Genomic DNA, 56,394 nt, shown 5'->3' on the forward strand with positions numbered 1-56,394 from the left:
GGTCGGCTGGCTCGGCACCGGGCTGTGGAGCGCGGAGGGCCGCCTGCACCTCCCGTACTCCACCCCGGACGTGCCCTGCGGCCCGGTCCGTGGACCGGGGGACCTCCACACGCGGGGCGGCGGCGCGGGTTCAGGGGCAGGGCGTACGGGGACCCGCGGCGGGGACGCGTGCCGCGCCCAGGCGGCGGACCTCCGCGCTCACGACGTCCACGACCCGTTCCGCCTGTCCGTCCGTGAGCACCAGCGGCGGGGTCAGTCGCAGCAGGCCGGCCACCCGGGGCACGAGCACGCCCGCCTCGGCGGCCCGGCCGGGGATCTCGCGGGCCCGTTCGGCGACCGCCGGGTCGTCGGTCAGTTCCACGGCGATCATCAGACCGCGCCCCCGTACCGTCCGTACCCAGGGCAGTTCCTCCAGCGGGCGCAGCGCCGACAGGATGCGCGCGCCGGTCTCGGCGGCCCGGACGGTCAGTGCCTCCCGTTCGATGATGTCGAGGTTGGCCAGGGCGACGGCGGCGGCCGTGGCGTGCCCGCTCGCGGTGAATCCGTGCCGCAGCGGGAAGCCGTCCAGCATCTCCAGGACGCGGTGGCCGACGAGGACCGCGCCCATGGGTACGTAGCCGCTGGTCAGGGCCTTGGCAGTGACCACGATGTCGGGTTCGACGCCGAGGCCGGGCGAGGCGAACCAGTCGCCGGTGCGCCCGTACCCGGTCGCGACCTCGTCGGCGACGAGCAGGATGCCGTGGGCGTCGAGGACCCGTCGGACGGCGGGCCAGTAGCCCTCCGGCGGCACCACGTTGCCCGCCACCCCCATGATCGGCTCGCCGATGAAGGCGCCGATGTGCTCGGCCCCGACCCGCTGGATGACCCCCTCCAGCTCGGCCACCAGGTGGGATACGGCGTCCGGGCCGAGCACGGCCGGGTCGGGCCGGGTGAGCCGGACGGTGTGGCGGGAGGAGGAAGCGCCCAGGCCCTGGTGGACCTCGTCGCGGACGGTGACGGCGAGGGCTCCGGCGGTCGCTCCGTGGTAGGAGCCTTCGAGAGCGAGCACGTACGGCCGGTGTCTTCCGCCGTGGTGGAAATGCGCGAGCCGGGCCAGCTTGAGGGCGGTCTCGGTCCCCTCGCTTCCCGAGGAGGTGAAGAAGACCTGGCTGCCGGGGGCCGGTGAGAGGGCCACGAGCCTGCGGGCGAGCAGCAGTGCGGGCTCGTTGACCGGTCCGGCGTGCAGGGGGTAGGCCATCAGTTCCCGCATCTGCGCGGCGGCGGCGTCGGCCAGTTCCTCGCGGCCGTAGCCGACGGCGCACTGGCCGAGGCCGGCGAGGGTGTCGATGAGCGCCCGGCCGGCGCTGTCCCACACCACCGCTCCGCGACCGCGTACGAGGCACAGTCGGGCGGCGGGTGACCGGCCGACGAGGGAGTTGGGGAGCAGGACCGGGTAGCCGGTGTCCCGGTCCGGCACGGTGGCGGTCATGGCCGTACGCCGGTCGTGAGGCGTTCGGCGGTGCCGCCCGGGGCACCCGGTGCGGCGGGGTCCGTCGTGGTCCCGGCCCCGGCGGGGGCGGGCGCGACCGGACGCAGCCGCCGGTCCGCGGGCCCGGGGAGGCGGCTCCCGGCCTCGGCGAGGGTGCGCGCCGGCGCCGCGGCCGGGCGGACCCGGAGCAGGGTGTGCGGGGCGGTGTGCGCGGGCGGGCGGGGCCCGGCCGGCGGTGGGGTCTTGGGCAACATGTGCGCCTCCTCGCGTCACGCGGTGCAGGACGCGTTCACGGTAGGCGCGGGGGCGCGCGGGCCCCGTCATGCGTTCGAGCGATGCCCTGGACGACGGGCCCGCCCCGGGCGTCCGTCGCCCCGGGCGTCGCCCACCGCCGGCGTGGGTCGCGCCGCCGTCGGGCGAGCCGCCGTCATTCGAGCAGGTGCGTCCGCATCGCCTTCGCGACGGCCGCGCCCCGGTCGGAGACGCCGAGCTTCTCGTACAGTCGGCGCAGGTGCGTCTTGACCGTGGTCGGGGCGAGGTAGAGCTCCTTGGCCATGTCGGGGACCGACAGGCCCTGGGCGATCATCTGGAGGACCTGTCGTTCGCGGGCACTGAGCAGCGGTTCCTCCGACCGGGCGCGCGAGCGGACCTCGGAGGCGAGCCCGGTGACCAGTTCGGGCGGGAGCACGCTCTCGCCCTTGGCGCAGGCCATGACGGCCGCGACGATGTCGTCGCGGTCGGCGCCCTTGGAGAGGTATCCGGCCGCGCCCTCCTGCACGGCCCGGTAGACGACGTCGCTCTCGGTCGTGGCCGACAGCAGCAGCACGCGGGTCCCCAGCTCGTCGCGGGCGACGGCGTGCGCCACCTCCAGGCCGTCGAGCTCCGGCATCCGGTAGTCGAGCAGGGCCACGGCGGGCGCGTGCTCGCGGATCGCCTCCAGCGCGGTGCGGCCGTCGCCGACGGCCGCGACGACCTCGATGCGTCCGCTGCCGTTGAGCGCGGAGACGATGCCCTCGCGGTAGACGGGGTGGTCGTCGCCGACCACCACGCGCACCCGTTCCTTCTGGCCGTACGTCATGTCGCCTCCCCGCCGGGGTCACGGGGCCGGCCGTCGGCACCGTTCGCGTCCGGGACCGGATCCGCTTCCGGGGCCCGCCTGCGGTCCAGGGGCACGGTGACCCGCACCCAGGTGCCCCGTTCCACGGGAAGCAGCTCCATGCGTCCTCCCAGGGCCTCGATCCGGGCGCGTTGCGAGGCCATTCCGATGTGGCCCTCGGCCAGCCGGTCGGCGAGCAGGTCCGGGTCCACGCCGACCCCGTCGTCCTGCACTTCCAGGATCACCGCAGTACCGGTGTCGCGCAGCCCCACGCGTACGCGGGTGGCCCGGGCGTGCCGCAGGACGTTGCCGAGGAGTTCGCGCGCGGCCCCGAAGAGCATGGGGTCGGCCGGGTCGGGGCGGGAGCGCTCCAGGTCGCAGTCGACGGTGACGCCGCCCCGTTCCGAGGCCGTCTCCGCGAGGGTCCGCACCGCCGCGGCCAGGCCCGCCTGCTCCAGGACGGAGGGGTGCAGGGTGACGCTGACCTGGCGCAGTTCCCGTTCGACCTCGGCGAGGAGGTCGTAGGCGCGCTCCACGAAGGCGGGGCCGCCGTCGGGGGCCTTGCGGGCCTGGCCGAGGTCCTGGCGGACCGCGAGGACCGTCTGGAGCGGCCCGTCGTGCACGGACTCGGCGACGGCGCGGCGTTCACGGCTCTCGGCCGAGACGACGTCCTCCAGCAGCACGGAGCGGCTGACCGTCAGGGCGGCCACGCTCGCGAGGCGGCGTTCCTGGACCCGTGACACGGCGATCGCGACGACGCACAGCAGGGCCAGCATGGCGAGGATGGCGGCGCCCTGTCCCGTGCCGAGCTGTCGTCTGAACGTGGGGTCCGCGAGCACGGCGCCGCCTCCGGCGATGGCGGCCAGGGACAGCAGGAGCGCCTTGCGGCCGGGATGGGTGGCGGTGAAGAACGGCAGGAAGGCCAGGAGGCCGAGCGAGAGGTAGCTGCCGACGGACAGGAACTGCAGGACGCACACGGCGGCCACGTCCACGATCGCCATGGGGGCCGCCTCGCGGATGCGCCGGGCCCGGCCGGGCCGGTGGCGCCACATCCACCAGGTGCCCACAGACAGCAGCCCGTACGCGATGACCAGGGCGAACTGCGGCGGCCACTGGTCGGAGGCGGTGCCCGCCCACGCGACGAGGGCCATGACGGCCACCAGGCCGAGCCGCAGGATGCTGCGCAGGCGTTGCGCCTGCTCGTCGAAGGCGAGGTAGATGGCGGCGACCGCGTCGGCACCGGCGGCGCCGGGTTCCACCGGCGGCCAGTGCCCGACCGCGCGTCGTCCGGCGGCCTCGCTGCCGTCGTGGTGCACCGTCCCAGTCTAGGAGCCGACCCTCGGGTCCCGCCCGTCCCGCCCGTCCCGCCCGTCCCTCCCGTCCCTGCGGGCCGTCCGTCACGCCGGGGCGCGTCCTCCGAACGGGCGGGGTGCGGAGGATCCGGCGCGGGCCGGTGGACGGCCCGGCCGGGTGGTCCGTCGGCCGGGTCGTCTTCCTACGCTGGCGCCGCCGCGAGAGCGCGGTCCCGAGAGGAGGACGCCATGCGCGCCACACTGATCCAGCTCCGCGTCGACGACACCGAGGACGCCCCGGCCCGCCGGCTCCGGGCCGCGGGCCTCGTCCGCTCCCGGGCCGGGGACGATCTGGTCGTCCTGCCCGAGGGGTGGGCGGCCGGGGCCTGGAACCACGCCGGCTGGCCCCGCGACGCCGAGCCGTTGGACGGGCCGACCGCCCGGGCCATGTCCGCGGCGGCCCGCGCCGCCCGCGTCTGGCTGCACGCGGGGACCATCGTGGAACGCGCCCCGGACGGCACGCTGTACAACACCGCCCTGGTGTTCGACCCGGGTGGGGTGCGCCGGGGCCACTACCGCAAGATCCACCGGTACGGATTCGACACCGGGGAGGCGGCCCTGATGGGGGCCGGCGAGCGGATCGTGACCGTGCCGACCGGTTTCGGCACGGTGGGCCTGGCCACCTGCTACGACCTGCGTTTCCCGGAGCTGTTCCGGGCCCTGCTGGACGCCGGCGCGAGGTTCCTGGTGGTTCCCGCGGCCTGGCCGGCCGGGCGGCTGGCGCACCTGCGGCTGTTCGTCCGTACGCGGGCCGTGGAGGAGCAGTGCTTCGTCCTGGCCTGCGTCGCCGTCGGCGAGCACGGAGGGGTCCGGCAGGCCGGGCACAGCATGGTCGTCGACCCGTGGGGTGAGGTGCTCGCCGAGGCGGGGCCGGACGAGGAGGTGCTGACGTGCGAGGTCGATCCGTCCGAGGTGGACCGCGTACGGGCCGAACTGCCCGTGCTGCGCGACCGGGTCCTCGGCATCCCCGCCCCGGCGCGCCGGGCCGCTCCGCGACCGGTGCCCTGACCCGCGCGCCGGTCGGGCCGCTCCGGTCGGGCCGCTCCGGCCGCGTGTCGTGCGTTCGGGCGACCGGACGGAGGACGACGGTCGGCTCGGTGACCGGACCCGCCGGACGACGCGGCGGCGCACGCGCCTCGCGCACAGTCGGAAAGGGGCCGACGCCCCACCCGCTCCTCCACGACCTTCCGGGAGTCCGTCATCATGAACGACCGTGCCATCGCCGCCGAATTCACCGGCACCGCCCTGCTCGTCTTCTTCGGTGTGGCTGCCGCCGCCGTCGCCGGCCCGCTGATCGGACCGGTCGGCATCGCCCTGGTCTTCGGCCTGGTCCTGCTGGCCCTCGCCTACGCGCTCGGACCGGTCTCCGGGGCGCACCTCAACCCCGCGGTGACCTTCGGGCTGCTGCTGGCCGGTCGGATCGGGCCGCGCACCGCCGTCCGGTACGCCGTCGCGCAGTGCGCGGGCGGCGTCGTCGGCGCGGGCGTGCTCTACGCGCTGGTCCGCGCCATCCCCGGCTTCGACGTGCACGGCGCCTTCGGCTCCAACGGCTGGGGAGCCCGCTCGGCGGTCGGCATCGACGGGGTCGGCGCCTTCCTCGCGGAGGCCGTGCTGACCATGCTGCTGGTCCTCGTCGTGCTGGGCGTCACCCGGCGGAACTCCGCTCCGGGCGCGGGCGGCGCGGCGATCGGCCTCACCCTCGCCGCGCTCGTGCTGGTCGGCCTGCCGCTGACCGGCTGCGGGGTGAACCCCGCGCGCAGCCTGGGTCCGGCGGTGTTCGCGGGCGGTGCGGCCCTGTCGCAACTGTGGCTGTTCCTCGTGGCCCCGCTGGTGGGCGGTGCGCTGGCGGCCGGCCTGGACCGGCTGATCCACCCCGTGCCGCGGGCCGCCGCCGCGGTGGCGGGCCGCGACGCCGTGGCGGTGGGCGCCGTCTGACACGCGGACCGCGTACCCCACGCGCCGGCGGGCGGAACCCCTTCCCGGGGTCCCGCCCGCCGTCGGCTGTCGTCGCGGTACGGACCGTCCGGAGGACAGGGCGCGGGCGGCGCCGTTCCCACCATGGAGAAAGCCGCCCGCCCCTCCCCCGTCCGGGGCCGCCCGTGCGCCCGCACGGCCGGTCCCGGCGCCTTCCCCTCCCCCTCCCCCTCCCACGAAGCCCGGAAAGGCACCGCCATGAGCCAGGAGCAGAGCCTGCTGCACCGCATCCTCGACCACTCCAGCCGCCCCGACCCGTACCCGCTCTACGCCGAGCTGCGCCGCACCCCGGTGTGGCACGAGGCCGGCGGCCCGTACGTCGTCAGCGGGTTCCGGGACATCGAACAGCTGCTGCACGATCCCCGCATCAGCTCCGACTCCCGCAACCTGTCGACGGATCCCGGCGATCCGTTGATCGAGGCGGTCGAGGCCGGCGGGGGCGGCGACACGGCCGGCGGCGCGAACGGCGACGGCTCCGGCATGCTCCCGCCCGGCTTCCTGCGCCTCGATCCGCCCGAGCACGACCGGCTGCGCCGGATGACCAACCGCCCCTTCGGCCCGCCGCACACCCCGCACAAGGTCCACGACATGCGCGCCGAACTCACCGCCGTCGTCGACGAGCTGATCGACCACATCGGATCCGGGGCCGACACGGACGAGGTCGACCTGGTCGGTACGTTCGCCTACCCCTTCCCCGTCACCGTGATCTGTCGGCTGTTGGGCGTGCCCCGCGAGGACGAACCCCGCTTCCACACGTGGGCCGAGGCCGTCGCGGCGAGCCTCGACCCCGACCCGGACGCGCCCGACCCGACCGAACGGCTGCGCGCCTCCCACGACGCCCGGACGGCGCTCGGCGGCTACCTCGCCGACCTCATCGAGGAGCGTCGGCGCCATCCCCGCGAGGACATGCTCTCCCGACTCGCGTCGGGCGACGGTCCGGACGGGGCGATGAGCACGATCGAGCTGCTCACCACCTCCGCGCTGCTCCTCGTCGCCGGCCACGAGACCACGGTCAACCTGATCGCGAACGGGATGCTCACCCTGCTGCGGCACCCGGAGGCGCTCGAACGGCTGCGGCAGGACCCCGGGTTCGCGGCTCCGCTGGTGGAGGAACTCCTGAGGTACGAGCCGCCCGTCCAGTTGCTGCCCCAGCGCACGCCGATCGCCCCCGTCGAGGTGCGCGGCACGACCATCCCCCCGGGCGCCTCGATCTGGCTGGTGCTCGCCGCCGGCAACCGGGACCCGGAGCGGTTCACCGACCCGGAGCGGTTCGACCCGGACCGGCCGGACCTGACGCACCTGGGCCTGGGCAGCGGCATCCACAGTTGCTTCGGGGCTCCGCTGGCCCGGCTGGAGACGCAGATCGCGCTGACGCGGCTCGCGGCCCGGCTGGAGCGGCCCCGCCTGCTCGCCGACCCGCCGCCCTACCGTCGCAACGCGGTGCTGCGCGGCCCGCGCGCCCTGCCCGTCGCCCTCGCCGGGGTGCGCCCCTGAGCGCCGCCGTCACCGGATCCGGCCGTGCCCGAGGGCCGTGCGGGCCCCCCGCCCGTGCGGCCCTCGGGCGTGCGCGCGACCCCCTCGGCCTGCTCGCCGAGGGGGTCGAAGGGGTGCTCGGGGTGGTCGGGTGGGGCGCCGTCAGGCCGCGCTCCGGACGGCGGGCCGCGCCGGCAGCGCCGCCGGCCGCTCCAGGGCCTCGCGTACGGCGTGCTCCAAGGCGGTCGGCGTGTCGTCCGGGGCCGTCACCCACCGCCGGGCGACGTGGCCGTCGGGCCGGACCAGCACGGCCCCGGCGGGGCCGATGCCGTAGCGGTCGGGGAAGGTCCCGTCCGGATCGCGCAGCGCGTCGCGCGGACCGCCGATCCGGTACGCGCGCAGGCGGACGCCGAGCCCGGCCGCCGCCCGCGCCCCGGCGGGCGTCCAGGGCCCCCCGCGCGCTCCCGAGAGCAGGGTGAACCCGGTCCCGAAGAGGTCGAGGACCGACACCCGTCGGTCGCCGCGGGTCAGCCACAGGTGCGGGGCGCGGCTGCCGGGGCGCCCCGTGGGGCGGTACGGGTCCTCGCAGAGGCCGGCGTCCGGGCCGCCCCCGGGGTCAGGGTAGAGGTAGCCGAGCTGGAGGGTCTCGGGGGGCAGCGCCTCCGGCAGTCCGCGGGCGGTCGCGAGGACGTGCCACAGCGTGTGGGCGGCCACGCGGGTCCGCTCCACGTCGTAGGAGTCGAGGAGCGGGTCGTCCGCTTCGCCGCGCAGGACGGCGGCGAGTTTCCAGGCGAGGTTGTGGGCGTCCTGGATCCCGGTGTTGCCGCCGAGGCCGCCGATCACGGGCATGGTGTGGGCGGCGTCGCCCAGCAGCATGACGCGGCCCTCGCGGAACCGTTCGGCCACCACCGCGGAAGCCCCCCAGCGCAGCACGCTGAGCACGTCGGGTGCCAGGTCGGGCATTCCGGTGATCCGGTGCAGCCGGTCGCGGGCGAGGCGGCCGAGCTCCTCGTCCCCCGCCCCGGCGCCGACCGGGGCGTCGGGGATGCCGTGCTCCCACAACGGTGCCCGCGGCACGCCTCGGGCGAAGAGGACCTCGCTGCCCGGGAACACGACGGCGGTGGGGCGGCGCCCGCGCAGCGCGGGGTCGAGGTCGGCGGCGAACACGGTGCTGAGGAAGCGCGGTTCGCCGCGTCGGCCGTGCAGCGCGATGCCGAGGGCCTCCCGTACGGGGCTGCGCGTGCCGTCGGCGGCCAGGAGGTAGGCGCAGCGGACGGTGCGGGTGCGGCCGGTGGCGCGGTCGAGGATCCGGGTCGTGACTCCGTACGGGTCCTGCTCGAAGCCGTCGAGTTCGTGGCCGAAGAGGATCCGTGCGCCCCGGTGACGGGCCTCGGCCAGCAGGATCGGTTCGAGGCGGTTCTGGTCGCAGAGCCGACTGCCGGCGGGACTGACGGTCAGGGTGGGGTCGCCGGGCGGGCCGAGCAGGGTGTACGCGTCGTCGGTGAGGGCCCGCGCCCCGAACCAGCCGCTCGGGCGGCGGCTCACGGCGTCGACGGCGGGCTCCAGGCCGAGGGCGCGGAGCACCTCGCCCGAGCGGGCGGTGAGGACCCGCGAGCGGGGATGGGTGCCGATGCCGGAGCGGCGTTCCACCACCAGGCAGCGCACCCCGTGGTGGGCGAGCAGCACGGCGGCCGACAGGCCGCTCAGACTTCCGCCGACCACGAGCACGGGCACGTGCTCGGGCACGTGCTCGGGCTCGGGCTCGGGGCCGCGCCCGGCGGCGGGGTCGGCCGTGGTGCGGGGGGCCTGGCCGGAGCCTGTCGTGGTGTCCATGGGGAGGGGCGGCTCAGCGGCCGATGGAGGCCGTCGCGAGGGCGAGGTCGATGCGCTGTTCGCGGGTCCGTTCCGCGGCCCGGGCGGAGGTGGGGGGCGTGTTCGTCAGGGCTCGGCACACGCGGAGGCGGAACCAGCCGCCCTCGCGGTGCGTGCCGTGGCCGCCGAGTTCGGTCAGGGCGGTCCATTCGCGTTCCGCCGCGGCCTGGGCGGTCGTGTGCGCGGGCTCGTGGTGCTTGCTCATGGGTGCGTCCCTCTCCTGCGTCGATCGTCGCCGGCACGGGCCCGGACGGGGGCATGCGTCGTCCGGGACTCCGGGCCGGGTGGTGCGGGGGGCCGCACCACCCCTCCACTGGACCCCGCGCGGACCCTCGCCGGTGTCCTCCGACCGGCCGATCCGCGGGACGAGGGCCGCGGGAGACGAGGCGGGAGGGGTGCGGGACCGAAGGGAGCCGGGAGGCCGGCGGGGTGGCCGGGAGGCGGAAGGCGGCGTGCCGACGTTCGCGCGTCGTCCCCCCGATGGACCGACCGCAGGACGAGGGCGCACCGGCCCCTTCCCTACGGTGGCCGCAGGAGGCCGTACGAGCACCGGCCCGCAGCGTGAGAGGACCCCTCCATGACCACCGCACCCTCGGGTTCCGTCCCGGTCACCGCGACCGCCGCCACCGCCGTGCCGGTGACCGGCCTGCCGTACCTCGGTTCGGGGATCGGCTACCGCACCGAGATCAAGGACGCGATCACCTCCCCGGCGAGCCGCGTCGACTGGCTCGAAGTGATCACCGAGCACTACCTGTTCGCGCCGCCCGACGTCCGTGACGTGCTGCACCGCCTGCGCCGCCGCTTCCGGATCGTGCCGCACGGACTGGAGTTGTCGATCGGGGCTCCGCGCGAGCCCTCGCCGCGTTATCTGGACGCGCTGGCCCGGCTCGTCGACGAGATCGACGCGCCCTGGTTCAGCGACCACCTGTGCTTCACGCGGGCCGCGGGCGTCGCCCTCGGCACCCTGACCCCGCTGCCCCGGACCCGGGAGATCGCCCGTGAGGTGGGGCGGCGCGCGCGGCGCGTGCAGGCGGCGGTGGGCCGGCCCCTGATCCTGGAGAACGTCACGTACTACATCGACCTGCTGTCGCCGCTGTCGGAGGCGCAGTTCATCGCCGAGGTGATGGAGCACTGCGAGTGCGGGCTGCTGCTGGACCTGACGAACCTGGACATCAACGCGCGCAACCACGGCTACTCGGCGCACGAGTTCCTCGACACGATCCCGGTGGAGCGCGTCGTGCAGGTGCACCTGGCGGGCGGTACCGGCGGGGAGGACGACCGCATGGACCTGGACACGCACAGCGAGCCGGTGCCGCCCGCGGTCTGGGAGCTGTTGGAGGAGCTGGTGGACCGTGCGCCGGTGCGCGCCACGCTGCTGGAGCGCGACCAGAACTTCCCCGAGGACTTCGGCGAGCTCCAGGCCGAACTCGACCACGCCCGGCGCGTCCTGGACGGCGTGCGGCCCGCGCGGGCGGGGGTGCGGTGATGGGCCTGCGCGAGGCCTTCGCCTCCGTCATCGCCTCCCCCGGGACGCTGGTGCCGGTGCTGCGCGCGCGTCCCGGCGAGGTCCAGGCCCGGTTCGGGCTGTCCGACGCGGAGCTGGCGGTGTTGGCCGGCGTCGACGGGGACAGCTACGCGTTCATGGCCGAGGAGAGCGGCGCGAAGCGCCGGATCCACCTCTCGGTCGGCATCCCCCGTACGGTGACCGAGCTGACCGAGCACCACCCCGGGGTGCTCGACGCGTTCCTGACGACGACGACCCTCGCCGAGGACCCCGACGACCCGATGGGGATCGTCCGGGCCTGCGGGCGTCTGCTGGCCTTCGCCGGACTGCCGCCCGCCGTCGCCGACTTCGGCCGGTTCGAGCTCGACCAGTACCTGTTGCTGAACGACGCCGTGGCCGCGGAAGCCTGCCGCCCGGGACCCTTCGCCCGGCCGTCCGCGCCGTTCCCGTGGCCGGCGGAGCCCGCGCTGGTGCTGTCCGCTGCGGTGCGGGTGGCGACGTACGGGCACGACGTGACCGACCCCGGGGCGCCGGGCCGTCTCCCCCGCGAGGAGGTGACCGTCCTGCTCCAGCGGGCGTGGGACGCGCCGCTGCGGGCGTACCGGATCGGGGCCGGCACCGGGCTCCTGCTGGCTCGCTGCGACGGCACCCGCACGGGCCGCGAGGCCGCCCGCGCCGCGGACCTGCCCGAGGCCGACGCCCTGGACCTGCTGGAACGGCTGGTGGGCGCCGACATCGTGCGGACGGCGCCCGCGCTCGTCCACCAGGGTCGTCCGACCGCATGACAGGGCCTCGCGGCCCCGCCTGCTGTCCTGGAGTACGGCCCTTCGGCCGAGCAACCCACCCACTCCCCCGAGGAGGGACACCATGAACAGCACGTACCCCGAACCCCTCGCCGGCGCCTTCGCCCCGGCCCTGTCCCTGACGCCGCTGCCGGACGTGGTCGCGGCCCGCCGGTCCGGCCCGCCGCGGGACTTCAACTGCTTCTGCGTCTTCTGCACCCAGGCGGCCGACGCGTCCGCGGCCCGTCCCCCGCGCGCGGCGGCCGGTCGGTCCGCCCGGTGACCCCAGTCGCACACGGGTCCCACGGCCCCGGCGTCGCGTCGGGGCCCGCACGGAGCGGTGGACGCCGCGCGGTCGCGCCCCGCGCGCGTCAGGCCGGCGGACCACCGCTCCGCCACGCCCCGGTGCCCCGCGCGGCGGGGCCCGGAAAACCGCCGGCGGTCGTCGCGGCCGCCGTCCTATCGTCGGGGACGATGGACATCACCTTCCGGAAGCTGCCGGGCAATCAGCACGAGATCACGGTAAACCGTCGACGCGGCCCCGCCGTACGGCTGCCCGCGCAGCCCACCGGTCCGACGATCCCGCACGACCTCGCCCACGCCGCCGTCGAGGAGGTGCTCGGCATCACGGACGGCTTCTGGGGCGCGACGGCGGCCGGTGCCACCTTCCAGGGGTTCGAGACGATCGAGCCCGGACGCCACCGCCGGTCGGGGCTCAAGGTGCTGCGCCGCGGGGGCGACGCGGTGCTGGCCGCGGAGATGGCCGTCAACTGGGCCTACCGGGCCTGGTCCGGACTTCCCGTCACGGGGCGCGGCGTGGGCCGACCGCCGCTCGACGAGGCCGCCCTGGTGCGTGCCCGCGCCGCCCTGGACGCGGCCGCGACCCGCTGGGCGGCGCTGCCCGAGGACGCCTCGCTCACCTGGCACTGGCGGGACTGAGGCTCCGCCCCGCGCCGGTCCCCCGACCGACCTGAGCCCGGACGTCACTCCCGGTGACACCGGCGGTCGCACACCCCCGGGTTGATGAGAACATGATGACTCCACCACAGCAGTGCGAAAGGGGAGGTCATGGCCTGGGGCCCGGCGACGTACGAGGTGAAGTACCAGGGGCCCACGCCCCGGGTGCTGCGCACGGAGAGCAACGGCGCGCACAGCGGCGCCGGTTGGGCGACCCGTGACGCGCCCGGCCCCGACGACGCCCGCTACCCCGAGGCCCGTTCCTTCCGCCTCCTGGACGACTCCGGCGTGCCCTTCGTCCACGTGCGCACCGAGCACCCCGGCTCGCGGGGCTCCGGGCAGCCGGCCGTCTACCGCGTCGACGACCACTACGGCGCCCCGTTGGGCCGCGTCACCTACCGGCGGCGGCCCTCCTTCCGCGTCCGCCGGGCGCGGTGGACGCTGGAGCCGGTCCAGGGGCCGCACCTGCGCGGCCACCGGGGCCGCCTGGTGTGGTGGGCCGTGTGGTGGCCGACGGGTCTGGTGTTGAGCTGGGTGTGCTCGATCGCCGCCTTCATGGCCGAGGACGACGCCGGCTTCCGTCCGCCCCGCCGGGTCACCTGGCGCGACGGCTCGGGACGGACCCGTCTGGTGTTCCGGGGCATGTCCGACCGGTACGAGGTGCGGGCCGGGGACACCGATCCGAGGCTGATCAGCGCGCTCGTGGCGCTGCACCAGTCCTTCGACCCGTCCGAGGACGCCGGGGCCTTCGGCTGGTACCACGTCTGATCCCGCCCGTTCGGGGCCGGTCGCGGCGGGCCCCGTCGCGGTCGGCGTCGCGGTCGGTGTCCCGGGCCCCGTCGCGGTCGGTGTCCCGGGCCCCGTCGCGGTCGCCCGCGGTCGGCGTCAGGGTGTACTCCGCCGCCGGCCCGTGCGTGCCTCCGGGGCGCGGCGCCCGGGCGGCCTAGCGTGGCCGCAGACGATCCCGCCGGACCGCCGGCGGGATCCGGTTCCCTGGAGGCACCCATGACCACGCCGTCCGACCTCGCCGAACTCACCGGCAGCTACGTCCTCGACCCCGCCCACACCCGGATCGGGTTCATCGCCCGCCACGCCATGGTGACCAAGGTCCGCGGCGCGTTCCACCAATTCGACGGGACGGCCCGGCTGGACGGCTCCGACCCGGCCCGCTCCACGGGACGGGTGGTGATCAAGGCCGAGAGCATCGACACCGGCGTCGAACAGCGCGATCAGCACCTGCGCACCAACGACTTCCTCGACGTGCCGAACTTCCCCGACATCACCTTCGAGACCACCGGGATCGAGGTCCTCTCCGACAACGAGTACCGCGTGACCGGCGACCTCACCATCAAGGACACCACCCGCCCGGTCGCCATCGACTTCGAGTACACCGGGACCGCCGTCGACCCCTTCGGCAACCGGCGCGTCGGCCTGGAGGGGTCGGTGTCCATCTCCCGCAAGGACTACGGCGTGACCTGGAACGCCGCCCTCGAAGGCGGCGGGGTGCTCGTCGGCGACAAGGTCGTCCTGGAGTTCGACGTCTCCGCCATCAAGCAGGACTGAGCGCCCGCGAGCCCGGCGAGCGGCGCGCCGGTCCGCGCCCTCCCCCGCGTCCGCCCGCCCCCGTACGCGGGTTCACCCCGAGTCGGCGGTGCCTCCCTCGGGCGCGGCGCCCCGCTCGGTCGCCGGGGCGTGCGCTTCCGGGGCGGCGGGCACGCCGGAGGAGGGCAGGAGCTGCGGGATGCCGTCGACGATCGGGTAGCTGCGGCGCAGGCGCGGGTTGTAGAGCGCGCTCCCGGCCTCGTCGAGGATCAGCGGCCCCTTGTCGAGGGGGCAGGCGAGGATCTTCAGCAGCGGGCTGTCGGGCTTCATGACCGGGTTCCTTCGGAGGAGGGGTGGGCGGGAGCGTCCGCGTCGTGGCGCGGCAGGGTGAGCAGGACGGTCAGGGCGAGCGCGATGCCGCCCAGCCGCAGCAGCAGCCGCGCCGGGTCGGCGGGCAGCGGTTCGTCGAAGGCGATCGTGCCGCTGACGACGGCGAAGACGCAGGCCACCGTCGAGCACACCGGCACGATGAGGGAGGCCCGGCAGCGTTGGAGGGCGGTCTGCGACAGCACCAGTCCGGTGGCCCCCGTCAGCAGGAGCAGGTACGGGTGGGGGGTGGTGAGCAGCGCGGGGGCGGAGCCCAGGAGGTCGGAGGTGTCCAGGCGGCCCGAGACTCCCTTGATGGCGAGGGAGCTGACCCCGTAGATCAGGCCGACGGCGACCGCGTAGGACACTCCGGTGGTGGGTTGGCGGTGGCGGCGGCGGGCGCGCCGTTCGGCGGCGGCGTAGAGCGCGAGTCCGGCGGCGACGGACGGTACGCACAGGGCCAGCAGAGTGCCCGTGGGCGCGCTGCGGCTGACGTCCTCCCCGGCCCCGTAGAGGGAGGTGACCACCATGGCCAGTGCCACGCCGATGACGGCCAGCGCGCGCCGTTCGCGGCCGGAGGCCCGTTCGCCGAGCACCGCCGACGAGAGGACCAGCAGGAAGACCAGCCCGGACAGGAACAGGCCCTGGGCGGCGACGAGGGGCAGGGTGCGGTAGACGGCCAGTTGGGCGGCGAAGCCCAGGGCCAGCGCGGTGGCGCCGCAGATCCACAGGGGCCGGCCGGCCAGCAGGAGCAGGGCCCGGCCGGGGCGGGCGACGCTCAGCGGCGGCATGCCGGCGAGCGCCCGCTTCTCCAGGACGAAGCCGGTGCTGTACAGGAGGTTCGCCACCAGGGCGGCGACCACGCCCCACACCACGGGCTACGCCCTTCTCGCGTGGAGAAGGAGGATGGAGGAGAGGGAGGGCCGTGCGCAGGCCATCCGGTCCAGCGGGCGGAGCGGGCGCGGGACGCCGTGGAACGGCGCGCCGGCGAGGGCCACCACCTCGAAGCCGGAGGCCGCCACGAACTCGCGCAGGGCGCGGGCCGTGTACAGCCGCAGGTGACCGACGACCTCGGTGCCCGGTCGGCCGTGGATGCGGCGCAGGCTCACCTCGGAGAACACGGGCTGGACTCCGGCGAGGAGCAGGGCGCGGTTGTACCAGGCGGCGAGGTTGGGCGTCGAGAGCATCAGGTGTCCGCCGGGCCGCAGGACCCGGCGCAGTTCGTCGAGGGCGCCGTCGGGGTCGACGAGGTGCTCGACGACCTCGCTGAACAGCACGGCGTCGGCGCTTTCGGCGGCGAACGGCAGCCCGTCGCCGGTGAGTTCGCCGCGGACGACCTGGGTCAGGCGCGGCGCCGCCCGGCGCAGGGCGTCCTGGGACCAGTCGATGCCCACGACGTGGTGTCCGCCGAGCACGCGGGCGGCGACGGCGCCGGCGGAGCCGTCGCCGCAGCCCACGTCGAGCACGGTCGCGGGCGGTCGGTCGGGCCCGACGGGGCCGAGCGCGGCGGCCAGCATCCGGGCCTGGCGCAGGGTGCGGGCGTGCCCCGAGGCGACGGGGACGGCGGGGTTCTCGTAGAAGTCGCGCAGTGCCGGTGGGCGCCGGTCCGGGGAGGTGCCCGGGTCGCGGGGCGAGGTGCCGGCGACCGCGGAGCCGGAGGCCGATGGGGTCATGACGACCTCTCGTGGTGGTCCTGGGCGGAGCGGGCTCCGTCCGTGGTCGGTTCCGGGCGGCGGGCGTCGTGCCGTCGCGGTTCGCCCGGGGTGAGGGAGGCCGCGGCCATCGACTCCTCGAACAGGCGCAGCAGGTCCGCGCCGGAGGCGTCGGCGAGCAGCGCCCGTGACCAGCGCAGCGCGACGTGCAGGCGCCCGCCGGTGGAGGCCGCCGCGACGCTCAGCCCGCGCGGCATGCGCGCGGGCGCGGAGAACCAGACGGCGCTCGCCCTGCCGGCGTCGCCGAAGTCCAGCGCGTACGGCACGCGTCCGACGTTGGTGACCAGCGCCGTCGACGTCCAGGACGCGGCGGCCCGTCGGGCGCCCCGGGTGAGGGCGCCCCGTACGCCGACGGGCAGCAGCGGCGCGGTCAGCAGGTCCGCAGCGGCGCCCATCGGGGAACCGGGGTCGGCCGTCAGGGCGCGGGTGCGGCGGGCGGTGGCGCGCAGCAGCCGCTCCAGGGCCGCCGGGTCCGGTCGCTCGCCGGTGAGCAGCCGGGTGTCGCGGGGGTCCTCGGCGGTCATGGGCACCTCGACGAGCCGGGTTCCGTTGCCCATCGGCATCCCGGTGCCGCGCGGGCGGTCGTCGACGGGCATGGTGAGGCGTACGGGGCCGGCCGGCCGGCCGTGCGCGAGGTTCCAGCGGGCGATCATCAGGGTCACGGCGACCAGCAGCCGGTCGTTGACCGTCCAGGGCGGCAGGGTTCCGGTCGGCGCCGCGCGCGGCGGCACGGGCAGGTCCGCCAGCAGCATGCCGTTGCCCACCGCGCGGGCGCGCGCCGGTGCGGGGCGGGAGTCCGGTGCGAGCCGTACGGGCCGTGTGCGTACGGTCCGGCCCGTTCCCCCGCTCGTGCCGCGCTCCGGCCGTGCGGCGGCCGGTCGCGGCCGTCCGGGGATCCGGACGGCCGCGAGGCCGGCGTACCGTTCGGCGGTCGTGGCGAGGATGCGCAGACCCGACGGCGCGTCGAGTGCGGTGTGGTGCAGGGTCAGCAGCAGTACGGTCCCGGCGGGCGCGAACGGCTCCGCCCGCACCGACCCGTTCCCACCGTTCCCACCGTCCGCACCGGCCCCGCCGTCCGCGTCGGCCGTCTCGACGACGTCCAGGCGGATCGGCGGGGACAGCGCGAGCGACGGGCAGTCCGTCAGGGCGCGGGCCCGGGCGCGGGCCAGGGCCTCGGGGCCGCGCCCGGTGAAGTTCACCGGTTCGCCGTCGGGTTCGCCGGTCTGCTCCCATGCGAGCGTCCGGTGCAGGCTGCGGCCGGGCACCTCCCGCACCAGGGCGCGGGGGTGCGTCAGCAGCGCCTGCCGGAAGGCGGCGCGCAGCCGTGCGGGGTCCACCCGTCCGGGCAGGTGGACCTCGATGTGCACGGTTTCCGGCTCGTCGGCGTCGAGGCAGTGCCGCGACACCTCGTCGACGGTCGGGAAGGGGATCCGGGCCCCGCCGGGAGGGGGCGTCGACCCTCTCCCGGCGGTGGTCCAGGGTCCGATCACGCGGCGCCACCGCCGTCCGGCTTGCGCAGGGAGGTGCGGGGCGCGCCCCCGTCGCCGGCGCCGGCAGGTCCGGCAGGTCCGGCGGGTCCGGCCGTCACCACCGGTCCGGCCTCCGGCGCCCCGGCGGCCTCGTCGTCGCGCGGCCCGGGGGCGTCCTGCGGCGCGGCGTCCTCGGACGTGGACCCGAAGGGGGTGACCAGCGCGGCGGAGAGCGCCACCAGGGCGAGCACCTGGGCGAGGCCGCTGTAGGAGCCCTGCGCGGCGGCGATCGGCTCGCCCGCGCCGACGGCCGCGACCAGGCCGGCTCCGGCCATCGCCACCGCCGCGGTCGGTACGAGCACGGCGGGTCGCAAGCGCGCCGCGACGGCGAGCACGGGCACGACCAGGGCGAGCGGTCCCGCGACCACGGCGACGACCGCGGTCAGGGCCAACGTCCCGAGCAGCAGCCCGGGGGCCGCCGGTTCGGGCAGCCGGTCGTCCGTCCCGTCGTCCTGGCGGCGACGGCCCGCGAAGGCCAGGGCCACCAGGGCGAGGAGGGCGAGCGCACCGACGATCAGCCCGGCCCGGTAGGTGCCGGAGGGTTCGAACTCCATGGTCACCGTGCCGGACTTGCCGGCCGGGATCACCCAGGCCTGCTGCCAGCCGTCCAGGCGGACCGACTCCAGTTCCGCGCCGCCGAGGGTGGCCTTCCAGCCGTCGTTGGCGTTCTCGAAGGTCCGCAGGTACGCGGCCCCGCCGGAGCCCGCCGACACCTTGACGGTCCGCCGGTCGTCGCTCCAGTCGGCGACGGTGGCCTCACGGCCGGCCGCTCCGGCGAGCGGCTGCGCGGTGCCCCGGGTGAGCCTGACGTCGGTGATCGCCAGCGGGCCGGTGTCGGCGGCCTCCAGCTCGATCTCGCCGGCCGGGAGGGCCACGGTGCCGTCGGCCTCGTCGCCCGCGCACAGGGTCACGGTGACGGGGCGCCGGTCGACGAGGTCGGTGACCAGTCCGGAGGCCTTCGTCTTGTACAGGACGCCGCCGAGGGCGAGGTCCGGTCCCTGGCCGCACTCCAGCGAGAAGCGGGCGGAGGGATCCGGGCGGGGCACCCGCAGGTCGGCCAGGGCGGGCACGTGGACCTCGCTCAGCCCGACGGGCAGTTGCAGGCGCGCGTTCGCCACCGGGTTGTGGACGGTGAGCGGTGCGACCCGGCTGATGGTGATGTCGAGCCGGTCCGTCTCGATCTCCGGGAAGCGGACCCGTCCGGTCTCGTCCACGTCGGCCACCGCGGCGCCGTGCGGGGAGGAGATCGTCACCTGTTCGGGCCGGGTGGAGACCCCGCCCGCCGAGACGAGGACGACCTCGTCGATCTTCCTCATCCCGGACCAGGCGAGGTGGACCACCGGGCGGTCGCCCGCGATCCAGGCGGTCGTCAGATCGCCGTCGACCAGGTTGCGGGCGCCGAGCAGGGTGGCGCTGCTGCCGGTGGAGTCCACCGTGGCCCGCAGCCGGTTCTCGGGTCCGGGAGCGGCGCGGTCGAGCAGCTTGTCCAGGGCGTCTCCGGGCAGGGCGACGGCTCCCGCCGACACCGTGTACTCGCCCGCTTCCCCGGTGGTGAGCCTGCGGTGCAGTCCCGCCTCGGTGGAGGCCGGGGACAGGCCGCCCACGTCGAGGCCGCGGTGTACGGAGTACACGCTCGTCGGCGCTTGGGTGCGTTCCGCGTCGGCGGGCAGCGCCAGCAGGCGCGTCACCTGGACGCCCGGGATCGACACCTCGGAGAAGCCGGCCCCGGAGAGGCCCGCACTGGCCTGCTGCGCCGCGAGGATGGTGATCTTCATCCAGGAGGCCTGGCCGGAGGGGGCCTTGACGGTCTGCGGCCGGCCGTTGGTCTGCAGGGGACTGTCGGCCGTCCCGCGGTCGGTCTCGACGCGCACCCGCGTGGGCGCCGCGCGCACGGCCTCGCCCGGCAGGGGCGTCAGTTGGAGGGTGGCGGGGACATCGGTGGGCCGGGCGAACTCGACCTTGAGCCACTGTCCGGCCGGCTCGCCGGCGCTGCCCTCGGCCCAGGCCGTGGCGGGGTTGCCGTCGAAGGCGTTCACCGGGTCGTACTGCGGCAGGTGGAAGAGCCAGTTGCCGCTGGTGGAGGCCGTCACGGCCTTGGCGCCGCGCAGCACGGCGGTCGTCTGGTGGTCGCTTCCCCCGTTGGGCAGGATCTGCTTGGGCTCCTCGCCCGGGTTCTGCAGGCTGCCGGAGTGGTTGCGCTCGTTCGCGGTGTACGTGTACGAGGTGTTGTTGTTGACCAGGCCGAAGCGGGTGTCGGCGCGGCGCAGTCCGTCCGCGACGGCCTTCACCGGTGCGGTGAGGCCCTTGGGGAGCGGGTCCCCGGCCAGTACCGCCGGGCGGTCCGTCATCGAGGGGTCGGCGGACAGCTGGAGCAGCGACTCGGGACCGCCGCTGAGCACGGCCGTGTCGGCCACGGCCGAGACGGCGACCCGGTCGGGCCGCGCGACGCGGTCCTGCGGCCGGTAGATCTCCACGGACTGGAGCCGCGGGTACAGCGCCGTCAGCTGGAGCGGGGTGTCGGGAGCGATGCGTCCACCGGTCACCAGCGGCCCGAACCCGGTGACCTTGCGGTAGCCGGAGGCCTCCAGGGTCCGCTTCACGGTCTGCGGCGGGACCCAGCCGATCTGGTCGGGGTCGAGGTCGTTGCGCACGACCACCTCGTGCATGCCGGCCCGCGCCAGGTACGCCTGGAGGCCGGGGACCTCGGCGCCGGACAGCAGCGCCTGCTCGACGGCGTCCGTCATGCGGCGTGCTCCGGGAGTGCCGAAGGGCACGAAGTCCCGCTGTGCCCAGGGGGTGTCGGCCAGGACGTCGAAGGGCTGGTCGATGGACGAGCCCCAGGTGTAGATGCCGTGCGCCGTCGCGGGGACGACCAGGGCTCGGCTGTGCGGGGCGTTGTCCGCGAGCCAGTCGGCGGCCTTCGCCCAGTGGGAGGGCAGTTTCGTGAAGGCGCCCGGCTGCAGGACGGCGCCGTCGACGTACGGGAGCGCCAGACCGGGCAGCACGACCACCGCGGCGACCGCGGGTACCCAGCGGCGCCCGCGCAGGGCGTGGGAGCCCCTGCTCACGGACAGGACGGCCGTCAGGTGGGCCAGTCCGAGGGCGAGGGCGAGCGCCAGTCCGGGCTGGAACTTGTAGACGTTGCGGAACGGCTTCAACGGCCCGTCCAGCCACTCCTGGACGACCCCGTGGAAGGGGCCGCCGAAGGCACCGCCGTAGCCGGCGAGCGCGATGAGGACGACCGCCAGGACGGTCAGCAGCAGCCAGCGGCGCTCCGGGAGGTCGCGCCGGGCCAGGCCGGCGAGCCCCAGCGCGGCGGCGAACGCCGAGCCCAGGACGGCGACGACGGAGGTGGCGACGGTCCAGCCGGCGGGCAGCCAGGCCTCGCCGAAGTTCAGGTACGCCACCCAGTTGCCGGCGCCGCGCAGCAGCTCGGTCGCGGACATGGTGGCGGTGGTGGTGTCGGCCTGCTCGACGTACGGCATGAAGTCCTCGCCGTACACGCCGAGCAGCAGCAGCGGAACCACCCACCAGACGGTGGCCAGCACGACGCCGGGTATCCACCAGCCCAGCAGGGCGCGGCGGCGCGGGCCGGCGGGGCGGCTGATCAGGTACAGGCCGACGGGCAGCAGCGCGGCCAGGGTGGAAGCGGCGTTCACCCCTCCCATGAAGGGGATCAGCAGTGCCGAACGCGCGGCGGCCTTGCGGGGGCTGTGGGTCGCGGACATCAGGGGCAGCAGCACCCAGGGCAGCAGGGCGCCGGGCAGCGCGGCGGCGGAAGTCGATCCGACGACGATCGTGAAGGTGGGCCACAGGGCGTAGACCACCGCCGCGAGGACGCGGGAGGCGGGCGTGCCCACGCGCAGCCGCTCGGCGAGCCGGAGCGCTCCCCAGAAGGCGGCGGTCACGATCAGGGACAGCCAGAGCCGCTCGGCGAGCCAGATCGGCACGTGGAGCAGGTCCATGAGCGCGTAGTAGGGAAGGGCCGGGAAGGCGTAGCCGACGTACTGGTTGGCTATGCCTCCGAGACCCACGTTGCCGTTCCACAGCGAACCGAGGTCGCCGATGAAGCGCCAGGGGTCGAGGGCGACGCCGAGTTTCGTCTCGAACGTCATCTTCCCCGGTGACACGGCGAGGAACGCCGCCAGCACGACGGCCCAGAAGCCGAACAGCAGGCGTCGTCCGCGCGGCTCGCCGGACGCCTCCGACGGCGTCGGGCCGGGCTGCGGCGCCCGGGTGGGCGCCTGGACCGCAGTGGTCATTTACCGTTCCTCGCTTCGCATGCTCATGGGCTTCGCCTGAGAATCAGCAGCAGATTCCAGGTGGCGATCTCGCGGAGTCCGGGCACCCGGGTGATCGTGCTCGCGAAGAACGGCCAGTAACGCGATCGGGCCGTGACGACCTGGACGTCGTCGCGGCCGCGGACGTGCCGCAGGGTGGGACCGATGTGGACGGCGAAGAGGTTCTCGCCGAGGGTGTGCTTGGCCTCGTGCCCGGTGCGCCGCTTGTAGCGCGCGCGGGCCCGGTCGGCGCCGAGGTAGTGCCACGGGGCGGTCTCGTGACCGCCCCAGGGGGAGAGCCAGTTGGTGAAGGACAGGTAGATCAGTCCGCCGGGGCGGGTGACCCGGGCCATCTCGCTGATGAACGTCTGCGGGTCCGCGACGTGCTCCAGCACGTTGGACGAGAAGCACACGTCCGCCGCGCCGTCGGCGAGCGGCAGCAGGTAGCCGTCCGCGAGCACCGCGTCCTCGGGGGGACGGCCGCGGGAGCCCAGCTCCCTCGGGTCGGGCTCGAAGAGGTAGCTGTGCGCGCCGCGCCGGCGGAACTCCTCGGTGAAGTGGCCGCTGCCTCCGCCGATGTCGACGACGATCTTGCCGGGCAGGTCGACGTGGCGTGCCACCTGCGCGACGGAGTCGCGGGCCAGCATCGTGTAGCAGCGCTCGGGGTCGGTGGGCTCGCGCATGAACGCCCGGAAGAGGGCGGCCGAGCGCCTCAGCGACGGATCCTTGAACCCGCGTTCGGTGACCTCAGCCATGACCGCCCTTGCCTGGTCCCCGGCCCTGCGTGGCGGCGCGGGCCGCGGCCTCGGCGGCGACCGCCTGGAACTGACGGACCGTCGCGCTCCAGCGGAAGTTCGCGGCCCGTCGGGCGGCGGCCCGCCCCATGGCCGCGCGCCGCTCGCCGCTCAGGGCCAGGGCGCACCAGGCGGCGGCGAAGGAGCTCTCGCCCTTGGCGAGCACCCCGGTCTCCCCGTCCACGACGGAGTCGCACAGGCCGGGGATGTCGAAGCCGATCGCGGGGGTGGCGCGGGCGGCCACCTCGGTGACGACGAGCCCCCAGCCCTCGACGAGCGAGGGGTGCAGCAGGAGCCACGCCTCGCACATCAGCCGGTGCTTCTCGGCGTCCGAGACCCGGCCGGCGAAGGTCACGCCGGGTCCGGCCATGGCCTCCAGCCGGCCCCGCTCGGGGCCGTCGCCCACGATGACGAGGCGTCCGCCGGTGACGGGGCGCACCCGTTCCCACAGTCTGAGGAGCAGGTCGATGCGCTTGTACTCGACGAGTCGGCCGACGGCCAGGAACAGCGGTTCCTTCGCCTCGGGCAGCAGGGGGCCGGGTTCCTCGACGCCGTTGTTGACGATCCTGATGCGGTCCGCGGCCACGCCGATGCCGCGCAGCTCGGCGGCGGTCGACTCGGAGACGGCCACCATGAGGTTGTCCCGGTGGGTGCCCGACAGCGCCCAGTGCTCCAGCCTGCGCCCGAGGCGGGCCGCCGGGCCCGGGTACCGCATCTGCCACAGGTCGGTGTGCACGTGGTTGACCAGGCACAACGTCGGTCCGCGGTGCCACAGCGGCGCCAGGTACGGCATGCCGTTGCACACCTCCACCAGCAGGTCGCAGTCGCCGACCTCGCGGGCGAAGGTCGCCTTGGCCCGCAGGAAGTGACCCGCGTCGCCTCCTGCGGAGACCACCCGGTAGTCGCGTGCGGCGGCCGGACCGCCGCACACCAGGGTGACCTCGTGGCCGCCGGCGGTGAGGCCGTCGGCGATGCGGTCGATGAGCAGTTCCGAACCGCCGGCGGCCGGGTTGGCCAGGTCACGACGGGCCAGGAAGGTGATCTTGTGCGGCAGGGGCGCCGCGGGCGGTACGGGTGGTGCGACGTGCGGGTCCGCGGTGAGGGGTACGGCGCCGTGGGCGCCGGTGCGGGTGCGAGCGGGGACGGGACAGGAGTCCGTCTGGCCGGGGGCCAGGGCGGACGCGCGCTGGGGCATAGAGGTGCTCCAACTCGGCGGCTGCGGGAGGCAGGCGGGTGAGGGATGGCCGGGCTTCCGGGGATGAAGCGCTGGGCTGGCTCGGTGTGCGGTCACTGCGGTGATGCGGGGTACTGGGGGTACTGGGGGTACTGCGAGATGGTGCGGGTGCTGCGGGGTACCGGGGGTGCTGCGGATCGTGCGCGTGGTGCGGGTGACGGGGACGGTGCGGACGCGAATGGTGCGCGTGCGGGTGCTGCGGGTGGTGTCGTACTGCCGGTCCGCGGTGCGTGCGCACCGCGGGTGGTTCCGTACTGCGCGCTACGTGCTGCGTACCGCGGGTGCCGGGGTGCCGCGGCGCCGCCGGTCGGGCGGCTCCGCCGGTAACACGGGGCTTACCGCGGGGTAACCTCAGTGTTCGTATCGCGATTGGTTCCGGCTACTCACCGGGGTGACAACTTCGACTCCTCGGGGAGCCCGGTTTTTGTCATCCGGCTGAGTGTCCGGGCCGACGGCCCCGAACCAGCAGGACGACGCCGGCGACGATCAGCACTCCGCCCGCGATCCCGCCCGCGAGCGGCACGGTCTCGCCGAGCAGCTCCAGCTGGCCGCTGCCCTCGCCGGCCAGCTTGACCTGCTCGCGCCGGGTCTCCTCGCTGAACTCCAACCGCTCGCTGGAGAGCAGCGTGACCGCGTCGGTCTGCGAGCCGGGGGCCCGCAGCGTCTTCGTCGGCGCGAGGGCCGCGTTGATGATCCGGCCGGTGCGCGGGTCCGCGGTCAGCTCGATCCGAGTGTTCGAATACCACTCCTCGGCCGCCACCTGACCCGGGTTCGAGCTGCCCACCAGGACGCCCGGCACCAGACGGGTGCCCGTCGCGGTGGCCTTCACGGAGCCGACGAAGCGGTAGCCCTCGTGCCCGTCCACCTTGACCACCCGGTCGAACTCCAGCGGCACCGTGGCGCCCAGGCTGCTGTCCCACCAGGTGTAGCCGCGCTTCTCCACGTCGAACGGGAACTTCAGGTACGCCTCGCCCTCGAACCGGGGCTTCTCCTCGCAGCAGTGCACCGGAAGGTTCGTCCTGCGGTCGGTCACCCAGCGCTCGGTGGTCCACTGGAGGGATTTGCGCGGGTCGGCCAGGGGGAGCGAGGTCGGCGTGTCGATCTGGGTGGAAACGTCCCAGACCGCGTTTCCGCTGCGCTCGCTGCCGGCGACGTCTCCCACCACCCGACGGGTGATCGTGAGCTGCTGGTCCTGGAGCGTGGCCACGGAGCCGGTGTCGAAATAGCTGCCCTTGCCCTCGAAGACCGTCGTGGAGACGGTGTCCGTCGGGGTGCGCTTGGCGCGCGGCTCCACGTACCAGGCGAAGAGTTGGCCGAGGACCAGCAGAAAGACACCGGCACCCAGCAGGATCAGGGACAGGGGTGATGCGGAACGACGCATGCGGGTACTCCGATACGGACGCGAGGTGCGGGAGTTCGGGGCGGTGCGGGAAACGGCCGCGCGTACGGATCACAACCCGTCCGGGGCGATAAGCGACTTACCCGGTGGTAACACTGCCGTGAACGGCGAAGCTAGGTGGAGCTTGACCACCTGTCAATGCGCCTCGCATACTGACCGCGCCGGACCGGGCCGGCGCGCTGGGTGACAGACCTCATCGACTGAGAGGCCGATCATCCTCATGTCCAGACTGCTCGCCGCCCTCCTGACCTGCGTCATCGCCACCGCTCTGGCGACGGGCGCCGCGTTCGCCGTCGTCGCCGCCCTCGACGCCACGCCCCCGCAGCAGAACGTGCCGCTCGTCACATTCCCCGACCCGCCCGTGCCCGGGCCCTCGGGATCCAAGGGGCCGGGCGAGGGCTAGACCACGCCCTCGGAACCGGCCGGCCCGCGTGCGGGCGGGCCGACGCACTCTTTTCGACCGGAAGTCCAGGAGCGGTGGTTTGGAAGCCTCGTCAGCATGGCGCGACGTACCTCGGCAACGGATCCAGCGGTTCGCCGGCCGCGCTCTGGAGGAGGTCCCCAGGCTGGCGCAGGACATCCTCGCCGCGATCCGGCGGGAGTACCCGAGCCTGGTGTTCATCGACGACGACTCCGGGGAGCCGAAGGCCCTGGTGGCGATCCGGCACGCGCTGGAGCAGTTCGTCCAGCAGATGACCCGGGGCTCGGACCGCCCGAGCGCCCTTCCGGAGATGTTCCGGGACTTCGGGCGCGGCGAGGTCGCACACGGACGCAGCCTCGACTCCCTCCAGGGGATCTACCGGTTGGGCGTGCGCCTGTCCTGGCGGCGGATGGCGGAGATCGGCCGGGAGGCCGAGATCCCCTCCCTGGCCATGTACGAGCTCGCCGAGTACGCCTTCGAGTACCTCGACGTGATGGTGGCCCAGTCGGTGCGCGGCTACGCCGAGGCCATCGCCCGCCAGGCCGGGGAGCGGCTGCGCCTGCAGCGTCTGCTCATCGACCTGCTGCTCTCCGAGCACCGCTCGGACCGGTCGGCCTTCCTCGCCGACCGGGCGGCCGACGTGGGCTGGCAGCTGCCCGAGCGGGTGGCCGTGGCCGTGCTGCTGCGCCCGACCGTGGAGGCGGTCGCCCCCGCCGTGGGCGACGAGGTGCTGCTCGACATGGAGGGCGAGCGACCGCGCCTGGTCGTGCCGGAGCCGGACGCTCCGGGGCGTGCGGAGCTGCTGCACCGGGCCGTCACCGGCTGGTCCGGTGCGATCGGCCCCTCGGTTCCCGTCGCGGAGGCCGCCGCCTCGCTGCGGTGGGCGGAGACCGCCGTACGCATGATCGAGCAGGGCGTCCTGCCGCGCGGGCGGCTCCTGCACAGCGCCGAACACGTCGAGGCGCTGGTCCTGCTGCCGGCGGGCGAGCTGGTGGACGACCTGGCCCGGCGGCGGCTGGCCAGGCTGGACGAGTCCGGCGGACCCGCGCACGCGCAGCGGCTCGCCGAGACGCTGCTGGCCTGGTTGGAGACGCGCGGGGGCGCACCGGAGGTGGCCGAGCGGCTCGGCGTCCACCCGCAGACCGTGCGCTACCGGCTGCGGCAGCTCCGTGAGCTGTGGGGCGACGACCTGGACGACCCGGACCGCCGCTTCGAGCTGGAACTGGTGCTCCGGCTCCGGCGGCTGCGCGGGGACATCGCCCCCGCCCCGGGCTGAGCCCGCGCGCCGGGCCGGCCGTCGCCGCCGGTCGGCAGGGCGGCGTCCGGTCAGCAGGTCGGCGGGGCGGCCCTTGTGTCACCTCGGCCCCCCGGGGCATAGGCGGGAACATCCATGCCGCCGACCACCACCGAGGGGATATGAACAGCGCACTTCTCCTGCCCACCGTCCTCGCGGGCTCGATCCTGCTCACCGTCCTGGCCGGGTGGGTCGCCGACCGGCTGTTGCGCCGGGCCGCCGCACGACACCCCGAGACACCGCTCTGGGACCTGCTGCGCCCCTGCCGTCGAGCCCTGCAGATCGTCCTGTTCGCCGCGCTCCTGCGGGGCGCCCACCGCTACGCCACGGCGCCGTTGCTCCAGGACGACGCGGCCGCCGTGGGCCACGTCCTGTCGCTGGTCCTGATCGGGGTGGGCGCCTGGTTGACCGTGGGGGTGGCCTCGGCCGTGGTCGAGGCCGGGTACGCCCGGTACGCCACCGGCACCCGCGACCCCGCCCGGGTGCGCCGGGTCCGTACCCAGGTCACGCTGATCATGCGGGTCGTCACGGTCCTCGTGGGCCTGGTCGCGGCCGCGGCCATGCTCCTGACCTTCCCGAGCTTCCGCGCGCTCGGCACCTCCGTGCTCGCGTCGGCGGGGATCCTCGGCATCGTGGCCGGCGTGGCGGCCCAGTCCACCCTCGGCAACCTCTTCGCCGGCTTCCAGATCGCCTTCGGCGACCTGGTGCGCATCGGGGACACGGTCGTCGTCGCGGGCGAATGGGGCGTGGTCGAGGAGATCACCCTCACCTACCTCGCCGTGCGCACCTGGGACGAACGCCGGATCACCATGCCCGTCTCGTACTTCACCACGCGCCCCTTCGAGAACTGGTCGCGCGGTGGCGTCCAGATGACCGGCACCGTCTTCCTCCACTGCGACCACAGCACGCCCGTCGACCTCGTGCGCGACAAGGTGTTCGAGGTCCTGCACGACTGCCCGGCCTGGGACGGACGCGGGTGGGACGTCGCCGTCACGGACACCACCACCTCGACCCTCGTGGTGCGCGTCATCGTCACGGCCAAGGACGCGGACGACCTGTGGACGGTGCGCTGCACGGTACGGGAGCGCCTGGTGACCTGGCTGGCGGAGAAGCACCCGGACGCCCTGCCCCGCGTCATCGTCGATCCCGCGCCGGCGGTCCGCCGTTGAGCCGGACGCGCGTCGCGCGCGTCCTTCCTGCGGCCGTCAGGGGCCGATCTCGAACTTCGGCGCCTTGAGGTCCTTCAGGCAGGCGGTGTCCGGGGCCTCGGGGTCGTTGAAGAAGGAACGGGTGATGGACTGGGCGCACCGGGAGGTCGCGAAGACGACGTGGGGTTCGTAGGGGATCGTCACGACGGTGGCCCGGGGCAGGGTCTCGGCCACGTACGCGCCGTTGGCCGCCGCCGTCTGGGCGTCGAAGGCGCCCGACAGGGCGAGGGTGGGGATGTCGCTGCGCGTCACGTCGCGGATGGAGCGGGGCGCGGCGGGAACGTCCCAGACCTCGCAGTCCGGGCGCAGGGAGGTCAGCAGGGGGGCCTGGGCCTGGACCGACGGGGGGAACTCGGGGAAGGCGTCCCGGCCGCCGCGCAGTGCTTCGGCCTCGGTCTCGTACGGGGTCCACTCGCTGCAGAAGACGCCGTAGACCAGTCCGTGCGACAGCCGGCCGATGGCCTGGGGGCTGTACTTGCCGGACGCCCACTGCTCGGCGATCCGTTGGGGTTTGCCGTGGGCCAGTTCGTCGAGGGCGCGGGGCACCTGGGGGGCCACGTGCGTGGCGGCGGTCATCCAGTTGACCAGGGCGCCGCCGTCGAGGACGACCTTCACGCGCTTCCCGCTGTCGGGGAGGGTGACGGTGGTGGTGACCGGCTTGGCCTCCAGGTCTCGGACGAGCCGTGTGAAGGTGGCCGGCAGGTTCGGGTAGCGGCGGTCGCACTCGGGCTGCCGGGCGCAGGCCTTGAACAGGCCGTCGAAGCCCTGTTTGGCGGCCTTCCAGGTGATGGCGGAACCACCGGTGGACGGCGGCAGGACGCCGTCGATGCCCACGGCGCGGATGCCCTCGGGGTGCAGGCGCATGTAGACGAGCGCCAGTTGCGTGCCGTAGGAGATGCCGAAGACGTTCCATTCCTTCAGGCCCAGCGTCCTGCGCAGGTCCGCGAGGTCGGCGGCGCTCTCGATGTCGTTGTAGGCGCTGAGGTCGGCGCCGCTCGCGGCCAGTTTGTCGCGGCAGGCCTTGGTGGCCTCGACGTGCAGGCGTTCGGTGGACGGCGCGCCGTAGACGAGGCCGGTCGCGCGCGCGTTGAACTCGTCGATCCCGGGGCAGGTGAGCGCCGGGTCTGCGGAGTAGGTGCCGCGCTGCGACATGAGGATCAGGTCGCGGTCGCGGTTCAGGCCGCCGTCGACGGCCATCTTGGCCTCCCCCACGGCGTCGTCGCCGGGTCCGCCGGCGAGCCACACGACGGGGTCGGGTTCCGGCTCGTCCGCCACCGCCGGGATGATCGCGACGGCGAGGGTGATGTCCCGCCCGCCCGGGGCGGTGCGGTTCTCGGGCACGGTGAGGGTGCCGCAGCGGGCCCCTTCGAGTTCGGGGACCGGGTCCGCGGTCCTCGGGCAGGGGCCGGGTCGGAAGCGGGCGTCGCCCACGGTGCGGGCGACGGTCCCGGTCTCCCCCGCCGGTGTCTCCTCCCGTGCGCTCGCGGAGGTCGCGAGCAGCCCGGTGAGGAGGATCCCGGTCGTCGCCGCGGCCGATCCGGTGCGCAGGCGTCGTACGTGCGACCGTGCCATCTGTCCTCCCGGTCGATTCCGAACTCGATTCGGGGTCACTTCGGGGTCACTTCGGGGTGATCGTGAACGGCTCCCACTTCAGGTCGGCGACGCAGCCGGTGTCCGGCGCGCTCGGACGGGCGAGGAAGGAGGCCAGCACCTTCTGGGCGCAGGGCGACTGCGGGACCGTCCAGTGCCCGATGCCGGGGAACCGTACGGTGGTCGCGTGGGGCAGCATGCGGGCGGTCTTCTGGGCCCAGCTCGCTCCGGTCTTCATGTCGAACGTCCCGTTGAGGAAGAGGACGGGCACCGAGCCGGCGGGGGCGACCCGCTGCTCCGCGGTGCGGTCGGGGACGTTCCAGATCCGGCACACCTGTTCCTGGAAGGCCAGTTGGGGTGCCTGGGCCTGGACCTGTCGCGGCCAGTCGGGGAAGGCGCGGCGGCCCGCGTCCAGGACGTCGGACGCGGAGTGGCCCGGTACCCACTCCGCGCACACCACCGAATTCGTCAGCCCGTGGGCGCTCTCGCCGACGGCCTGCCGCGCGCCGGCGGCGCGGGCCCGGGCGAAGCGCTCCGGGCGTCCGCGGGCGAGTTCGTCGATCGCGGCGGGCACCTCGGCGAAGGGGACCGCCTTGGCGACGAGCAGGTTGACCAGGGCGCCTCCGTCGAGGACGACCTTCACCGGCGCCTTGCCCCCGGGCGGCGTGACGTCCAGGGTGAGCGGCCGCTCCTCCAGCTTGCGGACCTGCTCGTTCAGGGTGCGTTCGAGGTTCGGGTAGCGCTCGTGGCAGGTCGGCTCGGCGGCGCACGCCCGGTAGAGGTTGTCGAGGCCCTCGCGGGCTCCGGCCCAGGCGAAGGGCAGGGAGACGGACTGCGCGGGGGCGATCGAGTCGACCGCCACCGCGCGGATCCCCCGGGGGTGCAGGCGCAGGTAGGTGAGGGCCAGGTTGCTGCCGTACGAGTGGCCGTAGACGTTCCACTGCCCGAGGCCCAGTGCGGTGCGCAGGTCGGCGAAGTCGGCCGCGTTCTCGGTGCTGTTGTAGGCGGCGAGGTCGATGCCGGCGGCCGTCAGCCGGTCGTGGCACCGCTTCGCGGCGGCGAGCATGAGCCGCTCCGTCCCGGGTGCGTAGGACGGGAGCCCCACGGACTCGGCGTAGAACCGGTCGAGTTCGGGGCAGGCGAGGCCGGGTTGGTCGTAGCGGTTGCCGCGCTGGGCCATGACGATCAGGTCGCGGTCGCGGTTCAGCCCGGAGGAGACCAGGTACGGGATGTCGTCGAAGGTCTCTCCGCCGGGTCCGCCGGCCATGAACACCACCGGGTCCGGGGCGGGTTCGGCCGCTTTCGCCGGGATGACCGCGACGGCCAGTCGGATCGTCCGCCCGTCGGGGCGGGCTCTGTTCTCCGGGACCTCCAGGTATCCGCACCGGGCGGTGGCGAGCGCCTCGATCGGCGCGGGCGTCTTCGGGCAGGGACCGGGGACGAAGCGTGAGCTCGGCAGGCCCGTGGTCGAGAGGGCCGAGGCGGCGGAGCCCGAGGTGGCGGGCGCGGCGGTCCCGGCCGCTGTGGCGCCGGCGCCGCCCGCGCCGGCGTCGGCGTCCTGCGGCGCGGCTTGCGCCTGCGCGGGGCCCAAGGCCGCCACGAGGGCCAGTACGGCCCCGGCGGCGGGCGCCCCGAGGGGGAAGCGGTGCTCTGCCATGTGATCCCGATCCTCTGTCGGCAGCCACGGCCGTACCGCCGGGCGATGCCGCCACGGTGGTGTCGGCGCGACGCACACCATCGACGTTACGCGCCGTCCCGAGGAGGTGCACGCGGCGGCCCGGGGCGGCGGTCCCGGGGCCGGCGGAGGGCGGCGCGTTGCGCCCGTGTTGCAGGTTCGTGGCCATCGCGTCCCCGAGGTTCCCGCAGGTGGCGGGGTGGTCCTACGGTCCGTCGGGAATCGCGACCAAGGAGTGTCCCGCCATGCCCGTCGACCTGTCGGACGAGAGCCAGTACGACCGTGCGCGCCTGCGCCAGTGGGCGCGCGGCCGCGCCCGCTCCGCCGGAGTGGACCGCCGTGATCTTCTGCGGTTGTTCGCGGCGGGGGCGGCGGCCGGCCCGCTGGGGCTCGCCGCCGCCGGATCCGCCGGGGCGACGGCGCACCCGGGCGCGGCCGCCGTCCCCGCCGCGCCGGCGGCGCCCGGGATCGTGAAACCGCTGCCGCCCGAGCTGTTCACCTTGCGCGGCACCAACGCCGAGACCAACTTCGCCGCGTTGCGCGGGACCGGACACCTCACTCCGGTGGACCGGTTCTTCGTGCGCAACCACACCGTCACCCCCCGCCTGACCGCCGCGGATTGGCGGCTGAACGTGTGGGGCGACGCCCTGGCGGGCGGCCCGGTCGATTTCTCGTACGACCGGCTGCGCTCCCTGCCGGCCGTCGAACGCACCCTGTTCATCGAGTGCGCGGGAAACGGCCGGAGCTTCTACACCACCCAGCAGGGCCAGACGGTCACCGGTACGGCCTGGACGCTCGGCGCGATCGGCGTGGCCCGCTGGCGCGGCGCGCGCCTGTCGGACGTGCTGCGGCGGGCCGGGGTGACCCGCCGCGCGGTGGACGTGCTGCCCCGGGGCCTGGACGACGAGGTGGTCACCAACGGGGTGAACCTCGGGCGGGTCCGCCGTCCGCTGCCCGTCTCGAAGGCCCTGGACGACGTGATCCTCGCGTACGAGATGAACGGCGAGCCGCTGCCGGCCGACCACGGCGGCCCGGTCCGGATCGTGGTCCCCGACTGGATCGGCATCTCGTCCGTCAAGTGGGTCGGCGACATCGAGGTCAGCGCGCAGGCGCTCTACACCCCGTGGAACACCGACCTCTACCGGCTGTTCGGCCCCGATCAGCCGCCCCAGGGCAGTGCCCCGCTGACGCGGCAGACCCTCAAGAGCGCCTTCGAGCTCCCGTCGGGCGCGACCCTGCCGGTCCACCGCACCCGGCTGCTGACCGGCCGTTCCTGGTCGGGCGCGGCCCCCGTGCACCGGGTGGAGGTGAGCACCGACGGCGGGGCGCGCTGGCAGCGGGCCCGCCTGCACGACGCGCCGCGCCGGGGTTCCTGGGTGCGCTGGTCGCTGCCGTGGACCCCGCGGGCCACGGGCCCGACCGCGCTGCTGGCCCGGGCGACGGACGCCACGGGCCGTACGCAGCCGGCCACGGCCGCGCACAACACCCAGGGCTACCTGTTCGACGCGGTGGTCCGTCATCCGGTCACGGTGGTGTGAGCGGGGCGGGCCGGGGTTCCGGATGGCCGTACCGGCCGGGCCGCGCGGGTGACTTTCGGCCCCGGTTGGCCCAGGCCGGTCCGGCGTGGCGGCGGCACGGTGTGCCGTGCCGGTCGAGGGTGGACGGATCGTCCGCAACTCGCTGTGGGACGCCATCGCCGGGAGTGTGAGTCATGTTCCGTTTCCTGCCCGTCCTGCCCGCCGCGCTCGCCCTGACCGGGGCGCTCGCCGCTCCCGCCGCCGCCGCCCCGGCCGACCCGAGGCCGATCACCTCGCCCTACGTCCAGGCCGCGGCGGACGTCACCGCCTCCGGCGCGCTGAGGCGGGCCAAGAACATCGACTGGGTGCGTCACGTCAACACCGGCCGGTACTGCGTGAACGTCAGTGAGGAGGTCAACCTGGCGTTCAGCGTGGTCCACGTCGAACTGCCCAATTCCAACCGCCGCAGCTTCAGCACGGACCCCAACTCCGTCTGCGGCCCCGACTCGGTCACCGTCTTCACGTACGACCTGAACGGCAACTACGTGGACAACCCCTTCACGGTCACCGTGTTCTGACCCCGTGCCACCGGGCCGCGCGGCCCGGGACCTCCCGTGGCCCGGCGCTCCCCCGCACAGGGGGGCGCCGGGCCACGGGCGCGCGGCGGGGCGGTCCGCGAAACGACCTCCCATCCGCCCGCACGTCGGCTACGAAGAAGTCCTCGGACCCACCCCGTGGTTCGGGCCGTACCGCCGACGAAGGACTCACATGCGATGGACATCCCGCCCCCGACAGGCCGTCCCGGAACGGCGCTCCGGCTGGTCGCAGCAGGCGGTGCCGGCCCGGTGAACCGACCCCTTCCCCTCGGCTCCCCCGGCCCGGCCGGCCGGCCCGATCTCGCCGAGGCCATGCACCGGGTCGCCCAGGGCGACAAGGAGGCCTTCTCCCGGCTGTACGACGCCCTCGCTCCCCTGGTGTTCGGCATCGTGGTGAAGGTCGTGCGCGATCGTGCGCAGTCCGAGGAGGTCGCCCAGGAGGTGATGATCGACCTGTGGCGGCGGGCCGCCCGCTACCGGCCCGAGGCCGGCAGCGTCACGACGTGGGCGGCGACGATCGCCCACCGGCGGGCGGTGGACCGGGTCCGCTCGGCGCAGGCCGCCACGGACCGCGAACACGCCTCGGCCGCCCGCGAGCACACCACCGGATTCGACGAGGTCGCCGAGCAGGTGGAGACGCGTCTGGAGGGCGAGCAGGTACGCCGCTGCCTGCGCGGCCTGACCGAACTCCAGCGACAGGCCGTGACGCTGGCCTACTACCGGGGACTCACCTACCGTGAGGTCTCCGAGTCCCTGCGCATCCCGCTTCCGACCGTCAAGACGCGCATGCGCGACGGACTCATCCGGCTCCGCGACTGCATGGGGGTGACCGCATGAACCCGCACGACACCGACCCGCACACCCTCACGGCCGCGTACGCGCTGGACGCGCTCGAAGGCGCCGACCGCGAGGCCTTCGACGGCCACCTGCGCGACTGCGCCGACTGCCGCCTGGACGTCGAGGAGTTCCGGGCCACCGCCGCGCGGCTCGCCACGGCGACGGCCAGGACACCACCGGCCGCCATGAGACGGCGGACCCTGTCCGCGATCGACGGCGTACGTCAACTCCCCCCGCGGGTGGCGGTCCCCGCCGCCGACGAGCGCCTCGGCGTCCTGCGCCGGCGCGGTGCGGGCCCGCTCCTGCTGGCCGCCGCCGTGGCCGCCGCGGCCTGCTTCGCGGGCCTGGCGGCCTGGCAGCACCAGCAGGGCGAGCGGTCGGCCGAGCGGGCGGGCCGGGCCGAGCGGCGGCTCGACGCGGTGACCGCCGTCCTCGCCGCCCCGGACGCCCGCACCACCCACGGCAGGGCCACCAACGGGGCGCTGACGACCGTCGTCACCTCGGAACTCGGCGGCGGGGCCGTCTTCGCCGCCACCGGCCTGCCCGCCCCCGCGCCGGGGAAGACCTACCAGCTGTGGCTGGGCGACGCGGGCGGGATGCGGCCGGCGGGATTCGTCCACCGGGACGGCACCGTCCTGCTCGACGGCGACCTCGGCGGCGCCACCGCGGTCGGTCTCACCCTCGAACCCACCGGAGGCTCTCCGCGGCCCACGACCACTCCGCTGCTGCTCATGACCCTGCCCGCCTGAGCCGGAGCGCCTGCCGGAAGGTCTCCGGGTCCTCCTCGTCGACGTGGATGGCGCCGCGGCCGTCACGGCGCCGGATGGGTCACCGCGACGCGGGGACGGCCGTCCCCGGAATTGCCGATTCCGAAACGTCGGCGGCGGAGGCGCGCGCCCGGGCCAGCAGGAGCCTCTTGTCCGGCTTGCCGGCGTCCGTCAGCGGCAGGGCGTCGACGAATTCGACGGTCGCGGGCTCGTACATGGTCCCCTTCCGTTCCCGTACGAGGGCGCGCAGTTCCTCCTCCCCCACCCGGCCGCCCGGGGTACGGACCACGACCGCGTGGACGCGTTCCACGCGGTGGGCGTCCGGGACCCCGAGCACCGCGCTCTGCCGGACCCCCGGGTGGGAGTTGAGCACGTCTTCGAGTTCGACCGTGTACACGTGACCGCCGACCACCACGATCATGTCCTTCAGCCGGTCCACGATGGTGAGGTAGCCGTCCGCGTCGACGAAGCCGATGTCGCCGGTGTGCAGCCATCCGTCGCGCAGTACCTCGGCGGTCAGCTCGGGCTGCTTCCAGTACCCCTCCATCACGTGGGGGGAGCGTACGCAGATCTCCCCGTGACCGCCGGTGGGCAGGCTGCGGCCGGCGGCGTCCCGGATGGATATCTCCACGCCGTCCAGGGCCCTTCCGGCGGTGCGCAGCAGCTCGGGGCGGCGCGGGTCGTGGTCCTCGGGGGTGAGCATGCTGATGCCGCCGGCTTCGTTCTGGCCGTAGAACTGGTTCAGCACCGGCCCGAAGCGCCGCACGGCCGCCGCGAGGCGGGACGGGGAGGATGCGCAGCCGCCGTAGGTGAGCATGCGCAGGCTGGAGGTGTCGGTGCGGTCGACGTCGGGGTGGTCCATCAGCCGGTAGAGGAGGGGCGGCAGGAGGAACATGTGGGTGACGCGTTCGCGCTCGACGGCGTCGAGGACCGGGCCCGCCTCGAACCCGTCCAGCAGGACGACGGTGCCACCGCGCCCCAGGGTGGTGTCCGCCACGATTCCGGCCGCGTGCGCGAGGGTGGTGCACACCAGGGCCCGGACGTCCTCCTCCTCGGACCAGTCGGGTCCGATCGACGTCCACTGCGCGAAGGTCGTGCAGATGGCCTTGGGGTGGCCGGTGGTGCCGCCGGTGTGCCGGATGGTGCAGACGTCACCCGGTCGCGCCGCGCCCGGCAGTACGTCGGCGGACTGTTCGGCGGCGAGCCGTACCAGGTCCGACGCGGCGTCAGGAGCCGTCCCGCGGCCCGGGTCGGTGTCCGCTCCGGTGTCCGGCCCGAGGTCGGCTCCGAGGAGAAGCACGTGGTCGAGGGGGACCCGGCGGGCCAGTTCCTCGGCGCGTTCGCGGTGGGCCGGGTCGACGATCAGGGCCCGGGTCTCGACGTCCCGGAGGATGTCGGCGTGCACATCGGCCGCAAGGCCGGCGTAGAGGTGGTTCACGGCGCAGCCGAGCAGGCCGGCGGCGTAGCGCGCCGCGATGGTCTCGGGGAGGTTCCCGGCGAGGAGGGTCACCGTGTGGCCGCGCTCGATCCCCCGGGCGCGCAGGGCGCGGGCCATGGCGTGGACGAGGCCGCGTAAGGCGCCCGCGCTCACGCGCCGGTCGCGGTACACCAGGGCCTCGCGGTCCGGGTCCTTCGCCAGGGCGTCGAGGATCTCCTCGACGTGGCTGCGGAAGTGTGCGGTGGTGGCGTCCATACCGACCCCTATTGGTTGACTTGGGCAACGACTGGGGAGGTTAGCCGCGATGATCCACACGCCCAAATCGGGCGCCGTCATCCGGCCAACGCCCGCACCGACCGCCCGCGCCCCCGACCGGGCCCCCGCCCCGGGCCGCTCCGGGGTTCCCCCGACTGGCCCCGTGCGCGGGGCCGGCGTTCCATCGAAGGACGGGGCCGGTGCGCGTGACCGGAACCTGACGCGGCTCGTGCGGTCACGTCCGTTCGCTCTCCACGGCAGGAGGCCGCCATGCTCCTCGCGACCCGAGCGACCCGAGCGCGAAGGCCGGCGGGCCCGGCGGGCCCGACCGCCGGCCCGGACCCGACATGACCGCGCACCCGGGACCCTCCCGGTCCCGTTCCCGCGCCCGTTCCCGCACGGTGGGCCTGTGCACCGCCGCGCTCGTCGCCACGGCCCTGCCGGCCGGCGGCGCGACGGGCGACGCGTGGGCGGCGGCCCCCGGCGCCGGCGCCCGGGCCGCGTCCGCGACGTGCGCCGCCTCCCCCACGCCCACGGGCGGCGAGGCGAAGCGGATCCTGGACATCGCCGAGGACACCCGGAAGGAACTGGACCTGAAGGCCGTCGTCCTCCGGGTCACCCGCGACGGGAAGGAAGTCCTCACGGCGGCGCTCGGCGAGTCGATGTCGGGGGTCCCGACCACCGCGGACATGCACTTCCGGGCCGGTTCGGTGGCCATCGTCTACATGGGCATCGCGGCGCTGCGCCTCGTCGAGCAGGGCAAGGCCTCCCTCGACGAGCCGATCTCGCGCTGGCTGCCCGACGCCCCGCACGCCGACCGGATCACCCTGCGGATGCTCGGCGGCAGCACCTCCGGGCTGCGCGACTACGTACCGGACCCGAAGTTCCTCGCGGCCCTGTACGCCGACCCGTTCCGCCCGTGGACACCCGACGAGCTGGTGGCGATCTCGGCCTCCCACCCCCTGCTCTACCCGCCGGGGACGAGCTGGAGCTACTCCCACGCGAACTTCGTCCTGCTCGGGCAGGCCTTGGAGAAGATCTCCGGGATGCCGCTGGCCGAGCTGCTGCGACAGCAGGTCATGGGGCCCGCGGGGCTGGGCGACACCCGCAACGGCACCACCCCCGAGATCGAGGAACCCGTCCTGCACTCCTACGACACCGAGCGCGGCCCGTACGAGGAGTCCACGTACTGGAACCCCTCCTGGACCACCGCCCCCGGCGCCGTGCTCACCACCCACGTCTGCGACCTCGCCCGCTCCGCGGAGGCCGTCGGCACGGGCGAGCTGCTCTCCGCGGCGGCCTTCCGGACCCAGCTGGACCCCGGCACCGTCGGTCTCGGCGGCGACACCCCCGGCTGCTCGCCCCGGGACTGCTTCAAGCAGCTCCCCGCGCGGCACTTCGGGTACGGGGTGATCGTCCAGAACGGGTGGATCCAGTCGAACCCGTCCTTCGCGGGCTACGCCGCGATCCAGGCCTACCTGCCGTCCGAGCGGCTTGCCCTCGCCGTCTCCACGACGACGGGGCCGAAGGCGCCCGCGTACAACACGGCGCAGACCATCGCGGGCCGCATCGCCGAGGCCCTCGCCCCCGGCCACGACCTGAGCGGAGCGGGGCCGGCCGAGCCCGAACGGAAGTCCTGACGCGCTCAGACACCGTCCGCGGGGCGCGCGCCCCGGTGGACGACGAGCGGGTGCGGGTCCGCGAGGACGCGTTCCGCGAGACCGCCCCGCACGGCGGCGGCGGCCGAGCTCTCGGGCTTGCGGGCGGCCTGGTCCCGGAAGCAGGCCAGGAACTCCTGCGCGAGCCCCTCGCGCGGGTGACGGGCCAGGACCTCCGCGCGGAAGGCGTCGGTGAAGTCCTCCGCGTTGCGTCCCGAGATGTCCACGCCGGTCGCCCGCTCCAGCAGGTGGCCCTCCGGGTCCAGGTCCACGTCGACCGCGTCCCACATGTGCCGCACGATGACCTCGGAGAGCCTGCGGCGGCGCTCCGCCGGCCAGCCGGCGCCGGCGGCGAACACCCAGGCCACGTGCCCGCCCGCCTCGTCGAAGGGCACGGTGTGGCTGTCGAACTCCGGGGTCAGACCGAGGTCGTGGAGCAGCGCGGCCACGTACAGCAGCTCGGCGTCGTAGGCGATGCCCCGGGCGTCGGCGTACGCGCAGGCCCACACGTAGGACCGTACGGAGTGGTTGAGGAGGGCCGGGGTGCAGTAGGCGGCGGCCACTTCGAGCGCGGCGGCGCAGGCGGCCGTGTCGGGTGCGGTGGGGACGGTCGGCGCCTCGCCGGAAGGGTAGAAGGTCATGGGGCGAGTATGCCGACCGCCCCGTCCGTCGTGATCACCGGGCGTCCGGCGGCCCTTGCGCGCCCACCGCGCGGTCCAGGGCCGCCGAGACCGCGGTCACGAGCCGCTCGCCCGCGCGGTCGACGCTGCCGTTCTGCGCGCTGATCTGGGCGCCTTCCAGGAGGAAGGTGAGCTCGGCCGAGACCTCGTCGGGCGCGTGTGCGCCGGCCCGCTCGCACATGGCCGTGAGGCGTCCGCGCTGGGCGGCCTTGTGGGTCTCGATCAGCCGCCGGGCGGGATGGCCGGGGTCGCCCAGGCCCGCGACGGAGTTGACGAAGGGGCAGCCCCTGCGGGTGATGTCCGGCAGCCCGTCGGCGACGAAGCGCGCCACGGCGAGCACCTGGGCCCGGCCGTCGTCCGGGTGTGCGGCCTCGATCCGGTCGAAGGCGCTCACGTAGCCCGCCGCGACGATCCGCAGCCACTCCTCGATCAGGGCGTCCTTGGTGGCGAAGTGCCGGTAGAGGGCCATCTTCGTGGTCCGCGCCCGCTCGGCGATGGCCTGGACGCCGACGGCCCTGACGCCCTCGCTCAGGAAGAGCTCCTCGGCCGCGTCGAGGATGCGCTCGCGCGGGGGGAGCCGGGCGACCCGAGAATCCCGGCCCGGCCTCGGGGGGCTGCTCGTCATCGTGGGCCTCGCTTCGTTCGGGGTGGCGGGGGCGCCTCCGCCGATCATGCTACGTTACCGACCACCCCCAAGCGATACCGATCGGTATCGCACGGGACCGATCGGGAACGCAGGTGGAGCGCCGTGGAACCGCACGAATACACCCAGTACGACGCCGTGGGGCTGGCCGGACTCCTCGCCCGGGGCGAGGTGACGACGGCGGAGGTCGTCGGTGCGGCCGAGGCCGCGCTGGCCGCCGTGAACCCGCGGATCAACGCCGTCGTGGAGAGCTGGCCCGCCGAGGACCACCCGGTCCCGGGCAGCACCCCCCTCGCGGGCGTGCCGTTCCTGATCAAGGACCTGGCCGTCACCATGCGGGGCAAGCGCGTCGAGTGGGGCAGCCGCCTCGCCGCCGGCAACGTGGCGCGGGAGGACTCCTTCCTGATGCGCCGGTTCCGCAGCGCCGGGCTGGTGACGATCGGCCGCACGGCCACGCCCGAGTTCGCCTACAGCACCACCACCGAGCCGCTCCTGTACGGGGCCACCCGCAACCCCTGGGACCCCTCCCGGACGGCGGGCGGCTCCAGCGGCGGATCGGCCGCGGCCGTCGCCGCCGGCGTCACCCCCCTCGCGCACGCCACCGACGCGGCCGGATCGATACGGGTGCCGGCCGCCTCCACCGGACTGTTCGGGCTCAAGCCCACCCGCGGGCGGGTCTCCCTGGGGCCGGACGCCGACGAGGTCTTCAACGGACTCGCGGTGCACGGCGGGCTCAGCCGGACCGTGCGGGACAGCGCCGCCCTGCTCGACCTGATCCAGGGCCCGGAGACCGGCGATCCCTACTTCGCGGAGCGCCCCCGCCGCCCGTACACCGAGGAGATCACCCGCGAACCCGGCCGGCTGCGCGTCGGCCTGCTCACCACCCCCTGGAACGGGCGCACCGTGGAGCCGGCCGTGACCGGAGCCGCCCTCGCCGCCGCGAGGCTCCTGGAGTCCCTCGGCCACCGGGTGGAGGTGACCGACCTCGATCTCGGGGTCGGCTGGGAGGAGTTCGTCACGGCCAACGCCCGCCTGTGGTCCGCGAACCTGGCGACGTGGATCGACGGCCTCGCCGGGGCGCTGGGCCGGCCCGTGGACGAGTCCACCGTCGAGCCCGAGATGCTCGCGAGCCGCGCGTGGGGGCTGAAGGTGAGCGGCACCGAGTTCGTGCACGCCCTCGACGTGCGCAACCGCGTCGCCCGCGCGATCGGCGCCCACTTCACGAGGTGGGACCTGGTGCTGACCCCCACCCTCCCCGAGCTGCCGTTGCCGCTCGGCACCTACGGCCGCGGCGCGGAGGGGGCCGACGGGTGGGCCTGGGCGGAGCACCTCTTCCACCGCTCGCCGTTCACGGCCGCCTTCAACGTGGCCGGCACGCCCGCGATGTCGGTTCCCCTCGCGTGCGACGCGGGCACCGGCCTGCCGATCGGTGTCCAGTTCGCCGCCGGCTACGGCCGCGAGGACCTGCTGTTCCGGCTCGCCGCCCAACTGGAGGAGGCCGCGCCCTGGGCGGGGCGCCGGCCCGCCGTGTGGGCGGGGGCGGCCCGGTCCGCGTGATGCCCGCCGCCGGTCCGACCCCCGTGCGGGGCGGCCCCGGTGGGTGCGGGAGGATACGGCGTCGGGTGCGGGGGCGACGGAACCCGCCGAGAGTGGTGGAGGGGCGGCCTTGGGTCACACGAGCGCCTATCCGGTCTACCGGAGTACGGGCGGGGACGTGGCGGCGGTGCTCGCCGTGGCCGTCGCGCTGGTCGGGTGCGGGGAGCTCCGCGAGGGGGCGACCGTCGACCTGGACGCGGAGCTGCTCGGGGTCGAGGACGTCGTCACCGCGCGGGAGGCGTTCCCCCGGGGCCTGTTCGTCGGGGGCGGCGAGTTCCTGCGCGGGCACGACCTGCCCGACGACGAGGCGCTGTTGTCCCGTCTGCTGCCGATGACGCTGTCCGTCGTGGAGCCGGTGGAGGGCGACCTCCTCGACCGGGCTCCGCGCGTACTGCGCCGGGCGGCGTGGGGGCAGGTCACGTGGATGGCGCTGGACTGGCCGGCGGAACCGGGGTTCGACCTTCCCCCGGAGTACTCGGACACCGGGGTCCAGGCCTGCTTCTCCGCTGACGCCGCCCACGACCCCGCTCCGGGCGACACCGTGTACGTCCACGTCCGGCCCTACGACCAGCGCCGCGCCCGGCTGCTCGCCCGCCGGATCGGGCACCGCGTCGTCGGACCGCCGGAGTACGGCTGGTAGGTCGTGTCCTGCGGAGCCGGGGCGTCGCGGGCCCGACCTGATCCGGCCACACGACGCGATCCGGAAGACACGACCCGACCCCGGCCGCGCGGTGCGCGCGTCCGGGGCCCGGCCGTTCAGGCGTTCAGGCGTTCAGGGGCGCCTCCGCCTTGAGCATGCCGCGCAGCGCCTCGCGGAACTCCCCGGTGTCCGCCTCGCCGTGTACGGCCACGGCGTGCTGGACGGCGGCCTCCATGACCTCGTCCTCTTCGCCCGTGAGCGTCAGGGTGCACCCGATCTCGCTGGGGTACTCCCTGCAGTCCATGACCTTGCGCATGACGTGCCTCCCGGTGTCGCGAAGGCTGCCGGCGTCACCGCCGGGCGGCGCCCGGTGGGCGGGCGGGGGCAGGGGCCTACGGGTTCACCCCCCACGATCCTCCGTTCTCCGCCGGGACGGAAACCGGCAGCCCCGCGCCGTGCGCCGGCGGCCGTCGGTTCCCGGCCGCGTCCCCCGCCGGGGCGAAGTGGAGGGGGTGCGACACCGAGCGCGGACCCCGGACCCGGGTCCCGAACACGACCAGCTCGCAGCCCGGCGCGACGCGGCAGTCCACCGCGCGCCCGTCGTTGGTGGTGAAGGTCACCGAGAGCGTGAGCTCCTCGTCCAACCGGCCCTGATCGGTGGTGGCCGGCGGGCGACCCCGGGTGCGGCAGCCCGTGGCCTCCGTGGCGCCCGCGACGCACTCCAGGACCACCGAGTGGTAGCGCGGCTCGTAGCCGCGCCCGGTGACCTTCACCGACTGCCCGTCGACGAGCCCCTCGGCCGGGTCCACCCGGACGGTGGGGGCCGCCTCCAACGCGCCCCCGGGCCGGAAGCGCAGCGCGACGGTGGTGAGGACCGCGCCGGTGTTGTCCGTCAGGGCCAGCCGGCACGGGTGCGCCGCGTCGGCCGTGCGGCAGTCGTAGGTGCCGGCGCCCGTGGCGAGCTGCGCGTACAGCTTCTTCGGCGACAACGGCAGCGTGCCGTCCGGCAGGACGCGGAACTGCCGTCCGGTGTCCTCGTCGCACGCCCCCGCCACCGTGTCCGGGGCGCACAGTTCGACCCACACGTACGCCTTGGGCGGCCCGCCCTTGACCGTGAAGTCGACGACGTCCCCGTCGAGCAGGCCGGCGGTCCGCTTCACCACCAGGCTCGGCGCCGCCGGCTCCGCGCTCACCGGCCCGCCCGCGGCCAGTCCGGCCGCGGCCAGCGCCGCCACGAGCCCGGCCCTGCCGAGCACCCCCCACAGTCCCATCGCCGTCCCCTCCGCTCCGTCACGCCTGTCGCGACGAAGGGATCCTCCTGCCGGCCGGCCTCCCCCACAAGGACGCGATCAGGCCGCGCCCCGCGAGCCGGCCGGCCGGCCCGTCACCCGGTGGACCTGGTGCCGTCGAAGGAGTACGGCAGGTTCGACTCGGCCGCCACGGACACCTCGCCCGAGGCCCCGGCGGAAACCTTCAACACGGTCAGGCTCATGATCCGCTGGGTGTGCGAGGCCCACGGGATGCCGGTCGTGCCCGCCCAGCCGCTGCTCGTGAAGGTCGTCGGCCGTCCCGGGGCCGACTCGGTGTACACCTTGCTGACGGCGGTGCAGGCCACCAGCGCGCCGCCGTCCTCGGTGCGCCAGACGGGACCGTGCGGGGCGCGGTTCACGTCGATCCCGAAGTCGATCCTGCCGCCCTTGCCCAGGCCCTTGCGCAGGCCCGCCAAGCCCTCCGCGGCGGCCGTCTTCCGCTCGGTGACGTCCTCGGCCCACTTCACGCCGCCCGCACCGGCGTCGGTGTGCAGGTAGTCGCCGTACCGGCCGCAGATCCCGGCCGGGTCGGCGGCCAGTGCGGCGGTGTCACCGCCGGTGACCGCCCGCCCGTCGGGCCCGACCGCGACCCCGGGCAGGGCCGTCGCCTCGGGAGCGCGGGCGACGAGGGTGGCCCGCCAGGGCTCGCCCTGCTTCGGCTGGTGGAAGAGCGACCAGCGCAGCACGGGCTTCTTCGTGGCGTCGCCGACGGTGTAGCCCTGGACCTCGTGGGCGCCGAGGATCCACCGTTCGCCGCCGTCCTCGCCGCCGCTGGTCCACGTGTGCACCGCGGGGTCCGTCCTGGGGGCGTCGGCGGGCCTGGCCTCCCGGTCGGTACCGTACTTCCGGCTCGTCTCGACGACGGCGAGCTGCTGTTCCAGCAGCGGCCCCGCGGTGTGCGCCTTCCAGTACTCGGCGTCGAAGTTGTCCGCCTCGACCTTCAGCGTGAGGTCCTTGACGACGCCCCGCGCCTCCTCCGCGGAGAGCGGGGGCGCCTTGACCGGGGCGGGCGCGGGCGCGGCGGAGGTCGCCGGGCCGGCGGAGGGCTTCGCCTTCGCGTCGGCGGCCCCCTCGGCGCCGGCGCAACCGGCCGTGGCGGTGAGTGCGAGCAGGACGGCCAAGGCCGCCGCGGCGGAGTGCTTCATCGGAGGTCCCCCCAGGGAAACGGTGTCGGAGCAACCTGATGATGCACGATGCCCGCGACACCGCCACGGCCGCCCTCCCCACCCCGTGAACTGCGCGAACGCGTCCGGCCGGGTCGACTCAGCAGGCGGGGGACGATCCCTTCTGGCCCTTGAGGTCGCGGTTGTAGAGCCACCCGGTGGCGTTCGTTCCCTCCACGCGCACGAACGTCCATTGGTTGCCGTACGAGTTGACGATGTAGCACTGGTACCAGAGCTTGGTGCCGTTCTTGACGAGGGCGCCCTTGGTGCACTGCTGGTAGGGCGCGGCCAGCAGGTGGTGGTCGCCGGAGATGTAGCCGTAGGTCCCCGGCTTCGGGTCCCGGTGCGTCCAGCCCGCGCAGCCCGTCGGTGTGGGGCTCGGACCGCTCGGCGGGGCCGAGGAGCCCTTCGCGGAGGGCGAGGCCGAGGCGGAGGGCTTCTTCGAGGCGGAGGCGGACGGCGCCGGGCGGGACCCGGAGGGGGAGGGCGAGAGCGAGGGTGTCGGGGCCGTCGCGTCCGGTCGTCCGCCCGGCGCCGGGGAGTCCGCGGGTGTCGGCTTCGCCGCCCGCGCCCGCTCCTCACCGCCGCCCGAGGTCACGGCGTAGGTGGCGCCTCCGGCGGCGAGTACGGCGACGACCGCGACGGCGATCGCGCCGCGGCGCCGGCGCCGCACCCGGTCCGCGCCCTCGGACGCGGTCCCCGTCGCCGTGAGCGGTCCGCCGGGCGGAGGACCGTACGGAGTGAACCCGGGCGGGGGCAGGGGGGAGCCGGGGGCGTAGGGCTGCTGCGGAAACGATTCGGCGTTCGGGTCGAACCCGGCCGGGGGCGGGGGCCCGAAGCCGGGCACGGGCGCCGGCGCGGGTGCCGGCACCGGCGCGGCGGCGGGGAGCGGCGACGCGGCCGGGGTAGGCGGAGTGGCCGGGGTGGCGGAAGCCGCCGGCGGGGGGACCTCGCCGCCCGCCGCGACCCGCTCCAGCATCGCCCGGGCCCGCTCGGCGGTGGGCCGGTCCTCCGGGGCCTTGGCCATCAGCGCCCGCAGCACCGGGGCGAGCGGCCCCGCGCGGCGGGGTTCGGGCAGCGGGTCGCCGACGATCGCCGACAGCGTCGACCACACGGAGGTCCGGCGGAACGGCGAGGCGCCCTCGACCGCCGCGTACAGGGTCATCCCGAGCGACCAGATGTCCGAGGCCGGGCCGGGTTCCCTGCCCTGGGCCCGCTCGGGCGGCAGGTAGTCCAGCGAGCCGACGAGTTCACCGCTGCGGGTCAGCTTCGCCATGGCCTCGTCGTCGGACGAGTCGATGCTGGCGATGCCGAAGTCGGTGAGCACGACCCGCCCGCCGCGCTCCAGGAGCACGTTGCCCGGCTTCACGTCCCGGTGCAGGACGCCCGCCCGGTGCGCGGCGTCGAGGGCGTCCATCAGCTTGGCGCCGATGGCGGCGGCCTCGTGCGGGTCCAGCGGGCCGCGTTCCGTCACCACCTCGTCGAGCGAGGGCCCGTCGACCAGTTCCATGACGATGACGGGCAGTCCCTGCTCGTGGGTCACGTCGTGGACGGTGACCACGCCGGCGTGCCGGATGCGGGCGGCGGCCTGCGCCTCGCGCTCCATCCGGGAACGCAGGTCGGCCAGTTCGGCGGGGCCGGCGTCGGTGTAGGCCCGCAGCACCTTCACGGCGACCTCGCGCGCGAGGAGTTCGTCGACGGCCCGCGCGACCACGCCCATACCGCCCCGGCCCACCACGGAGGTCACCCGGTAGCGTCCGCCGAGCACCTTCCCGACCAGGTCCCCGTCGTTCGCTTCCCCCGCTTGACCCGCTGGCACCACGTGCTCCGTTCCACGACCGATCGTCCGTCTCGACGCTCTGACGGGGCACTAGCGTAGATGCACCGGTCACGGGCGGTTCGCGCGGCCGTCCGTCCGCCCCCGGCCGGGCGCCCGCGACCGGCCCGCGCACGCCCCGCTCCGCGACCTCTTACGCACCGGCGGCCGGGCGTCGATGATGGTCGGGCCGGTCGGGCGACCGGTCTCGACGCAGGAGCGTGGGATGACGCCACCGGAGAACGCGGCGGACGGGCTCGGCATCGAACCCGGCATGACCGTCATGGAGTCGGGCCACGACGACGACGTGGACGACGGCGTCCGCGCCGACGTGGTCGCGCGCGCCGGGCGGGGACTCGTCGCGGACGACCACGAGGGGCGGGTGGACGCCGTCCTGATGTGGTGGCGGTGCGGCGACGGCGACCTGGCCGCCGAACTGGAGGATCTGCGCGGGGCGTTGGCGCGGGACGCGGTGGTGTGGGTCCTGACGGCCCGGGCCCGTCACGTCGGGCACGTGCCGCCGTCCGAGATCGCCGACGCGGCGCGGCAGGCCGGGTTGCGGCCCTCACCGCCCGTCGACACGGGCGCCTGGCTCGCCACCGGCTGCCGACGGACGGACGCGTAGCGCACGACGGCCTACCCGAAGCCCGGCGCGCCGGCGGTCGGCGCCGCCGACAAGTCGCCCGCACCACGGGCCAAGACGGGCCCCGGCGACATGCCGGCACGGGCGCCGTAGGTGGCACGGCGACACGGGCGGCATGGCAGCGCGGCCCCACCGGCGACATGGGCGGCCCGGCAGCGCGGTGGCGCGGGGCGGCACGGCCGTGCGGCCGGCACGGCAACACGGCAAGTGGGCGGCACCGCCGCGTAGGCGGCCGCGCGCGGGGCCGCCGGACTCGCCGTGTGCGGTGGCTTCGTCGCCGGCTCGCAGGGCCGTGGCGGGCGCGACACGCCCGGTGGGGGTGAACCGCGCGTGCGCCGACCGGACCCGGGTGCGCGCGGCGCGGGGCCGGGGGGTCGGGGTGGCTGCTAGGCAGGCGGTACCGGCAGGCGCACCCGCCGGGACCGCCGCCCGCCGCCCACCCGGGAGACCTCCGTGCCCACCACCCGCGCCCCCGCCGCCTCCGTACGCCGCCTCCGCTCCGGGCTCTGCGCCGCCGTCCTCGCCGCCGCCGCGCTCGGGGCGCTGCCGCCTCCCGCGCAGGCGGCCGGCGCGGATCCCGGCCCCGGCGGGACGGGTACGCATCGGGACGCGCGCCTCCAGCGGCAGCTGGACCGGCTCGTGGCCCAGGAGGACGGCCCTCCCGGGGTGATCGCCGTCCTCACGCGGGACGACCGGACGCGGGTCTACACCGCCGGCGTCGGGGACGTGGCCACCGGTCGCCCGCCGCACCTCGACGACCACATGCGCGTCGCCAGCATCGCCAAGGCGTACAGCGGCGCCGTCGCGCTCCGGCTCGTCGACCGGGGAGCCCTCTCCCTCGACGACACCATCGGCGAGGTCCTGCCGGCCCAGCCCGCCGCGTGGCACGCGGTGACCCTGCGTCAGCTCCTCCAGCACACCAGCGGCCTGCCCGACTACTCGGCCGACCCCGAGTTCCTGCGGATCCTCCAGGCGGACCCCCGTCACGTCTTCGATCCGCGCGCGCTCCTCGGCTTCGTCGCGGACGACGCCCTGCTGTTCCGGCCCGGCAGCCTGTACGAGTACTCCAACTCGGACAACATCGCCGTCGCGTTGATGGCCGAGGCCGCCACGGGCCGCCGCTACGAGGACCTCCTGAAGGAGCTCGTGTACCGCCCGCTCGGGCTGCGCCGGACCAGCCTGCCCCTGGGCTACCGGCTGCCGCGTCCGTACCTGCACGGCTACGACGTCGTCCCGCCGGCCGAGCCCGAGGACATCAGCGAGGTGCTGGGCGCCTCCGGGGTGTGGGCCTCGGGCGGGATCGTGTCCACCCCCGCGGAGCTGGGAGCGTTCATCCGCGCCTACGGCGGTCCCGCGCTGCTGACGGAGAAGACCCGCAAGGAGCAGCTGACCTTCCGTCCCGGCGACTCCTCGGAGCCCGCGGGTCCCGGGACGAACTCCGCCGGGCTCGCGATCTTCCGGTACACCACCCGCTGCGGCGTGTTGTACGGCCACACCGGGAACTTCCCCGGCTACACGCAGCTCGCCGCCACCACTCCCGACGGAACCCGTTCCCTGACCTTCTCCATCAACACCCAGACGAGCAAGGGCAACAAGCCCGCCCTGCTCGCCCGGCTGCGCACGGTCCAGGAGGACTTCGCCTGCGCGCTCCTCAAGGACCACTGAGCCCCGGCCCCGGCCCCGTCGGGGGCCGGGGCCGGCGCAGGTTCACGCGGTCGGCTCGACCCAGGGCTTCCAGACCTCCTCGTTGCGCTCCACCCACCGCTTGGCGGCCTCCCGCGGCGTGAGCTTCTGCTCGGCGATCATCAGCGAGACCTCGTTCTGCTGTTCCTTGGTCCAGTGGAACCTCTTGAGGAAGCCGGCCGCCTCTCCGCCCGCGTCCGCGAAGCGCGTGTTCAGGTACTTGCGCAGGGGCGTGTGCGGGTAGGCGCAGGCCACCTTCTGCGGATCGTCGGCGCAGCCCTCCGTGTACTCGGGGAGCTTGACCTCCGTCATGGGGACGCGCTGGAAGAGCCACTGCGGCTCGTACCAGTAGGTGAGGAAGGGCTTGCGCTCCTTGTCGAACTGCTTGATCTGGGTGATCTGGGCCGCCTCGGAGCCGGCGAAGACCACTTCGAAGTCCAGGCCCAGGTTCTTCACCAGCGCCTTGTCGTTGGTGACGTACGAGGGCGAACCGTCCATGAGCTGACCCTTGCCGCGGCTCTCGGGGGTGCGCAGCAGGTCGGCGTACTTGTCGAGGTTCTTCCAGTCGGTGACGTCGGGGTGGGCCTCGGCGAACCAGGTGGGCACGAACCAGCCGATGTGGCCGGTCACCCCGAGGTCCCCGCCGGGGGTGATGGTCTTCTTGCCCCGGACGTAGCGCTCCTCCTGCTCGGGGTGGCCCCAGTCCTCCAGGATCGCGTCGACGCGGCCCTGGCTGAGGGCGTCCCAGGCGGGGACCTCGTCGACCTGGACGGTGTCCACCCGGTAGCCCAGTTCGTGTTCGAGGAGGTAGCCGGCGACGGCGGTGTTCGCCTGGGCCCCGACCCACGACTGGACGGAGAGCGTGACGGTCTTCGTGCCCTGGGCCGCGGCGTACGGGGACGCCTGGCGGGTCATGTCCGCGGCTCCGCAGCCGGTGAGGACGGCGAGCGCCGTGGCGGCGGCGAGGGCGGCGGGGCCCCGGCGGCGGCGCGGGGCGCGCCGTTCGTGGGGTGCGCGCATGTCAGGCCTCCTTCGCGGGCTGGGTGAGGCGGTCGAGGAGCAGGCCGAGGCAGACGATCGCGGCGCCGGCGACCAGGCCGGTGGCGAGGTCTCCCTGGGCGAGGCCGAGGACGACGTCGTAGCCGAGGGCTCCGCCGCCGACGAGGCCGCCGATGATGACGACGGACAGGACGAGGACCACGGCCTGGTTGACGGCCAGCAGCAGCGCGGGCCGGGCGAGGGGCAGTTGGACCTGGCGCAGCAGCTGCGCGCGGGTCGCGCCGAGCGAGCGGGCGGATTCCACGGCGGTCGGGTTCACCTCGCGCAGGCCCTGGGCGGTGATCCGGACGACGGCGGGCAGCGCGTAGACGACGGCGGCCGCGGCGGCGGGTGCGCGGCCCACGCCGAAGAGGGCCACCACGGGGATGAGGTAGACGAACTGCGGCAGGGTCTGGCAGACGTCGAGGACGGGCCGCAGCAGTCGTTCGGCGCGGGCGCTGCGGGCGGCGCCCACGGCGATGGAGAAGCCGAGGACGAGCGTGAGGGCCACGGCGGCCAGCACCTGGGAGAGCGTGTCGAGGGAGGCGTCCCACACCCCGAGGACTCCCACCGCGCCGAGGGCGAGGACGGCGGTCAGGGCGGTGCCCCGGGTGCCCGCGCGCAGGGCGAGGCCGAACGCCACGAGCAGCAGCAGCCACCAGGGGGTGGCCTGGAGCGCGCCGCGCAGCGGGTCGAGGATCCAGCCGGTGAAGCGGGCGGCCCAGTCGGCGGTGCCGCCGACGAGGGGTACGCCGGAGTAGAGGTGGTCGGTCATCCAGGCGACGGCCGCGTTCACCGGGTCGGCCGGGGAGACGGTCCAGGACTCGGGCCACAGGGTGGAGCCGGCGATGCGGCCGGCGACGGCGGCGGCCACGGCCGGGAGGAGGGTCAGCAGGCGTCCGTACCAGCCGCAGAACACCCGGCGGATCAGGGAGCGTTCGTTGACGGGCAGGGGGTCGCCGATCCGTCGGCCGGCGGCGTCGGCGGTGCGGTCCAGCACGATCGCGAGGAGCACGATGGGGATGCCGGCGGTGAGGGCGGCGCCGACGTCCACGGAGGCGAGGGCCTGGTAGACGCGGTCGCCGAGGCCGCCGGCGCCGATGACGGAGGCGATGACGGCCATGGACAGGCCCGTCATGACGGCCTGGTTGACGCCGAGCAGGAGCTGTCGGCGCGCGAGCGGGAGGCGGGCGGTCAGCAGGCGCTGGCGGCCGGTGGCGCCGAGGGAGGCGGCGGCCTCCAGGACGCCGGCGTCGGCCTCGCGCAGGCCGAGGGCGGTCAGGCGGGCCATGGGCGGGGCGGCGTAGACGACGGTGGCGAGGACGGCCGCGGGCACGCCGATGCCGAAGACCAGCACCATCGGCAGCAGGTACGCGAAGGCGGGCAGGATCTGCATGGTGTCGAGTACGGGGCGCAGTGCGCGGTCGGCGCGCGGCGAGAGGCCCGCGGCGAGGCCGAGGAGCGCGCCGAGCACGACGGAGGCGCCGACGGCGACGACCATCAGGGCGAGGGTCTGCATGGTCGGCACCCACATGCCGAGCAGTCCGCAGGCGGCGAAGGCGGCGGCGCAGGTCAGGGCGAGCCGGACGCCGGCGAGGCGCCAGGCGACGAGCGCGGCCAAGGCGGTGACGCCGGTCCAGCCGGCGGCCAGGAGGAGCAGGTAGACGGCGCGGACGGACACCACGACGGCGTTGCTGACGTGGCCGAAGAAGTGGAGGAACAGCGGGTGGCTGTCCCGGTGGTCGATGATCCAGTCGCCGACGCGGTCGAGGGGGCCGGACAGGTCGACGGAGAGGGCCGCCGGCCAGCCGCCGGCGCCCGGGAAGGCCAGGGCGAGGGGGATCAGCAGGGCGGCGGCGACGGCCCACGCCAGGATGGCGTGCCGGCGGGCGGCGAGGGCGCGCGGGAGCCGGGCCGCGCGGGGGCGGTCCTGCGGGGCGGGCGAGGCGGCGCGGGCGCCGCGGTCACCGGCGGGCCGCGCGGAGGTCCGCGGGCCGGGCGGGGACGCCGTGGCGGCGCGCGCGCCGCGTTGTGCGTGGGTCGGGGTCGCGGTCATGCGCGCCACCTCCGGGACTCGGGGACGGGGGACGCGGGGCGGGCCGGGCGGCTCATGCCGCGGCCCCCCGTCCGGCGCCGGCCGGGAGTCCGGCGACGACGGCCAGCAGTGCCGCGTGGTCCACGATGCCGAGGCAGCGGCCGCGGTCGACGACGCGGGCGGGGCCGCCGGTGCGGGCGACGGCCTGGATGGCCTCGACGACGGTGGTGGTGGGGCCCAGCGCGGGCCCCCGTTCGGCCTCGTCGGCGACGGCGGGGCGCATCGCGTTGCGGACGGTGAGGACCTGTTCGCGGGGGACGTCGCGGACGAAGTCCCGTACGTAGTCGTCGGCGGGTGAGCCGACGATCTCCTCGGGCGTGCCGAGCTGGACGACGCGTCCGTCGCGCATCAGCGCGATGCGGTCGCCGAGGCGCAGGGCTTCGGCGAGGTCGTGGGTGATGAAGACCATCGTGCGGCCCTCCTCGTGGTGGAGGCGGGCGACCTCCTCCTGCATCTCGCGGCGGATGAGGGGGTCGAGGGCGCTGAACGGCTCGTCGAAGAGGAGGACCTCGGGGTCGCAGGCCAGGGCGCGGGCGAGGCCCACGCGCTGCTGCTGGCCGCCCGAGAGCTGGCCGGGCCGGCGGTGTTCCAGGCCTTCGAGGCCCACCTTGGCGACGAGTTCGGCGGCCCGGGCGCGGCGGTCGTCGCGTCCCATGCCCTGGATCTCCAGCCCGTAGGCCACGTTGTCGAGGACGGTGCGGTGCGGGAGCAGGCCGAAGTGCTGGAAGACCATGGCCACGCGGTTGCGGCGCAGGGCGCGCAGGCGGGTGGCGTCCATGGCGAGGACGTCCTCGCCGTCGATGCTCAGGCTCCCGACGGTGGGCTCGATGAGGCGGGTGAGGCAGCGGACGAGGGTGGACTTGCCGGAGCCGGACAGGCCCATGACCACGAAGACCTCGCCCTTGCGGACGTCGAAGGTGACGTCGCGGACGGCCGCCGTGCAGCCGGTGCGCTCGCGCAGCTCGGCGGCGGACAGGTCGGAGTCGGCGGATCCGGGGACCTTCGCGGCCGCCTTGGCGGGGCCGAAGACCTTCCAGAGGCCGTTCACGGAGAAGACGGGGGACGCCTCGGACGAGGCCGTGGCCGAGGCCGCGGATGCGGATGTGGCCGTGGTCCCGGCGGGGCGGGGTGCGGCGGGCGGGGTGTTCATCGGGCGCCGCCTTCCCGCACGAGCAGTTCGGCTGCCTTCTCTCCGACCATGAGCACTCCGATCATCGGGTTGACGGCGGGCATCGTCGGGAAGACGGAGGCGTCCGCGATGCGGATGCCCTGGAGCCCGCGGACCCTGAGGTCCGGGCCGACGACGGCCGCGGGGTCGTCGGCCGCTCCCATGCGGCAGGTGCCGGCCGGGTGGTAGACGGTGTGGGCGACGGAGCGGGCGTAGGCGCCGAGTTCCTCGTCGCCGGTGATCTCCGGGCCCGGGCACACCTCGCGGACCAGCCAGTCGGCCAGGGGCCGGGTGGCGGCGATCTTCCGGGCGAGCTTGATGCCGTCCACCAGGGTCCGGCCGTCGTAGTCGTCCTCGTCCGTGAAGTAGCGGAAGTCCAGGGCAGGTTTCACCTCGGGGTCCGCGCTGGTCAGGTAGAGGCGACCGCGACTGCGGGGCTTGGGGATGTTGGGGGTCATCGACACGCCGTGCGCGGGGCGTTCGTAGCCGATGCGCTCGGGGTTGTCGGTGAAGGGCACCTGGTAGAAGTGGAACATCAGGTCGGGCCCCGGCGACTTCGGGTCGCGGCGGACGAACAGGCCCGCGTCGCTGTCCATCGCGGAGTTCTCCGGTATCGGGCCGTCGGTCTCCCAGACGATCACCGACTCGGGGTGGTCGAGCAGGTTCTCCCCCACCCCGGGCAGGTCGTGCACCGGGGGGATGCCGAGTGCCTCCAGGTCGGCGCGCGGGCCGATGCCCGAGTGGAGCAGCAGGCGCGGGGTGTCGACGGCGCCGGCGCAGACGAGCACCTCGCGGCGGGCGGTGATCAGGCGCTCCGTACCGTCCGCGGCGCGTACGTGGACCCCGCGGGCGCGGGTTCCGTCGAGTTCCAGGCGGTAGGCCCAGGTCTCCAGGAGGATGTCGAGGTTGGCCCGTTCGTCCATGACGGGGTGCAGGTAGGCCACCGAGGCGGAGGAGCGCTTGTTGGTCTCGGGGTGGTAGGCGAGGTCGAAGAAGCCGACGCCCTCGTGGAAGGGTGCGCGGTTGAACCCCTCGACGCGCGGGACGTCCAGGGCGCGGCGCGCGGCGTCGACGAAGTCGCGCGCGACGGCGTTTCGGTCCTTCTCGTCGACCGGGACGATGTGGTTCAGGAGCCGGTCGAAGTACGGATCCATGGCCTTCGCGTGCCAGCCCTCGGCTCCGGCGGCCTCCCACTCGTCCCAGTCGGACGGGAGCGGTTTGAAGGCGATGAGGGTGTTGTGCGAGGAGCAGCCGCCGAGGACGCGGGCGCGGCTGTGGCGGATGTGGGAGTTGCCGCGGGGCTGTTCGGTGGTGGGGTAGTCGTAGTCGAGTTCGCCGCCGAGCAGGCCCATCCAGCGGCGCAGGGTGAGCACTTCGGGTCGGTCGACGTCGCTGGGGCCGCCCTCGATGACGGCGACGGTGACGTCCGGGTCCTCGGTCAGGCGGGAGGCGATCACCGATCCGGCGGTGCCGCCGCCGACGACGACGTAGTCGTACTCCGGTCCGGCGGGCGGCCGGACGATGCTCGCGGGGGTGGTCAGGCGGACGCCCAGGGGGATGTTCGCGGGGGTGTCCGTGGGGATGTTCGCGGGGGTGTCCGTGGGCGGGTTCGCCCGATGGCCCGCCGGGTTGTTCGTGGGGGTGGTCATGCCGGTGCTCCTCTTTCAGCCCGCGAACCAGCGCACGGGGCGCGGGGCGAGGTTCTGGTACACGTGCTTGGACTCGCGGTACTCGGCCAGGCCCGACGGGCCCAGCTCGCGTCCGGTGCCGGACTTGCCGAAGCCGCCCCACTCCGCCTGCGGCAGGTAGGGGTGGAAGTCGTTGATCCAGACGGTGCCGTGGCGCAGCCGGCCCGCCACGCGGCGACCGCGCCCCGGGTCGGAGGTCCACACCGCGCCGGCGAGGCCGTACTCGGTGTCGTTGGCGAGCGCGACGGCCTCGGCCTCGGTGCGGAAGGTCTCGACGGTCAGGACCGGTCCGAAGACCTCCTCCCGTACGACGCGCATGCCGCGGTGGCAGCGGTCCAGGACGGTCGGGCGGTGGAAGAAGCCGGGGCCGTCGGGCCGTGCGCCGCCGGCGCGGAGCACGGCTCCCTCGGCGAGGGCGGAGGCCACGTACCGTTCGGTGCGCTCGCGCTGGGCGGCGGACACCATCGGGCCGCACTCGACGCCGGGGTCGGTGCCGCGGCCGAGGCGGATCCGGTCGGCGCGGCGGGCGAGTTCGGCGACGAAGCGCTCGGCGACGCCTTCCTCGACGATGAGGCGGGAGCCGGCGGAGCAGACCTGGCCGCTGTGCATGAAGGCCGCGTTGAGGGCCTGGTCGACGGCGGTGTCGAAGCCCTCCTCGTCGGCGCAGGCGTCGGCGAAGACGATGTTGGGGTTCTTCCCGCCGAGTTCGAGGGCGACCTTCTTGACGGAGTCGGCCGCCGCGCGCATCACCTTCGTGCCGCTGACGAGGCCTCCGGTGAAGGAGACGAGGTCCACGTCGGGGTGTTCGGCGAGGCGGGCGCCGACGGGGTCGCCGGGGCCGGTGACCAGGTTCGCCACGCCGGCGGGCAGTCCGGCCTCGACCAGCAGTTCGACGAGGGCCACCGTGGACAGCGGGGTGAGTTCGCTGGGCTTGAGCACGAAGGTGTTGCCCGCGGCGAGGGCCGGCACGATCTTCCAGGAGGCCTGGAGGAGCGGGTAGTTCCACGGGGTGATCAGGGCGCACACCCCGACGGGCTCGTGGACGACGACGCTGTGCACGTCGGGGGTGCCGGCGTCGATGACACGGCCGGCGCTCTCGCCGGCGACGAGGTCGGCGAAGTAGCGGAAGGCGTCGGCCACGCAGTCGACGTCGACGCGGCCCTCTTCGAGGGTCTTGCCGGCGTCGCGGCTCTCCAGCAGTCCGAGGCGTTCGCGGTCGCGCAGCAGGAGGTCGGCGGTCCGGCGCAGCAGTGCGGCCCGCTCCAGGACGGGGGTCCGGGGCCACTGGCCGCCGTCGAAGGCGGCGCGGGCGGCGCCGACGGCGGCGTCGGTGTCGGCGACGTGACCCTCGGCGACGAGCGCCAGGACCGTGGCGTCCGCGGGGTCGAGGACCTCTCGGGTGGCCCCTGACACCGCCGAACGCCAGGTTCCGGCGATGTGGATGGTCTTCTGCTCGGACACGACGCGCTGTACCTCCGGTGCGGGCGCCGCGGCCGACCCGCGGCGGTGTGGTGCCCGCTTGCCCGGAGGTCCGGAAGCCATGCCCCGATCGTCACTCGAAGTGACCGGTGTCACTCTGCGCGTCGGTGCGTGCGGCAGGTTCCGGGGCGTCCCGCAACCCGCCGTACGCGGCCCGTCGTA

Annotated in this window: 49 protein-coding genes; 21 read left to right on the forward strand and 28 right to left on the reverse strand. The window is 75.0% G+C overall.

From position 1 onward, the window contains the following. Positions 1–130: 130 nt before the first annotated feature. From AB0D01_RS23205 to AB0D01_RS23220, 4 genes are all read right to left on the reverse strand, one after another. Positions 131–1,468, reverse strand: a complete 1,338-nt coding sequence (locus tag AB0D01_RS23205; RefSeq protein ID WP_363058181.1) for an aminotransferase class III-fold pyridoxal phosphate-dependent enzyme — start codon at positions 1,466–1,468, stop codon at positions 131–133. Beyond that, positions 1,465–1,722: a hypothetical protein gene (locus AB0D01_RS23210; RefSeq protein WP_363058183.1), complete on the reverse strand. Its 258-nt coding sequence runs from the start codon at positions 1,720–1,722 to the stop codon at positions 1,465–1,467. Before AB0D01_RS23210 ends, AB0D01_RS23205 begins: the two co-directional genes overlap by 4 nt. A gap of 173 nt (positions 1,723–1,895) precedes the next feature. After that, positions 1,896–2,546 (reverse strand): response regulator transcription factor, encoded by a 651-nt coding sequence (locus AB0D01_RS23215; protein ID WP_363058185.1) that lies wholly within the window; start codon positions 2,544–2,546, stop codon positions 1,896–1,898. After that, positions 2,543–3,880 (reverse strand): ATP-binding protein, encoded by a 1,338-nt coding sequence (locus AB0D01_RS23220; RefSeq protein WP_363058187.1) that lies wholly within the window; start codon positions 3,878–3,880, stop codon positions 2,543–2,545. The genes AB0D01_RS23215 and AB0D01_RS23220 overlap by 4 nt, the downstream gene beginning before the upstream one ends. A 225-nt stretch (positions 3,881–4,105) precedes the next feature. On the opposite strand from AB0D01_RS23220, the gene AB0D01_RS23225 reads away from it, so the two are divergent. The 3 genes from AB0D01_RS23225 (at position 4,106) to AB0D01_RS23235 (ending at position 7,384) form a co-directional block, all read left to right on the forward strand. Continuing rightward, positions 4,106–4,924, forward strand: coding sequence for a nitrilase-related carbon-nitrogen hydrolase (locus AB0D01_RS23225; RefSeq protein WP_363058189.1), 819 nt, complete (start codon positions 4,106–4,108; stop codon positions 4,922–4,924). 195 nt (positions 4,925–5,119) lie between these two features. Continuing rightward, the gene (locus AB0D01_RS23230) at positions 5,120–5,851 is read left to right on the forward strand and encodes an aquaporin (RefSeq protein ID WP_363058191.1); all 732 of its coding nucleotides are present in this window, start codon (positions 5,120–5,122) and stop codon (positions 5,849–5,851) included. 237 nt (positions 5,852–6,088) lie between these two features. After that, a complete protein-coding gene (locus AB0D01_RS23235) occupies positions 6,089–7,384 on the forward strand; it encodes a cytochrome P450 (RefSeq protein WP_363058193.1) in 1,296 nt (431 codons plus the stop codon). 141 nt (positions 7,385–7,525) lie between these two features. Here the strand turns inward: AB0D01_RS23235 and AB0D01_RS23240 are convergent, their stop codons facing one another. Next, positions 7,526–9,196 (reverse strand): FAD-dependent monooxygenase, encoded by a 1,671-nt coding sequence (locus AB0D01_RS23240; protein ID WP_363058195.1) that lies wholly within the window; start codon positions 9,194–9,196, stop codon positions 7,526–7,528. Between the two features lie 13 nt (positions 9,197–9,209). Further along, positions 9,210–9,440 (reverse strand): hypothetical protein, encoded by a 231-nt coding sequence (locus tag AB0D01_RS23245; RefSeq protein WP_363058197.1) that lies wholly within the window; start codon positions 9,438–9,440, stop codon positions 9,210–9,212. A 372-nt stretch (positions 9,441–9,812) separates the two neighbouring features. On the opposite strand from AB0D01_RS23245, the gene AB0D01_RS23250 reads away from it, so the two are divergent. The 6 genes from AB0D01_RS23250 (at position 9,813) to AB0D01_RS23275 (ending at position 14,041) form a co-directional block, all read left to right on the forward strand. Then, positions 9,813–10,721, forward strand: a complete 909-nt coding sequence (locus AB0D01_RS23250) for a DUF692 domain-containing protein (RefSeq protein ID WP_363058199.1) — start codon at positions 9,813–9,815, stop codon at positions 10,719–10,721. Further along, positions 10,721–11,524 carry a hypothetical protein gene (locus tag AB0D01_RS23255; RefSeq protein WP_363058201.1) on the forward strand — a complete coding sequence of 268 codons (804 nt, stop codon included), beginning with the start codon at positions 10,721–10,723 and terminating at the stop codon, positions 11,522–11,524. Before AB0D01_RS23250 ends, AB0D01_RS23255 begins: the two co-directional genes overlap by 1 nt. A gap of 82 nt (positions 11,525–11,606) precedes the next feature. Then, complete coding sequence (locus tag AB0D01_RS23260; RefSeq protein WP_363058203.1) at positions 11,607–11,804, forward strand: hypothetical protein; 198 nt, start codon at positions 11,607–11,609, stop codon at positions 11,802–11,804. A 191-nt stretch (positions 11,805–11,995) separates the two neighbouring features. Further along, a complete protein-coding gene (locus AB0D01_RS23265) occupies positions 11,996–12,460 on the forward strand; it encodes a hypothetical protein (RefSeq protein WP_363058205.1) in 465 nt (154 codons plus the stop codon). A 129-nt stretch (positions 12,461–12,589) separates the two neighbouring features. Next, a complete protein-coding gene (locus tag AB0D01_RS23270) occupies positions 12,590–13,246 on the forward strand; it encodes a hypothetical protein (protein ID WP_363058207.1) in 657 nt (218 codons plus the stop codon). 237 nt (positions 13,247–13,483) lie between these two features. Next, complete coding sequence (locus AB0D01_RS23275; protein ID WP_363058209.1) at positions 13,484–14,041, forward strand: YceI family protein; 558 nt, start codon at positions 13,484–13,486, stop codon at positions 14,039–14,041. A 72-nt stretch (positions 14,042–14,113) separates the two neighbouring features. Here AB0D01_RS23275 and AB0D01_RS23280 read toward each other — a convergent pair whose 3' ends face one another. The 8 genes from AB0D01_RS23280 to AB0D01_RS23315 all read right to left on the reverse strand — a co-directional run bounded on the left by AB0D01_RS23280 (position 14,114) and on the right by AB0D01_RS23315 (position 25,316). Beyond that, positions 14,114–14,350, reverse strand: a complete 237-nt coding sequence (locus AB0D01_RS23280; RefSeq protein ID WP_363058211.1) for a Trm112 family protein — start codon at positions 14,348–14,350, stop codon at positions 14,114–14,116. Continuing rightward, a complete protein-coding gene (locus tag AB0D01_RS23285; protein WP_363058213.1) occupies positions 14,347–15,261 on the reverse strand; it encodes a DMT family transporter in 915 nt (304 codons plus the stop codon). The genes AB0D01_RS23280 and AB0D01_RS23285 overlap by 4 nt, the downstream gene beginning before the upstream one ends. Positions 15,262–15,264: 3 nt before the next feature. Beyond that, on the reverse strand, positions 15,265–16,059 hold the full coding sequence (locus tag AB0D01_RS23290; RefSeq protein WP_363058215.1) for a methyltransferase domain-containing protein: 795 nt from the start codon (positions 16,057–16,059) through the stop codon (positions 15,265–15,267). Next, positions 16,056–17,588, reverse strand: coding sequence for a condensation protein (locus AB0D01_RS23295; RefSeq protein WP_363058217.1), 1,533 nt, complete (start codon positions 17,586–17,588; stop codon positions 16,056–16,058). Before AB0D01_RS23295 ends, AB0D01_RS23290 begins: the two co-directional genes overlap by 4 nt. Then, a complete protein-coding gene (locus AB0D01_RS23300) occupies positions 17,585–21,889 on the reverse strand; it encodes an alpha-(1->3)-arabinofuranosyltransferase family protein (RefSeq protein WP_363058219.1) in 4,305 nt (1,434 codons plus the stop codon). The genes AB0D01_RS23295 and AB0D01_RS23300 overlap by 4 nt, the downstream gene beginning before the upstream one ends. 23 nt (positions 21,890–21,912) lie before the next feature. Continuing rightward, positions 21,913–22,662: a class I SAM-dependent methyltransferase gene (locus tag AB0D01_RS23305; RefSeq protein ID WP_363058221.1), complete on the reverse strand. Its 750-nt coding sequence runs from the start codon at positions 22,660–22,662 to the stop codon at positions 21,913–21,915. After that, a complete protein-coding gene (locus AB0D01_RS23310; RefSeq protein WP_363058223.1) occupies positions 22,655–23,896 on the reverse strand; it encodes a glycosyltransferase family 4 protein in 1,242 nt (413 codons plus the stop codon). Before AB0D01_RS23310 ends, AB0D01_RS23305 begins: the two co-directional genes overlap by 8 nt. Before the next feature lie 466 nt (positions 23,897–24,362). After that, positions 24,363–25,316 carry a DUF3068 domain-containing protein gene (locus tag AB0D01_RS23315; RefSeq protein ID WP_363058225.1) on the reverse strand — a complete coding sequence of 318 codons (954 nt, stop codon included), beginning with the start codon at positions 25,314–25,316 and terminating at the stop codon, positions 24,363–24,365. Between the two features lie 238 nt (positions 25,317–25,554). Between AB0D01_RS23315 and AB0D01_RS23320 the strand changes: the two genes are divergently transcribed. From AB0D01_RS23320 to AB0D01_RS23330, 3 genes are all read left to right on the forward strand, one after another. Then, positions 25,555–25,737 (forward strand): hypothetical protein, encoded by a 183-nt coding sequence (locus tag AB0D01_RS23320; protein ID WP_363058227.1) that lies wholly within the window; start codon positions 25,555–25,557, stop codon positions 25,735–25,737. 79 nt (positions 25,738–25,816) lie between these two features. Next, a complete protein-coding gene (locus AB0D01_RS23325; protein WP_363058229.1) occupies positions 25,817–27,031 on the forward strand; it encodes a helix-turn-helix domain-containing protein in 1,215 nt (404 codons plus the stop codon). A 140-nt stretch (positions 27,032–27,171) separates the two neighbouring features. Continuing rightward, complete coding sequence (locus tag AB0D01_RS23330) at positions 27,172–28,218, forward strand: mechanosensitive ion channel domain-containing protein (protein WP_363058231.1); 1,047 nt, start codon at positions 27,172–27,174, stop codon at positions 28,216–28,218. Between the two features lie 36 nt (positions 28,219–28,254). On the opposite strand, the gene AB0D01_RS23335 is transcribed toward AB0D01_RS23330, so the two are convergent. Then, positions 28,255–29,829: an alpha/beta fold hydrolase gene (locus AB0D01_RS23335; protein ID WP_363058233.1), complete on the reverse strand. Its 1,575-nt coding sequence runs from the start codon at positions 29,827–29,829 to the stop codon at positions 28,255–28,257. A gap of 46 nt (positions 29,830–29,875) precedes the next feature. Continuing rightward, positions 29,876–31,504 (reverse strand): alpha/beta fold hydrolase, encoded by a 1,629-nt coding sequence (locus AB0D01_RS23340; RefSeq protein WP_363058235.1) that lies wholly within the window; start codon positions 31,502–31,504, stop codon positions 29,876–29,878. A 263-nt stretch (positions 31,505–31,767) separates the two neighbouring features. Between AB0D01_RS23340 and AB0D01_RS23345 the strand changes: the two genes are divergently transcribed. The 4 genes from AB0D01_RS23345 to AB0D01_RS23360 all read left to right on the forward strand — a co-directional run bounded on the left by AB0D01_RS23345 (position 31,768) and on the right by AB0D01_RS23360 (position 35,221). After that, a complete protein-coding gene (locus AB0D01_RS23345) occupies positions 31,768–33,060 on the forward strand; it encodes a sulfite oxidase (RefSeq protein WP_363058237.1) in 1,293 nt (430 codons plus the stop codon). 173 nt (positions 33,061–33,233) lie between these two features. Beyond that, the gene (locus AB0D01_RS23350) at positions 33,234–33,617 is read left to right on the forward strand and encodes a hypothetical protein (RefSeq protein ID WP_363058239.1); all 384 of its coding nucleotides are present in this window, start codon (positions 33,234–33,236) and stop codon (positions 33,615–33,617) included. Positions 33,618–33,884: 267 nt separating this feature from the next. Continuing rightward, positions 33,885–34,472: an ECF RNA polymerase sigma factor SigK gene (sigK, locus tag AB0D01_RS23355; protein WP_363058241.1), complete on the forward strand. Its 588-nt coding sequence runs from the start codon at positions 33,885–33,887 to the stop codon at positions 34,470–34,472. After that, complete coding sequence (locus tag AB0D01_RS23360) at positions 34,469–35,221, forward strand: anti-sigma factor (RefSeq protein ID WP_363058243.1); 753 nt, start codon at positions 34,469–34,471, stop codon at positions 35,219–35,221. Before sigK ends, AB0D01_RS23360 begins: the two co-directional genes overlap by 4 nt. A 79-nt stretch (positions 35,222–35,300) precedes the next feature. Here AB0D01_RS23360 and AB0D01_RS23365 read toward each other — a convergent pair whose 3' ends face one another. Continuing rightward, on the reverse strand, positions 35,301–36,932 hold the full coding sequence (locus tag AB0D01_RS23365; protein ID WP_363058245.1) for an AMP-binding protein: 1,632 nt from the start codon (positions 36,930–36,932) through the stop codon (positions 35,301–35,303). A gap of 347 nt (positions 36,933–37,279) precedes the next feature. On the opposite strand from AB0D01_RS23365, the gene AB0D01_RS23370 reads away from it, so the two are divergent. Then, positions 37,280–38,572, forward strand: a complete 1,293-nt coding sequence (locus AB0D01_RS23370) for a serine hydrolase domain-containing protein (RefSeq protein ID WP_363058247.1) — start codon at positions 37,280–37,282, stop codon at positions 38,570–38,572. Positions 38,573–38,577: 5 nt separating this feature from the next. Here AB0D01_RS23370 and AB0D01_RS23375 read toward each other — a convergent pair whose 3' ends face one another. Then, positions 38,578–39,231: an HD domain-containing protein gene (locus AB0D01_RS23375; RefSeq protein WP_363058249.1), complete on the reverse strand. Its 654-nt coding sequence runs from the start codon at positions 39,229–39,231 to the stop codon at positions 38,578–38,580. A gap of 34 nt (positions 39,232–39,265) precedes the next feature. Further along, positions 39,266–39,895: a helix-turn-helix domain-containing protein gene (locus AB0D01_RS23380; RefSeq protein ID WP_363058251.1), complete on the reverse strand. Its 630-nt coding sequence runs from the start codon at positions 39,893–39,895 to the stop codon at positions 39,266–39,268. A 123-nt stretch (positions 39,896–40,018) separates the two neighbouring features. Between AB0D01_RS23380 and AB0D01_RS23385 the strand changes: the two genes are divergently transcribed. Together AB0D01_RS23385 and AB0D01_RS23390 are read left to right on the forward strand one after the other, a co-directional pair. Then, a complete protein-coding gene (locus AB0D01_RS23385; RefSeq protein WP_363058253.1) occupies positions 40,019–41,470 on the forward strand; it encodes an amidase in 1,452 nt (483 codons plus the stop codon). Between the two features lie 109 nt (positions 41,471–41,579). Then, a complete protein-coding gene (locus tag AB0D01_RS23390; protein ID WP_363058255.1) occupies positions 41,580–42,149 on the forward strand; it encodes a hypothetical protein in 570 nt (189 codons plus the stop codon). 124 nt (positions 42,150–42,273) lie between these two features. Here AB0D01_RS23390 and AB0D01_RS23395 read toward each other — a convergent pair whose 3' ends face one another. From AB0D01_RS23395 to AB0D01_RS23410, 4 genes are all read right to left on the reverse strand, one after another. Then, positions 42,274–42,465: a DUF1059 domain-containing protein gene (locus AB0D01_RS23395; RefSeq protein ID WP_363058257.1), complete on the reverse strand. Its 192-nt coding sequence runs from the start codon at positions 42,463–42,465 to the stop codon at positions 42,274–42,276. A gap of 76 nt (positions 42,466–42,541) precedes the next feature. Continuing rightward, positions 42,542–43,420 (reverse strand): neocarzinostatin apoprotein domain-containing protein, encoded by an 879-nt coding sequence (locus AB0D01_RS23400; RefSeq protein WP_363058259.1) that lies wholly within the window; start codon positions 43,418–43,420, stop codon positions 42,542–42,544. 113 nt (positions 43,421–43,533) lie between these two features. Further along, positions 43,534–44,604: a hypothetical protein gene (locus AB0D01_RS23405; protein WP_363058261.1), complete on the reverse strand. Its 1,071-nt coding sequence runs from the start codon at positions 44,602–44,604 to the stop codon at positions 43,534–43,536. A 118-nt stretch (positions 44,605–44,722) separates the two neighbouring features. Beyond that, positions 44,723–46,441 carry a serine/threonine-protein kinase gene (locus tag AB0D01_RS23410; RefSeq protein WP_363058263.1) on the reverse strand — a complete coding sequence of 573 codons (1,719 nt, stop codon included), beginning with the start codon at positions 46,439–46,441 and terminating at the stop codon, positions 44,723–44,725. Positions 46,442–46,664: 223 nt separating this feature from the next. Between AB0D01_RS23410 and AB0D01_RS23415 the strand changes: the two genes are divergently transcribed. Beyond that, positions 46,665–47,063: a DUF3052 family protein gene (locus tag AB0D01_RS23415; protein ID WP_363058265.1), complete on the forward strand. Its 399-nt coding sequence runs from the start codon at positions 46,665–46,667 to the stop codon at positions 47,061–47,063. A gap of 471 nt (positions 47,064–47,534) precedes the next feature. Next, positions 47,535–48,746, forward strand: coding sequence for a serine hydrolase domain-containing protein (locus tag AB0D01_RS23420; protein ID WP_363058266.1), 1,212 nt, complete (start codon positions 47,535–47,537; stop codon positions 48,744–48,746). Positions 48,747–48,788: 42 nt separating this feature from the next. Here AB0D01_RS23420 and AB0D01_RS23425 read toward each other — a convergent pair whose 3' ends face one another. The 5 genes from AB0D01_RS23425 to AB0D01_RS23445 are packed head-to-tail and all read right to left on the reverse strand — an operon-like array spanning position 48,789 to position 56,214. Next, positions 48,789–49,784, reverse strand: coding sequence for an ABC transporter substrate-binding protein (locus AB0D01_RS23425; protein ID WP_363058268.1), 996 nt, complete (start codon positions 49,782–49,784; stop codon positions 48,789–48,791). A gap of 1 nt (position 49,785) precedes the next feature. Next, positions 49,786–51,858 carry an ABC transporter permease subunit gene (locus AB0D01_RS23430; RefSeq protein ID WP_363058270.1) on the reverse strand — a complete coding sequence of 691 codons (2,073 nt, stop codon included), beginning with the start codon at positions 51,856–51,858 and terminating at the stop codon, positions 49,786–49,788. Positions 51,859–51,910: 52 nt separating this feature from the next. Continuing rightward, a complete protein-coding gene (locus AB0D01_RS23435) occupies positions 51,911–53,047 on the reverse strand; it encodes a glycine betaine/L-proline ABC transporter ATP-binding protein (protein ID WP_363058272.1) in 1,137 nt (378 codons plus the stop codon). Continuing rightward, the gene (locus AB0D01_RS23440; RefSeq protein ID WP_363058274.1) at positions 53,044–54,714 is read right to left on the reverse strand and encodes a GMC oxidoreductase; all 1,671 of its coding nucleotides are present in this window, start codon (positions 54,712–54,714) and stop codon (positions 53,044–53,046) included. Before AB0D01_RS23440 ends, AB0D01_RS23435 begins: the two co-directional genes overlap by 4 nt. A gap of 15 nt (positions 54,715–54,729) precedes the next feature. After that, complete coding sequence (locus AB0D01_RS23445; RefSeq protein WP_363058276.1) at positions 54,730–56,214, reverse strand: aldehyde dehydrogenase family protein; 1,485 nt, start codon at positions 56,212–56,214, stop codon at positions 54,730–54,732. Positions 56,215–56,394: the final 180 nt, after the last annotated feature.

It is taken from the genome of Streptomyces sp. NPDC048606 (assembly GCF_040650855.1).
Classification (GTDB): Bacteria; Actinomycetota; Actinomycetes; order Streptomycetales; family Streptomycetaceae; genus Streptomyces.

Coding starts and splice junctions, on each gene's coding strand:
- AB0D01_RS23205 (WP_363058181.1), bottom strand. CDS start 1,468: ATGACCGCCACCGTGCCGGACCGGGACACCGGCTACCCGGTCCTGCTC.
- AB0D01_RS23210 (WP_363058183.1), bottom strand. CDS start 1,722: ATGTTGCCCAAGACCCCACCGCCGGCCGGGCCCCGCCCGCCCGCGCAC.
- AB0D01_RS23215 (WP_363058185.1), bottom strand. CDS start 2,546: ATGACGTACGGCCAGAAGGAACGGGTGCGCGTGGTGGTCGGCGACGAC.
- AB0D01_RS23225 (WP_363058189.1), top strand. CDS start 4,106: ATGCGCGCCACACTGATCCAGCTCCGCGTCGACGACACCGAGGACGCC.
- AB0D01_RS23230 (WP_363058191.1), top strand. CDS start 5,120: ATGAACGACCGTGCCATCGCCGCCGAATTCACCGGCACCGCCCTGCTC.
- AB0D01_RS23235 (WP_363058193.1), top strand. CDS start 6,089: ATGAGCCAGGAGCAGAGCCTGCTGCACCGCATCCTCGACCACTCCAGC.
- AB0D01_RS23240 (WP_363058195.1), bottom strand. CDS start 9,196: ATGGACACCACGACAGGCTCCGGCCAGGCCCCCCGCACCACGGCCGAC.
- AB0D01_RS23245 (WP_363058197.1), bottom strand. CDS start 9,440: ATGAGCAAGCACCACGAGCCCGCGCACACGACCGCCCAGGCCGCGGCG.
- AB0D01_RS23250 (WP_363058199.1), top strand. CDS start 9,813: ATGACCACCGCACCCTCGGGTTCCGTCCCGGTCACCGCGACCGCCGCC.
- AB0D01_RS23255 (WP_363058201.1), top strand. CDS start 10,721: ATGGGCCTGCGCGAGGCCTTCGCCTCCGTCATCGCCTCCCCCGGGACG.
- AB0D01_RS23260 (WP_363058203.1), top strand. CDS start 11,607: ATGAACAGCACGTACCCCGAACCCCTCGCCGGCGCCTTCGCCCCGGCC.
- AB0D01_RS23265 (WP_363058205.1), top strand. CDS start 11,996: ATGGACATCACCTTCCGGAAGCTGCCGGGCAATCAGCACGAGATCACG.
- AB0D01_RS23270 (WP_363058207.1), top strand. CDS start 12,590: ATGGCCTGGGGCCCGGCGACGTACGAGGTGAAGTACCAGGGGCCCACG.
- AB0D01_RS23275 (WP_363058209.1), top strand. CDS start 13,484: ATGACCACGCCGTCCGACCTCGCCGAACTCACCGGCAGCTACGTCCTC.
- AB0D01_RS23280 (WP_363058211.1), bottom strand. CDS start 14,350: ATGAAGCCCGACAGCCCGCTGCTGAAGATCCTCGCCTGCCCCCTCGAC.
- AB0D01_RS23290 (WP_363058215.1), bottom strand. CDS start 16,059: ATGACCCCATCGGCCTCCGGCTCCGCGGTCGCCGGCACCTCGCCCCGC.
- AB0D01_RS23300 (WP_363058219.1), bottom strand. CDS start 21,889: ATGACCACTGCGGTCCAGGCGCCCACCCGGGCGCCGCAGCCCGGCCCG.
- AB0D01_RS23305 (WP_363058221.1), bottom strand. CDS start 22,662: ATGGCTGAGGTCACCGAACGCGGGTTCAAGGATCCGTCGCTGAGGCGC.
- AB0D01_RS23310 (WP_363058223.1), bottom strand. CDS start 23,896: ATGCCCCAGCGCGCGTCCGCCCTGGCCCCCGGCCAGACGGACTCCTGT.
- AB0D01_RS23315 (WP_363058225.1), bottom strand. CDS start 25,316: ATGCGTCGTTCCGCATCACCCCTGTCCCTGATCCTGCTGGGTGCCGGT.
- AB0D01_RS23320 (WP_363058227.1), top strand. CDS start 25,555: ATGTCCAGACTGCTCGCCGCCCTCCTGACCTGCGTCATCGCCACCGCT.
- AB0D01_RS23330 (WP_363058231.1), top strand. CDS start 27,172: ATGAACAGCGCACTTCTCCTGCCCACCGTCCTCGCGGGCTCGATCCTG.
- AB0D01_RS23335 (WP_363058233.1), bottom strand. CDS start 29,829: ATGGCACGGTCGCACGTACGACGCCTGCGCACCGGATCGGCCGCGGCG.
- AB0D01_RS23340 (WP_363058235.1), bottom strand. CDS start 31,504: ATGGCAGAGCACCGCTTCCCCCTCGGGGCGCCCGCCGCCGGGGCCGTA.
- AB0D01_RS23345 (WP_363058237.1), top strand. CDS start 31,768: ATGCCCGTCGACCTGTCGGACGAGAGCCAGTACGACCGTGCGCGCCTG.
- AB0D01_RS23350 (WP_363058239.1), top strand. CDS start 33,234: ATGTTCCGTTTCCTGCCCGTCCTGCCCGCCGCGCTCGCCCTGACCGGG.
- AB0D01_RS23360 (WP_363058243.1), top strand. CDS start 34,469: ATGAACCCGCACGACACCGACCCGCACACCCTCACGGCCGCGTACGCG.
- AB0D01_RS23365 (WP_363058245.1), bottom strand. CDS start 36,932: ATGGACGCCACCACCGCACACTTCCGCAGCCACGTCGAGGAGATCCTC.
- AB0D01_RS23370 (WP_363058247.1), top strand. CDS start 37,280: ATGACCGCGCACCCGGGACCCTCCCGGTCCCGTTCCCGCGCCCGTTCC.
- AB0D01_RS23375 (WP_363058249.1), bottom strand. CDS start 39,231: ATGACCTTCTACCCTTCCGGCGAGGCGCCGACCGTCCCCACCGCACCC.
- AB0D01_RS23380 (WP_363058251.1), bottom strand. CDS start 39,895: ATGACGAGCAGCCCCCCGAGGCCGGGCCGGGATTCTCGGGTCGCCCGG.
- AB0D01_RS23395 (WP_363058257.1), bottom strand. CDS start 42,465: ATGCGCAAGGTCATGGACTGCAGGGAGTACCCCAGCGAGATCGGGTGC.
- AB0D01_RS23400 (WP_363058259.1), bottom strand. CDS start 43,420: ATGGGACTGTGGGGGGTGCTCGGCAGGGCCGGGCTCGTGGCGGCGCTG.
- AB0D01_RS23405 (WP_363058261.1), bottom strand. CDS start 44,604: ATGAAGCACTCCGCCGCGGCGGCCTTGGCCGTCCTGCTCGCACTCACC.
- AB0D01_RS23415 (WP_363058265.1), top strand. CDS start 46,665: ATGACGCCACCGGAGAACGCGGCGGACGGGCTCGGCATCGAACCCGGC.
- AB0D01_RS23425 (WP_363058268.1), bottom strand. CDS start 49,784: ATGCGCGCACCCCACGAACGGCGCGCCCCGCGCCGCCGCCGGGGCCCC.
- AB0D01_RS23430 (WP_363058270.1), bottom strand. CDS start 51,858: ATGACCGCGACCCCGACCCACGCACAACGCGGCGCGCGCGCCGCCACG.
- AB0D01_RS23435 (WP_363058272.1), bottom strand. CDS start 53,047: ATGAACACCCCGCCCGCCGCACCCCGCCCCGCCGGGACCACGGCCACA.
- AB0D01_RS23440 (WP_363058274.1), bottom strand. CDS start 54,714: ATGACCACCCCCACGAACAACCCGGCGGGCCATCGGGCGAACCCGCCC.